The sequence below is a fragment of the Viridibacillus sp. FSL R5-0888 genome (assembly GCF_038009105.1).
Classification (GTDB): domain Bacteria; phylum Bacillota; class Bacilli; order Bacillales_A; family Planococcaceae; genus Viridibacillus; species Viridibacillus arenosi.
The window spans coordinates 4,267,691-4,325,361 of record NZ_JBBPAU010000001.1 but is presented as its reverse complement, the minus strand read 5'-3'; the positions used below and the strand labels follow the sequence as shown (position 1 = coordinate 4,325,361).

Here is a 57,671-nt window from a genome sequence, read left to right as displayed (position 1 = left end):
CCCCTTGGTGTGGTTTCTGCTATTACACCATTTAACTTTCCATTTAATTTGGTAGCACACAAATTAGGACCAGCTCTTGCTGTAGGAAATACGGTTGTCCTAAAGCCAGCAACGCAAACGCCGTTAAGCAGTATTGTGATGGCAGAAATTTTTAAAGAAGCGGGTTTACCAGATGGTGTGCTTCAAATTGTCACGGGTAGCGGCAGTGAGCTTAGTGAGGAGCTGGTTACAAATTCAGCGGTGAAAAAAGTAACATTTACTGGAAGTGGAGCTGTCGGGTTGAAAATCAAAGAACAGGTTGGCTTACGTAAAATCACACTTGAACTTGGTTCAAATGCAGGGTTAATTATAGAGCCAAGTGCACAGATTGAAAAAATTGTAGGACGCTGTGTGAATGGGGCATTCGGTTTTGCAGGTCAAGTTTGTATTTCATTACAACGCATTTTTGTTCATGAATCGATTTACGATGAATTTACAAAAGCGTTCGTGGCAGAAACAGAAAAGTTAAAAGTAGGTGATCCGTTTGATAAATCGACGGATGTCAGCGCAATGATTAATCCGAAAGAAGTAACAAGAATTACAGAGTGGATTGAAGAAGCAAAAGCTCAAGGGGCAATTGTTGCAACTGGCGGAACATTCACTGAACGTACGTTGACACCGACCGTCATGACGAATGTCGAAACAGATATGAAAGTAGTTTGTCAAGAAGTATTTGCACCTATTGTGTCGATTGTTCCATATGAAACATTCGACAAAGCTATTGAGTTATTAAACGCATCTGACCTTGGTTTGAATGCAGGTATTTTCACAAATAAGCTAGACGATGCTATGCGTGCAGTCGATGAAATAGAAGCAGGATCTGTAATTATTAATGATATTCCCACATTCCGTACAGATAATATGCCATATGGTGGCGTGAAAATGAGTGGTTATGGTCGTGAAGGAGTTAAATTTGCAGTTGAAGGTATGACAGAATTGAAATTTATTACAGTAAACAATGGTCTTTAAAATAACTTAATGATTCCTTGTAGAATACGAATGACTCAATCTGGAGAAGCTATAAAATGAAATCTATAATTGTTAGCAGCATTAGTTTACTAAGAAGGTTTTCCTTAGGGAATTTTAAGTTAGTAAACGGTCATTAATGATTTTAGATATTATTTTAATCTGAATTGTAGAAAAACAAACGCATTAACTTTAAAATAACATTAGCGTGAGAAAACAAAATGATCTAGGAGCGTGTTTAGAAAATGACAGAAGCAATTCCAATGAAAGAGTCCCGTACTATACAATCGAAATTAGTCCTGCCTCCGGATACAAATCATATGAATTCTATTTTTGGAGGAAAAGTTTTAGCTTATATTGACGAAATTGCTGCAATTACATCAATGAAACATGCAAAAAGTGCTGTTGTTACAGCTTCTATTGATTCAGTTGATTTCGTATCACCAGCCCATGTAGGTGATGTTTTAGAACTAGAAAGTATAGTGACTTCTACTGGTCGATCTTCTATGGAAGTTTATGTACGTGTAATTTCCCGAGATTTATTAACAGGAGAACAAAAATTAACTACGGAATCTTTTGTAACAATGGTTGCAGTTGATGAAAATGGCAAACCTACTCCTGTGCCAGGTGTGTTCCCTGAAACAGAAGCGGAAAAACGACTATTCGATTCGGGACCTGCACGCCGCGAGCATCGTAAAGCAAAACGATTAATGCCACACTGATAAAAAGCCGTCCTTCATGCATGAAATCATGTATAGAAGGACGGTTTTTTTATTCGAAATGTGAAGTGTCACCAATCATTTTAAAAGTGGCTTGTCCATCACTATCTATTTCTACAACGGTTAAGCTCGTACCGTGTATAAAAGGGGGATCCCAAAGAGAGTTTAATGAATTCCCTTTAAAATAGTTTATAAGTAATTTTTTTACAACGCTATGTGTAACGATTAAGACGTTTCCTTCTAGGTCTGCTTCAATTATACGATTTAAAACTGAAAGAACCCGCTTTTCAACATCGTGGAAACTTTCCCCGGATGTGGGTTTGAACTGATCGGGCTGCTCATAATATGCCACATACTGGGTGGGAAATGAGGATTCAATATTACTTAAAGTCATTCCTTGCCATTCTCCCGCATTAATCTCTCTTAAATCATCGTCTAAAATGGTTGTCACTTCGCGTTCCTTTAAAAGAATTTCTGCTGTTTGTACAGTGCGCCCGCTTGGACTAATATAGGCGGCTGAGAAAGGAGTATTCTTTAATTTTTGAGCTAATTTCTCCGCATCTTGATGTCCTTTTTCTGTTAAAGGGGAGTCAGACCAACCTTGCATCCTCTTTGCTACATTCCACTCTGTTTGTCCATGTCTTGTTATATATAAAGTAACCAAAAAGATCACCCTCTCACGATTATTCTATTAGTTTATCAAAATAACTGAAACCATTTCATTAACTTTTTCGTATGTTAATAAAAGGCAATTATGGGGAGTTGAATAAATGTTGCAACAAATAGACGGTCGACAAGCAGAATTAAAGCTTGAAATGGATAAAAGAGATAAAGTTTTGCGTCGTCAAATTGCGCTTCAAGAACAACTTGAAGAGATAGGAAGACGTTCAGAAAGATATTATAGAAAGTTACAGAAAGAAACAAAGGATGTCGATAAACTAGATCGATTTTCGTTTTTAAATATGTTTAGAACTTGGACAGGCAAGCAGGATGAAATTCGCTTAAAGGAATTGTCGGAAATGGCATCAGCCGAAGCGAAGTGGCGTGAGGCTGAGAAGATGAAAGAGACTTTACAAGCTGATTTAGCAGAGATACAAACAGAACTTTATAACCCTAGATGGAAAAATATTGAAGACAGATGGTCTGCAATTATTAAGGAAAAGGAAGATTTTATTTTCAAAAATAATTTACCAGAGTGTCGTCTATTGGGAGACTTGTATGAAGAAAGAACGTTACTAACGACTTTACGCCGAGAAATTAAAGAAGCAATGAAAGCTGGGGACGTAGCGAAGAGATCACTGCAGTTTGCTTTAAAACGATTAGATAATGCTGAAGGTTATTCTACATGGGATACGTTTTTAGGAGGTGGTTTTATTGCGACTGCTTTAAAACATGGTGAATTAGATGATACCGAAAATGCTATACATAAAGCGCAGGTCGCACTTCAAAATTTCCAAACAGAATTATTAGATGTGAAGGAAATCCAAGCTGGAAATTTACAAGTCGATAGAGGTTCATTTATAACATTTGCAGACTATGTGTTCGATGATATTTTCTCTGAATGGTCTTTGCATTCGCGTATTAAATCATCACAAAGGCACGTAGAACAAACATTGAATCAAGTGATTGCTACTTGTGATGAACTTTGGAAGCGTTTTGAAATGACAGAGGAGAAAGAAACGCAAATTCAGAAAAAAATAGATGCTATTTTAGGGTGAAGTAAACTTAGTAATAGCATGGGATGAAACGTTTAAATGAATAACATTTTGACCAGGTGTTTAGTAATTAAAATACAATATTACTTGCTTTTTCCCTTTTTTTAGGTGTACTATGTTACTAGTACACTGGAACATGTGAGGGATACTTATGGAAAAATGGAAAGGCCTTTTTCAAAGAGAATGGTTATTATATCGTTCTTGGATATGGGGAGTTATATTGGCCACTGTGGTAACAATTTTTCTGATACCGGTAGGACTTATGAAGATGTTCGACTGGGATGGGATGTATGTAGGAATCGCACTTGTGTTGACAGGTTTATGGGTGCTCTTACAGAGTTTTATCGTATTGATCCAATTCTGTATCAGTTTAAATCAAGATGCTAAAAGAATAGACGTCTGGTTACATACACCTGCTACGACGGGGCAAATTATAAGCTCTAAAATTGCTTTTAGTATCCTTTTTGAAATTGTTGTGTTTACCGTGTTGGGTGTATTGGGTATTACTTTGCTAGTAGCTAGCCATATAGCTGAATTAGGAGAGTTAATTTTACTTGGGATCCATCTTCTACTTCTACTCGTTTCAAACTCGTTGTTTATGTTTGTTGTCGTGTTATTGTTATGGATTTTCCATATGAAAATGAGACATTACACAGGGAAATTTACTGGGTTTATTACCGTGGTCGTTGGAATTGTAGCCACTTTACTTTGGTCAAAAATGTTAGAGCTAGCATGGATGGAAAAGTGGCTTTATACGTTTGAAATCAAATCGACTGTAGTTGAGAAAGTGGTACCAAAGATTACTGATATCCCAGGCACACTAGAAATTCAGAATCTTTATTTAGGTTCTATTCTATTTTATGCCATCGTAACAATTCTCTTCTACGTTATAGCGTTAAAGTGGTTCGACCGAGGAGTTGAACAACGATGAGTGTAGATTTTTTGAAGGATAAACCAATTTATCAACAGCTTGTAGATCGTATATGCGGTGATATTATTCGTGGAAGCTTAAAATCGGGAGATCGCCTTCCATCAGTTAGGGAGTATGCTGTTGAAGCCGGGGTTAATGCGAATACAATGCAGCGTGTATACAAGGAGTTGGAGCAAATGGATATTACGGAAACGAAGCGTGGTCAAGGTACATTCGTGACGGAAAACCGTGAGCGACTAGCTGAATTACGCGAAGAGATGAAGCTAGGATTAGTTGAAAGCTTTATTCATAACATGGAGTCATTAGGCTTTACTCAAAGAGAAATGATAGAGGTACTGCAATCAAAGGAACGAGGTGAGTAAGTATAATTACAGTTGATAAAGTCTCAAAAAAATATGGCAAAAAAACTGTATTATCCGATGTTTCTTTTACCATTCCAAAAGGAAAAATTATTGGGTTAGCTGGAGAAAATGGTAGTGGTAAATCTACACTGCTAAAAATCATTGCTGGTTTATTACATCCTACGAGTGGAAGAGTACAGCTAGATGGTAGAAGGTCAAATCGAGGAAGTGCTGAGCACATCGCTTACTTACCTGACTTGGATTTATTTTATCCATACTTTACGGGAGAAGAACTTTTTCGATATTACGACACGCAATTTGTAGACTTCCATTATGACAAAGCTTGTATTGTGGCGCAATTTTTGAATATTTCATTAGATGTAAAATTAAAGAATATGTCAAAGGGTAGTCGTGGGCGTGTGAAGATGGCAGCTACACTAGGGCGAGATGCATCTTATTATTTAATGGATGAACCATTCTCGGGTTTTGACCCACTTGTACGAGAGAATTTGATTAAAGGGCTAATTCAATTTACAGATTCAGAAACACAAACAATTTTTCTTTCGACTCATGAAATTAGGGAAGTTGAGCCTTTGTTGGATAGTATTATCGTTCTTCAAAAAGGAAGGATTGTAGGTCAGGAAGAAATTGAAAACATCCGTGAAATATACAACCAAGATACGATTACATGGTTGAAAAATTTATTGAAGGAAGGTGACAAAGTTGGACAATAAACCAATTGTTGAACTCAAGAATTTATCAAAAACAATTAAAGGTAAGAAGATTATCCATGATTTAAATTTAGCTTTGTATCCCGGTCAAATTACGGGCTTTTTAGGACCAAATGGTGCTGGGAAAACGACAACAATCCGTATGATGGTAGGGCTTATGAAGCCGACGAGCGGTGAGGTTTTCATCGATGGGCAGTCGGTCCAAAATCATTTTGAGGAAGCGATTAGCAAAGTAGGTGTAATCGTAGAAAACCCTGAGATGTATAAATACTTATCGGGCTATAAAAACTTGGAACATTTCGCTCGTATGAATAAAAACGTAACAAAAGAGAGAATTAACGAAGTTATTCGCCAAGTAGGTTTAGAAAATCGTATTCGTGAAAAGGTATCGACGTACTCGTTAGGGATGCGTCAACGTTTAGGTTTAGCACAGGCTTTGCTAAATAAACCGAAGTTTTTAATATTAGATGAACCTACGAATGGCTTGGATCCAGCAGGTATTCGAGAATTCCGTAACTACTTACGTAAAATTGCGGAGGAGGAAGGCGTCGCTGTTTTCGTATCAAGCCACTTACTCTCTGAAATAGAATTAATGTGTGACAGAATTGCAGTTATCCAAAATGGTAAGTTAATTGATATGCGTGAAATGAAAGATGATGAGCAGTCACACTATTATATTGAAACAGAACAAAATGCTAATATCACGACAGTCTTTGCTGATGCGGGTATTGCTTTTGAACAGCATGAAAAGGGATGGCTTGTACAGGCAGAGAAAACACAAATTCCAGCAATAGTGCAGTCGCTTGTTGCAAGTGACATTAATATTTATGCAATAAATCCTTATCATAAAACGTTAGAAGATCAATTCTTAGAAATGACAGGAGGTGGCCAAATTGCTGAAACTAATTCAAAATGAGTGGATGAAGTTATGGCGTAAAAAAGCCACTTGGATTATGTTAATCATGCTCATAGTAATAGTAATTGGTATGGCTGGGTTAAATAAGTGGATATCCTCTAAGTATGGTTCTACGGAGGATTCAACAGGTGGAACAGTGACAATAGAAAATGCTGAAGGAAAAGATGCACCAAAGTTGAGTTGGAAAGAACAGGAAAAGGCTATTGTTGCTGAAAATGACAAAATGCTAAAAGAAGATGGTCTATCTAAAGATGAAAAAGAAGATCTAATCGAGCAAAAAAGTATTTCAGAGTATCGCTTGAAAAATGATATTGCACCTGAAAGTGACATGAGTACGGAAAGTTTTGTGTTAAACTCTAGTGGTATGTTGTCGCTAGTTACAATGTTTGTTGTCGTTATTGCAGCCGGAATTGTGGCAATTGAATTTTCAGAAGGCACAATTAAAATGCTATTAACGAGACCAGTAAAACGTTGGAAAATACTCACTTCTAAGTTCGCGACAGTATTATTATTTGGAATAGTAATGGCAGCAGTCACGTGGATTACTTCCACCATAATTGGTTTTATGTTATTTGATACAAGTGGTGAAAGTTACTTGAAATGGAATGGCAGTGAAGTGGTAGAACAGTCAATTTGGCTACGCTCATTGTATTTATATTTAATTTCATCAGTTAATATATTCGTAACTGCAACATTTGCATTTATGATTGGATCTGTTTTCCGTTCAAATGCATTAGCAATTGGGATTTCAATGTTCCTATGGTTTATGGGAAGTACTATTGTTGTTTTCTTAAGCAAATATGAAATAGTAAAATATTTATTCTTCACATATACGGATTTAACACAATTTGTAAATGGTTATGTGATAGTTGAAGGTACAACAATGGCATTAGCGTTAGCCGTGTTATCTGTTTATGTAATTATTTTCATGGTGATTAGTTATATTGTTTTCACTAAACGAGATATTACAGCGTAATAGAGTGTAGTTAGGGCGGATAAATGATGTCAGAAATGATGTGCATTATAGCAATCATATTAGTTGGAGTTCTCTTTATATTTGGTGGTTTTTATGGAATAAAGAGATTTTATCAATAGTATAAAACAGGCTGTTCACTATGAAACTCATAGCGAACAGCCTGTTTTTATTAATTTAATTGGCTTGTAATTTCAATTAGATGGTCAGATGATGCAGATACTTGAGCAGCTCCTTGGCTCAAATCTTCAAGTAAATGAGAAATACTAGTAATGTCTTTAGTAGTATTTTCATTTTTTTCTTTTATACCTGCAACCGCCTCTGCAATTATGTTAAATGATTGAGAAAGGGTACTTTGCATTTCAACACCTTTAGAGATTTGAACATCGACATCCTTAACTGAACTGGACATATTCTCAATGTTATTTTCAGTGTCTTTAATAAGAAGTGATACATTTCGAACAGCACTCTTCGTTTCCTCAGCTAATTTACGTACTTCATCAGCTACGACAGCGAAGCCTTTACCATGTTCGCCCGCGCGAGCTGCTTCAATCGACGCATTTAATGCAAGCAAATTAGTTTGATCTGCAATGTCTGTTACTAGACGAACAATTTGTGTGATTTCATTAGAAGAAATACGTAGTCTATTCATAGTCTCATCTAATAAAGTGACGCTTGAAGACATTTTGTTCATCAATTTTGTTTGTGCGTCTAATAGCTCTCTGCCACTATCAGATTTTTCTTGAGTAGAAGTTACGAACATTAAGCCTTGTTGAGTTGATTGAGCAATGTCATCTGATTGGCTAGCTAAAGATTGTAGAGAAGCAGTTGTTTCTTGGCTAATAGCACTAAGCTCTTGTGCCGTACTTTGAACTGAGATGACAACTTTTTGTTGCTTTTCATCTGAATTATCCCTAATACGATCTTGTTCATTTTCATAAGCCTCAATAACTAGCTGTTGTTCGAGATTTATTAACTTTGAAAATGCACTAATTGCTAAAGTCGACTCCTTAGTACTGAGTTCTAGATCATTAACAAAATGAATGAAAGATGTAGTTAAAGATTGAAATGAATTGATATACCACTTTGATTGAAGTCCTATGCGAACATGTACTTGTGCAATAATTTTGCGTTGTTCAATGTAAGCATCGTTAATATTACATTCAAACATTTCAGATAGGTGACGTTTTAAAGTTACTTTTAATTTGTTGATTTCAGAATGCTTTTTAATAATTCCTATTAAAGTGTCTGACTGGCTAATAGCCTCATAAAATTTCTCGACCATTTCGTTGATAAGATTTTGAGTTAATGGTTGTAGTTGCTTTAAAATAGCTAAATCTTGCTTAGTTAGATCTAATAATTGAAATTGTTTTTGTATATCATGATGTCTAGTCACATTTAAAGTAACTTGATTCATATAGTGCTCTGTTTGAAAATAGGGTTCTTTTTCTTTTCTAGTTCTTTTCATTGTCCAAATTGACACGTCAATTTCTCCATTCTACTATAAGCGAAGTTTAGTTTATGATGATTCTATTCTACCATTTTTAACGTATCTATAGACATAATATAGATTTCTTTTTATTGAGAATTTAGTAATATTTAATTAATAAATAAGGAATTTTGAAGTTAATATTAGAGGTATAAAGTAATGCGCCGAGTATTTGATGGATCTACTTATAAAAAAGCACCTTTAAAACTGACACAGAGAAGTGAACAAACGATGTCACATATTATTTCACCGTGTTCTTGTAGGTTGTCCATGCTACAATAAAAGAAATGTCTTGAAGAAAAGGATGTATTGGTCAATGGATCGTAAGCGAGGGATGAAATTTGCTTTACCAATTATGGCAGTTGTAGTGGTATCGGCGTTGATGTTATTGAATAAGGATTATACAGACGTTCCTTTGAACTCACGTATAATGATTGCCTTAGGTGCAGCATTATTTTCGGGTGCCATTTCTTTTGTATTATTTGGTTTAAAAGATGCTAAAGACGATGAACTAAAGTAAAACGCAAACTCTCCTTAAATTGTGGAGAGCCTGCGTTTTTTTATGGTTTGAATAAGTCGAACCAACCTTTGTATTTGAACCAAACTAACATAGATATGGCAATAATAAGCATAATAGCTAGAACGATAAAGTAGCTGTAATGCCAATGTAATTCGGGCATATTTTCAAAGTTCATACCGTATACACCAGCTATAAAGGTTAGTGGAATGAAAATAGATGAGATAATGGTCAAGATCATCATAATGCCGTTCATGCGACTGGCATTCATAGACATATGACTATCTCGCATATCAGCAGTAAGCTCACGGTTTGATTCAACCATTTCTGTTAGCTTTATCAAATGGTCATGAATATCGACAAAGTAAGCACGTTCGGATTTGATCAATGTAAAGCGTTCGGAGTTTAAAATACGATATAAAAGGTCGCGCATAGGTAAAATGGTACGTCGAATATGAAGTAAATCACTACGTAAATCAAATACATAGCGCATAGATTTTGTGTTGCTTTGATAATTTAGCTCGTCCTCAATTGTATTTAAATGATCTTCAATGTTGTAGACCATTGGGAAATAGCTATCTACGATTTTATCTATTGCTTGATAAGCGACGAAAATAGCGCCACTTTCCCAATACTGTGGTTGATCATGTATACGTGAACGGACGATATCAAATTCAGGAACTGGCGATTTATGAAAAGTCACAATAAATTTTTCGGAAACGAACATATTGACCTCTTCGGCTTCAAAGGTCTCTTCGTTTAACTTATGCGCAACCAAAAATTGGTAGTCGTCATAATAATCGAGTTTTGGTCGTTGTAATCGCATTAAACAGTCTTCAATAGCTAGTGGGTGAAAGTGAAAGAATGTGTCTAGCAGTAGTTCTTCTTCCACAGTAGGTTCATCAAAATCAACCCAATACCATTCAAAAGGATTATTTCGTAATTCTTCTAGCGGAAAATTAATTTTTAGTTCTTGATTATTAGTAATGCCAAGGGTCCGAATCATAGATCGTCCTCATTTCAACTAGTGTATAACTATCCTCTCATAAACGGTATCGTATTGTCACGGGAAGATGCTGAATGAAACATAAGATAAATAGAAATAAAAAAGAGGGCGCTTATGCATAGCTGCCCTCTTATATATTTTATGGTATTTATTTATCACTTAGGAAAAGGCTTGATAAAAATTGATCTCGATGACTTTTATCGGTTGAGTCTTCGATAGTATTCTGATCTTGATACAGAACATCTGACTCACTTATTGAATTGATGATTTTTATTTTATGCTCAATGGTTTTAGAGCATGAGGAAGTTTTAGATTCGCAATCATTTGAAAATGAATTTTTCAATAAACAATAAGGCATTACAATGAAAATGATTAAGCATAATGCGATGCTACCGATGAATAATAATGCTTTTTTCAAAGGAAAAACTCCTCTCTTACTTTTGTTACTTCAGAGGACGAATCGAAATAAAGAATGTTCCTTTTTTTTATGAGGATATGAAACTAATGGATTTTTTAATCGTATAAATAGAATAAGAAACATATTAATTTATGAAAGTGAGTTGCTCTAAGTGGAATCTAAAGGGTTAAAAGTGATTCTTCACGCAAGTGCATTTTTTGCGCCGTGTTTAGTGCCAATCCTATTCTATATTTTTATTGAAGATAAACAGATTAAGCGTTTGTCCATTCAAGCGCTATTGTTCCAATTTGTTATGTGGGTATTAGTCATTGTATCAGGGATATTTAGTTTTTTATTAATTGGACTTCCGTTCTTAGTAGTCTTTTTGATTATGGGCGTTGTCATTCCAGTAATAGGTATTGTAAAGGCTCTTAATGATACAGAGTGGAATTACCCGATTGTTGGGAAATGGTATTGATTTGAAAAACCGCGATGGCAATTGCTGTCGCGGTTTTTGTTTTGACCGAATATTAGATAAGTGAAACGGGTATCTTGAGAAAGTAGGATGTTTTTCGAGCAACTGTTACGATGGGACGACTAAGATTTACGATCTTCCTTAAAATGAGTGTTTTTAGTACTTCTTCTGCTCACCAGCCTCGACATGGCTCCGAGGTAACTGCCACTTTCTTGAACGAAAACTGAAAAGACATTTTCGATTTGAAGGTATGGGTGCTTCTCGAGGCTAAACAGGTACCTTACACATTTCAATGAGCATTTCAATTGCGTGTTTTTTATTAGGCTGTGTATAATGTAATCAAATATAGTCAAAGATAGTCAAAGTCAGTGATGCAAGCGAGGTGGAATTTGAAATGCGTAATATCTCTGACATAATAGAAGGTTATTTGAAAGAGGTTATCGAATTAGGTGGAGAGGGACATATTGAGATTAAACGGAGTGAAATTGCTGATAAATTTCAATGCGTACCCTCCCAAATTAATTATGTGATAAATACTCGATTTACCGCCGAGCGTGGCTATTTAGTTGAAAGTAAACGTGGCGGTGGAGGATATATAAGAATTTTACGTGTTAAAGCTAGTTCAAAGGCGGATTTAATTGACCAAGTGATTGAGCAAGTGAACGAAGGTGCTTCACAAACTATGACGAATGATTTAATTTTCCGTTTAATTGACGAAGGTGTAATTACGAAAAGAGAAGCTAAAATGATGTTAGCAGCTCTTAATCGTTCTGTGTTACGAATAAATTTACCGGTACGTGATGAGCTTCGCGCGCGTATCCTACAAGCAATGCTACTGACTATAAAATATGACAAGCAATTGTAAAAGAGGTGCGAGGGTATGATTTGTGAAAACTGTAAACAAAGACCGGCCACTATCACGGTGACACAAATGAAGAATGGCAAAAAAACGACAAGGCATTTCTGTGAAGTGTGCAATAAACAACTTGATTCTTTCCATTTGAACCTCGATTTTAATGCCGATCCAATTTCAATGCATAAACTTTTTTCAAATTGGTTTGGTACACCGAGTTGGTCAGTTGCAGCACCAAATGTAAATGAGCAGAAAATGCAGGAACAGGAGAATTGTCCTGAATGCGGCATGACATACCATCAATTTTTGAACGAGGGAAAATTTAATTGCCCTGGTTGTTATGAAACTTTTAAAGAGCAGTTACCTCAGGTATTAAAACGTTTGCATAATGGAGCAGTGGAACACATTGGAAAAGTGCCAGGATCTATTAATGAGCTATATCAATTAAAAAGACAAATCGAGGCAATTCGGTTGGACATGAAAGTGGCCATAGAGGAAGAGCGGTTTGAAGATGCAGCGGCAATGCGGGATAATGTCCGTACTCTTGAAAAAAAGTTACAAGTAGGGGGTGAGTCTCAAGATGAACATTGAGCACTTTTTACACAATCCAACGACCAATTGGATGCAAGAAGAAGGACAATATGGTGATATCGTCATGAGTACTCGCATCAGGTTAGCTCGTAACTTAACAGATTTCCGTTTTCCAAGAGCTTTTTCTGATGAAGAGGCAATGCAAATTGATAAAGCTGTTTCGAATGTATTGATTGATGCAGATGATGAGGAAGAACAACATTTTCAGTTCTCTTATTTTTCATTGCATGACATGCCTGCATTACAGCGTAAAGTATTAGTAGAAAAACATTTAATCAGTCCTCAGCTTGCAGATAAAGAGAGAGTTGGATCGGTTTTGCTGTCAAAAGATGAATCGATTAGCGTAATGATTAATGAAGAGGATCATATTCGTATACAATGTTTACAGCCAGGTCTACAACTAGAAAAAGCTTATAAAAGCGCAGATCAAATTGATCGTCTATTAGAGCATCATTTACCTTATGCTTTTGATGATACATTTGGTTATTTAACAAGTTGCCCTACAAATACAGGAACGGGTTTGAGGGCGTCTATTATGATGCATCTACCTGCATTAACTATGACAAACCAAATTGGTTCTCTCATAAGTACGATGCCACGACTTGGTATGGTTGTGAGAGGAATGTATGGTGAGGGGACGGAATCGGTAGGCAATTATTATCAAATCTCCAATCAGATCACACTTGGTAAATCAGAAAAGGATATTTTATTAGACTTACAAAGTGTAACTGAACAAATTATTCAAAAAGAGACAGAAGCACGTACTGCATTAATAGAACATGCATCAATCGCTTTAGCGGATCGTCTCAATCGTTCATTGGGAACTTTACTATATGCCAGAATTTTAACGAGCGAAGAAGCAGCAAATTGTTTATCTAACGTTCGATTGGGTATATATTTGGGTATAATCCAGAATATACCTATTGCTGTTTTGAACGAATGTATGCTTTATATGCAGCCTGGCTTTTTACAACAACATGCAGGTACTACACTTCAACCAAACGAACGAGATGTGTACCGAGCAAGTTTGTTGCGAGAACGATTGCAATGCAATAGAGAATTAAAAAAAGGTCAATCTGACGAAGAGGGAGAGGATTCTTATGATGTTTAATCGATTTACTCAACGCGCACAAAAGGTGCTTCAATTGGCACAAGAAGAAGCCATTCGTATGAAACATGAATCAATCGGTACAGAGCACATTTTACTTGGCTTAATTCGTGAAGGTGGCGGTATAGCAGCTAAAGCGCTTGAAGCAATTGATATTAGCTCTGAAATGATAGAAGAAGGTATTGAGGAGCTAGTTGGTGTAGGTACAAAAGACGTTGGTCCAATCGTGCATTACACACCTCGTGCAAAGAAAGTAATCGAACTATCTGTCGATGAATCACGTAAACTAGGTCACTCTTATATTGGTACAGAGCACTTATTATTAGCCCTTATTCGTGAAGGAGAAGGCGTAGCAGCTCGTGTTTTAAACAACGCAGGAGTTAGTTTAAATAAAGCGCGCCAACAAGTGTTACAGTTGTTAGGTAGTCATGATCATGCACAAAATGCAAATAGTGCTACACAAGCTGCAAGTACACCAACTTTAGATAGCTTGGCACGTGATTTGACTCAAGTTGCAAGAGATGGCAGCTTAGATCCAGTGATTGGCCGTAGTAAGGAAATTACACGAGTTATTGAGGTGCTATCACGCCGTACTAAAAACAACCCAGTTTTAATCGGGGAACCAGGTGTCGGTAAAACGGCAATTGCAGAAGGCTTAGCTCAACAAATCGTAAACAATGAAGTACCTGAAATTTTACGAGATAAACGTGTTATGACACTTGATATGGGAACAGTCGTGGCGGGTACAAAATACCGTGGTGAATTTGAAGATCGCTTGAAAAAAGTGATGGATGAAATTCGCCAAGCAGGTAATGTTATTCTCTTTATTGATGAACTACACACATTAATTGGCGCAGGTGGAGCAGAAGGTGCTATTGATGCATCGAATATCTTGAAGCCATCTCTAGCGCGTGGGGAATTACAATGTATCGGTGCTACAACATTGGATGAATATCGTAAATACATTGAAAAGGATGCAGCATTGGAGCGCCGTTTCCAACCAATTCAAGTCGATGAACCAACTGTTGAAGAAGCCATACTAATTATTAAAGGTTTACGTGATCGCTACGAAGCGCATCATCGTGTGAAAATTACGGATGAAGCCATTGATGCGGCTGCGAAAATGTCCGATCGTTATATTTCGGATCGTTTCTTACCAGATAAGGCTATTGATTTAATTGATGAAGCGGGATCAAAAGTAAGGTTGCGTTCTTATACAACTCCTCCAAACTTAAAAGAACTTGAGCAAAGACTAGAAGCGATTCGATCAGAGAAAAACGCATCTGTTCAAAGTCAGGAATTTGAAAAAGCGGCTTCGCTTCGCGATACTGAACAAAAATTAAAAGAAGAATTAGAATCTACAAAGAAAACGTGGAAAGAAAAGCAAGGTAAAGAAGAATCCAAAGTAACTGTTAATGACGTGGCCGAAGTAGTTTCTGTGTGGACGGGGATACCGGTATCGAAGTTAGCACAAGAGGAATCTGCTAAATTGCTAAACCTTGAAGAAGAGTTGCACAAACGCCTTGTTGGTCAAACTGAGGCAGTTGAAGCCATCTCTAGAGCAATCCGCCGTGCACGTGCAGGGTTAAAAGATCCGAAGCGTCCAATCGGTTCATTTATTTTCCTTGGACCAACTGGTGTTGGTAAAACAGAACTTGCTCGTGCATTAGCAGAAGTAATGTTTGGTGATGAAGATTCTATGATCCGAGTTGATATGTCTGAGTACATGGAAAAACATTCGACTTCGAGACTTGTTGGCTCACCTCCAGGATATGTAGGATTTGAAGAGGGCGGTCAGTTGACAGAAAAAGTCCGTCGTAAACCATATTCAGTTATTTTACTAGATGAAATTGAAAAGGCACATCCAGATGTTTTCAATATTCTATTACAAGTATTAGAAGATGGTCGTTTAACAGATTCTAAGGGACGCGTAGTAGACTTTAGAAATACAGTTGTTATCATGACATCAAACGTAGGTGCTTCAGAACTTCAATATAGAAAATCACTCGGTTTTAGCTCAGCTAATGCAAAAGACATACACAAAGATAATAAGAGTGTTACAATGTCAGAATTGAAAAAAGCATTCCGCCCTGAGTTCTTAAATCGTATTGATGAGATGATTGTCTTCCATGCATTGCAAAAAGAAGAATTAACGAAAATCGTTGCACTAATGGCAAAACAATTGACAAAACGTTTGCAAGAACAAAATATCGAACTAGAGTTAACTGACGCAGCTTTAGATAAAATCGCTAAAGAAGGCTATGATCCACAGTATGGTGCTCGTCCTTTACGTCGAGCAATACAAAAACATGTGGAAGACCGTTTATCTGAAGAGATTTTAAAAGGAACAGTGCTAACAGGTCAGCGTGTCATTTTCGATGTTGAAAACGATGAGTTTGTTGTAAATATTAAAGAGTTTGTAACAAAATAATTCATTCTAACGATGAAATTGTGTAGTTAGCTACTTAGTTCATCAAAGGTCTGAAAAAGCAGGGCATTCCGAACAACATGTTTGGAGTGCCTTGTTTTATAATAGAGAGAACAATAGAAGTATTAGTGGGAGGAAATATGGTTAAAAAGAAAACGAAATTTTTATGTAATTCTTGTGGCTATGAATCACCAAAATGGATGGGAAGATGTCCTGGGTGCGGTGAATGGAATAAGATGGTGGAAGAAGTAGAAGTCATTTCTAAAGGACCTAGAGGAGCGTTCCAGCACTCATCAAGTACTTCTCAAAAGGCTATGCCAATTATTTCGATTGAGACAGAAGATGCACCTAGAGTTGAAACGGAACTAAATGAGTTAAATCGTGTACTTGGTGGAGGAGTAGTGCCAGGTTCTTTAGTGTTAATTGGTGGCGACCCTGGAATCGGTAAATCCACACTACTTTTGCAAGTTTCGGCGTTGCTTTCTAATAAAGGTCATAGGGTACTCTATATTTCAGGTGAGGAATCTATTCGCCAAACAAAATTACGTGCAGAGCGACTAGGTGTGAAGTCAGCTGAGTTATATATTTACTCTGAAACGAATTTGGAGTTTTTAAATCAAACAATAGAGGAAGTTCAACCAAAGTTTGTCATTGTTGACTCCATTCAAACCGTACATCATCCAGAAGTAACTTCTGCACCAGGTAGTGTATCACAAGTGCGTGAATGTACTGCTGAGTTAATGCGAATTGCTAAGACAAAAAATATTGCTATTTTTCTTGTTGGACATGTAACGAAAGAAGGGCAAATAGCAGGTCCACGTATTTTAGAACATATGGTAGATACGGTTCTTTATTTTGAAGGAGAGCGTCATCATACGTATAGAATATTACGTAGCCAAAAAAACCGTTTTGGATCAACGAATGAAATTGCCATCTTTGAAATGCTACAGGGTGGTTTAAAAGAAGTATTAAATCCTTCTGAATTGTTCTTGCAAGAACGTTCGCAAGGGGCTGCGGGTTCTAGTGTCGTTGCCTCTATGGAAGGGACACGCCCAATACTGGTTGAGATCCAAGCTTTAGTGACACCTTCAAGCTTCAACTATCCGAAACGTATGGCTACAGGCATTGATCAGAATCGTGTATCCTTGTTGATGGCAGTACTTGAAAAACGTATGGGTATGTTGTTACAAGCTCAAGATGCATATATTAAAGTAGCAGGTGGCGTAAAATTAGATGAACCGGCAATCGATTTAGCAGTCTTAACAAGTATTGTTTCAAGCTATCAGGACCGTGCTGTGAGTGCAGGAGATTGTATTATTGGTGAAGTAGGTTTAACAGGTGAAGTGCGTCGTGTATCACGTGTGGAGCAGCGTGTTCAAGAAGCTGCAAAGCTAGGCTTTAAACGAGCTATTGTTCCTGCTTCTAACATAGGGGGTTGGGATTATCCAGCGGGTATTGAAGTAGTTGGGGTAGAGACGGTAAACGAGGCGCTGAAACTTTGCTTCCGCGATTTATGATGTAGTGAAATGAAAGCGACAACCAAAAGGTTGTCGCTTTTTCTAAAATGTTTGGTTATTTGTTTGTAAGTGAGCGGTTTTTTCTTTTTCTACTGGTTTAGTAATAATTCCGAAAGGTTTACCTAAAGGTAAAAATTCGAAACCAAAATGTTTGTTCAAAACATTTGCACCAGCACCGTATAAAGATAGGATTGCAATGCCAAACTCAGAATAAGCTGCTAGAAGGTGCATGCCGTGTTCCATGATGCCAAGAGAACTTAGTGATAAGCCAACAAATAAAAAATTGATTAAGAAAAAAATGAAAAATAGTACTTTATTTGTTTCTAATGCACCAATGGTCATGAATATTGTAAAAACAAGGTACCCTATGTATACGAACCCTAATTGATGTACATCAGCACTTTCTTGTAACGTTAATCCAAAAGTTCCAGATTGAACAAACCAAGAAGTAGCCACCGCCATCCAAAAAAGTCCATAAGCTCCGAAAGCAGTAGTACCGAATGTATTATTATGTTTAGAATCTAGTATAGAGGCATAAAATTGTGCGATACCGCCTAAGAATATTGCCCAGGGAATGACTAGACCCACACCTTCAGTCCACCCTAATTTTTGAGATGAGGCTACAAGTGTAACGATGGCTAGTCCAAAAAGTCCGATGCCTGATGGGTCTGCAGTTGTTATTTTAATATTTTTTGTTTGATTCATAACAATCCTCCTGTTTTGCGTTGTGAATTTTCTCGAATATGAAGATTGTAACCGATTTCAAGAAATGTGACATAACGATGTCACATTTGACTAAAGGATGGTCATTAACAAGAGGGATTTCTGTTGTAAAGAGCATATTTTGTTTAATTTATAAATTAAGTTTTTTGTGTAAAAAGTTGTTTTTTCTAGATGATTGAAAATGAAAAGTAGAAAAAACAAGCAATTAAAATGATTTGAATTGTCCAAGGGGTTTGCCGAGCAAATAAAAGGGAAACTATGTATAATTAAAACTATAAAGGAGGTGTTCATTTTGTTGAAAATAGTTATTCAAGTTGCTTTCTTATTTATCGGAGGTACGTTGGGTTTATTATTTTTACCGCCATTATACGAATTCATTCATTTATCCTCAAACCCATGGCTAAATAATCCATATGTGTCAGTTACAATTGGCGCATTCATTTTATTTGGATTTTCATTTTTATTTTCCGATTCATGTGTCCGTTTTATTCGTTGGATGGAAGACAAGTTATTGAAAGCTCCAGTTGGTGATTTGTTATTTGGCACATTAGGTTTGATTGTAGGATTAATTGTGGCGTATTTTGTTGGGTTTTCGATTGATAGTATACAACTTCCGGTCATTACGACAGTTTTACCGATATTGTTATCTATTGTTCTTGGGTATTTAGGGTTTCAGGTAGGTTTTAAAAAACGTGATGAATTACTTCATGTGTTTTCCGCAGCAAGAGCAAATAATTTAGCTAAAAAGAAAAGTTCTGATGAAGTTGCTTCAGAAACACCAGCAACTGCTTATAAACTACTAGATACGAGTGTTATTATTGATGGGCGTATTGCTGATATTTCGAGAACTGGTTTTATAGAAGGTACATTAGTCGTTCCGCAGTTTGTGTTAACAGAATTACAACATATTGCAGATTCTTCAGATACACTTAAACGTACCCGCGGTCGTCGAGGTCTTGATATTTTAAGAACTTTACAGGATGAACGGGCAACGGATATTTTGATTACAGAAGTTGATTTTGATGATATTCAAGAAGTGGATTTAAAATTAGTTCGTTTAGCTAAAAAAATGAGTGGTCAGATTTTAACTAACGACTTTAATTTAAATAAAGTATGTGACCTCCATAATGTGGCTGTTCTGAATATTAATGACTTAGCCAATGCTGTAAAACCTGTAGTTATTCCAGGTGAAGAAATGCATGTAGTTGTTATCAAGGATGGTAAGGAACACAATCAGGGTGTGGCTTATTTAGATGATGGTACAATGATTGTCGTTGAGGAAGGGAAATCCTATATTGGGCAAGCAATTGTAGTCGTAGTGACAAGTGTTTTACAAACTTCTGCTGGTCGTATGATTTTTGCAAAACCAAAAAGTGGCGGTAAAGTAGCATAATAGAAAACAAAAAGAGACAGGGCAATTTGCCTTGTCCTTTTCCATGAGTAGGACGTGAAAATTTTGAAGCAATATGACGTTATTTTGCCTGCAGCCGGTAGCGGTAAGCGTATGGGTGCGGGACATAACAAATTGTTCTTAGAACTACGTGAAAAGCCAATATTAATCCACACACTGGAGGTCTTTGAACAAGACTCTGCATGTAAGGGAATTTGGTTAGCGGTAAAACCTGAAGAACGAGAATATATCCAATCGCTCCTTGTGAAATATAATATTAAAAAAGTTAAAGCATTACCGGATGGCGGAGCAGAACGCCAAGATAGCGTGTATTCTTGTGTTAAAAAAGTAGAAGATGGTGAAATTGTACTCGTTCATGATGCTGCTAGACCGTTTATCACAATTCCGGTTATTCACAAGCTAGTAGAGGCTGCAGAAGAGAAGGGTGCGGTAATTGCTGGTGTGCGTACAAAGGATACGATGAAAAAAGTTGAAAATGGTGTCATAGTTGAGACGGTAGATCGTTCTAACTTATGGATGATTCAAACACCTCAAGCATTTCAGTTTACAATTTTACAAGAAGCAGAAAATGCGGCTGAGAAGGATCAATTTTTAGGAACCGATGAGGCTATGTTAGTCGAACGTTTAGGTCAGGTTGTACATATCGTTGAAAGTAGCTACGATAACGTTAAAATAACAACAAAAGAAGATTTAATATTTGGAGAGGCGATTTTAAGCCAACGTATAGGAGGATAACTATGTTTCGAGTAGGACAAGGGTTTGATGTACACGCATTTGAAGAAGGTCGACCATTAATTATCGGAGGTATTACAATTCCTCATGAAAAAGGTTTAGTAGGTCATTCGGATGCTGATGTTTTATTACACACAATAACGGACGCTGCTTTGGGGGCAATCGGAGAAGGGGATATCGGTCGTCATTTCCCAGACACAGATCCTGCATTTAAAGATGCTGACTCAGCAAAGTTATTAGAATATATTTGGGAAATCGTTGAAAGTAAAGGATATGTACTTGGTAATGTAGATTGCACAATCATGGCACAACGACCTAAAATGGCACCATATATTGAACCTATGCGTAATCGAATTGCGGAACTCTTAAATGCAGAACCGGATCAAGTAAATGTCAAAGCAACAACTACTGAAAAACTAGGATTCACAGGTCGCGAAGAAGGAATTGCTTCAATGGCAACCATTTTACTAATAAAAAAATGACTTCCTTTAAATTTTAAACTTGCAGTGGTAAAATGAACGAAGTGAATTTTTGCAGGAAAACTAGGAGGATTATATCATGACTAAAAAAGTTCGTGTTCGTTATGCACCAAGCCCAACAGGACATTTACACATTGGTGGCGCACGTACAGCTTTATTTAACTACTTATACGCAAGACACCATAACGGAGATTTTATCGTTCGTATTGAAGATACAGATATCGAGCGTAATATCGAGGGTGGCGAAGCTTCTCAATTAGATAACTTAAAATGGTTAGGTTTGGAGTATGATGAATCAGTTGATATCGGTGGACCTTATGCGCCGTATCGCCAAATGGAGCGTTTAGACATCTATCGTGACCATGCTCATCAATTAATTGAAAAAGGTATGGCTTATAAATGCTTCTGTACATCAGAAGAATTAGAAGCTGATCGTGAAGTACAAAAGTCAAATGGTGTAGCTGCTCCAATGTACAATGGGAAATGCCGTCATTTATCTGCTGAAGAAGTTGCAGCAAAAGAAGCTGCTGGTGAAGCGTTCACAATCCGTATGCGCGTTCCTGAGGGAGTTACATACAAATTCGATGATTTAGTTCGAGGTGAGGTATCATTCGAATCTAAAGATGTTGGTGATTGGGTACTAGTCAAAGCAAATGGAATTCCAACATATAACTATGCAGTTGTATTAGATGATCACTTCATGGAAATGACTCATGTATTCCGCGGTGAAGAGCATTTATCAAATACACCGAAACAATTAATGATTTTTAATGCGTTTGGTTGGGAAGCTCCAAGTTACGGTCATATGACTTTAATTGTTAATGAAAATCACAAAAAATTATCAAAACGTGATGAATCTATTATCCAATTTGTTTCGCAATATCGCGATCTTGGTTATTTACCAGAAGCGATGTTTAATTTCTTCGGTTTATTAGGCTGGTCACCAGAAGGCGAAGAAGAAATCTTCTCTAAAGAAGACTTCATCCGCCTATTTGATGAAAAACGTCTTTCAAAATCTCCATCTATGTTTGATAAACAAAAATTAACGTGGATGAACAACCAATATATTAAAAAATTATCTCAAGAAAAAGTAGTAGAACTGGCATTACCTCATTTACAAAAAGCAGGTCTATTACCAGCTGAGTTAACTGAAGAACAACATGCTTGGGCATCTGATTTGATCGGCCTCTATCATGAACAAATGAGCTTCGGTGCTGAAATTGTTGAGTTATCTCAATTGTTCTTTACGGAGGAACTTGCATACAATGAAGAAGAAAGAGAAATATTAGCCGGTGAACAAGTTCCAGAAGTAATGGCTTCATTCAAAGTACAATTAGAGGCTTTAGAAGAATTCGAACCAACGGCTATTAAAGCAGCGATTAAAGCAGTGCAAAAGGAAACTGGTCACAAAGGTAAAAACCTATTCATGCCAATCCGTGTGGCTACAACAGGTGAAATGCATGGTCCAGAACTTCCAAACTCAATAGCATTACTAGGTAAAGAAACTGTCATTAAACGTGTCGAACAATTTATCAAGTAATTTAGTTTGCTTTTTTCCAGCTTCATTGTAAAATGGAGCTACTATCGATAAAAAAGCGTTGAAGAGGAGAAGTATGTAGAGCAAGCTCTTTAGAGAGGACCATCACCGGCTGAAAGTGGTCTGAGCCAATGTAATACAGAAATGCACCTCTGAGCACTAAGCTGAACTTTAAGTAGGCTTAGTCGGTAAGTCACCGTTATAGACTTTAAGCGGGAAGTATTTCTTTAGATGCTTCCAACCAGAGTGGAACCGCGCATATCCAGCGTCTCTGTCCTATAGGGCAGAGGCGTTTTTATTTTGAAAAAAGAGGGGAGCTTTGAATATATGTTCAAAACTATAAGGGAAGATGTTGCGACGATTTTTGAAAATGATCCTGCTGCACGAAGCACCTTGGAAGTTGTGCTAACTTATTCTGGTTTGCATGCGGTTTGGGGACACCGCATCGCACATGCTTTTTACAAGAGGAAATTTTACTTTATGGCACGTTTTATCTCTCAGGTAAGTAGATTTTTCACTGGGATTGAAATTCATCCAGGTGCCAAAATCGGTCGCCGTTTCTTTATTGACCATGGAATGGGTGTTGTTATTGGAGAGACATGTGAGATTGGCAATGACGTTACCTTATATCAAGGGGTTACACTTGGTGGTACAGGAAAAGAGAAAGGGAAACGTCACCCAACACTAGAAGATAATGTACTTGTTGCAACGGGTGCAAAGGTGCTTGGTTCAATAACGATTGGTGCAAATAGCAAAATTGGTGCAGGTTCTGTTGTGTTAAAAGCTGTACCACCCAATGCTACAGTAGTTGGCATTCCAGGGAAAATTGTCATTCAAGACGGTATCAAAGTAGAGAAGAAACAAAAACTAGATCATCAAAATATTCCAGATCCAGTAGAAGATCGTTGTTCTACGTTAGAACGGAAAATAGAAGAACTCCAACAACAGATTGGACTAAGCAAAAAGGAGATGTAAATTACAATGGGTGTTCAAATTTTTAACTCATTAACTCGACAAAAAGAGGATTTCGTACCACTTGAAGAAGGAAAAGTGAAAATGTATGTATGTGGTCCTACTGTTTATAACTACATTCATATCGGGAATTCTCGTCCTGTAATTGTATATGATACAGTGCGCCGTTACTTAACTTATAAAGGTTTTGAAGTTACGTATGTATCAAATTTCACTGATGTAGACGATAAAATTATTAAAGCGGCAAATGAACTTGGTGAAGATGTATCAGATTTAACAAATCGCTTTATTCAAGCTTATTTTGAGGATATTACAGCATTAGGTTGCCAAAAAGCAGATTCACATCCACGTGTTACGGAGCATATGGATCAAATTATTGAATTTATCGCTGTTTTAATTGAAAAAGGTTATGCTTACGAATCTCAAGGGGATGTTTATTATCGTCCGCGTAAATTTGAAGGCTATGGAAAACTTTCTCATCAGTCTGTAGATGATTTGAAAGTTGGTGCCCGCATCGAAACTGGTGACAAAAAAGAAGATGCTTTGGACTTTGCACTTTGGAAAGCCGCTAAACCAAGTGAAATCTTCTGGGAAAGTCCATGGGGCCAAGGTAGACCTGGCTGGCATATTGAATGTTCTGTAATGGTACATGAGCATTTTGGTGATACTATTGACATCCACGCAGGTGGGCAAGATTTAACATTCCCACACCATGAAAACGAAATAGCTCAATCTGAGGCATATACAGGTAAGCAATTTGCGCGTTACTGGATGCATAATGGCTATATTAATATTGACAACGAAAAAATGTCTAAGTCCCTTGGCAACTTCATTCTTGTAAATGATATTCGCAAGCAAATTGACCCTCAAGTTTTAAGGTTCTTTATACTATCAGTACACTATCGCAACCCAATTAACTTTGCGCAAGATTTAGTAGAAGCTGCAGCTGCAGGATTAGAGCGTATCCGTACTTCTTACAACAACTTGCAACATCGACTAACTGCAACAGCTAATTTAGGAGAAGAAAAAGACGAGTGGTTAGCAAATATTGCTGAAGTAAAAGAACAGTTTGAAATTGCTATGGATGATGACTTTAACACTGCGAATGCAATTGCGGCGCTATTTGAGTTATCAGCAACTGCCAATAAATATTTACTTGAACAAAATACGAATGAAGAAGTATTGACGAAATTTGCTGATACTTTACGTACGTTAGCTGATGTGCTCGGAATTGAATTAGACGTAGCAGAAGAACTACTTGATGAAGAGATCGATGCGCTTATTGAAGAACGTATACAAGCGCGTAAGGATCGTAACTTTAAACGTGCTGACGAAATTCGTGATCAACTAAAAGAGATGAATATTATTTTAGAGGATACACGCCAAGGCATTAGATGGAAACGAGGTTAATGGCAGTGGGTGAGCTTCGTAACCAAGATGTCAAACAGTTAAATGCATTGGCGCTGGCGTATATGGGAGATGCTGTACTGGAAATCGCGGTACGTGAGCATCTATTACGCTCTGGACGCGTCAAACCGAATATTCTTCATAAAGAGGCAACGCATTATGTATCTGCAAAGGCTCAGTCAAGTGTTATTCATCGAATGATGGATGAAGAGTTTTTTTCAGAAGAAGAAATGGCAGTCCTAAAACGCGGTCGAAATGCAAAATCTGGTTCGGTACCAAAGAATACCGATGTCCAAACATATCGTTATAGTTCTGCGTATGAAGCTGTAATTGGCAGCTTATATTTAACAGGTCAAATGGATCGGGTAAATGAAATAATTCAATATACAATTGATATCATTGAAGAATCAAAAGGAGTATCAAAGAATGACGGAAGAACAGTCAAATGAGATGATTGCCGGGAAGAACCCGGTATTAGAGGCACTTCGTGCAGCAAGAGAGATGAATAAAATTTGGATTGCAGAAGGTGTTCAGCACGGTAGCTTGACAGAACTTCTTGCATTAGCTAAAGAACAAGGAATTATCGTGCAATTCGTACCGAAGAAAAAATTAGATCAGTTAACAGATGCAAATCACCAAGGGATAGTGGCATCTGTTGCTGCTTATAAATATGCTGAATTAGATGACTTATTTAAATTGGCAGAAAGCCGTGGTGAAGATCCATTTTTCCTTATTCTTGACGAATTAGAAGACCCACATAATTTAGGTTCTATTATGAGAACTGCGGATGCTGTGGGAGCACATGGCATTATCATTCCAAGACGTCGAGCAGTAGGTTTGACTGCTGTTGTAGCGAAAGCATCTACAGGTGCGATAGAACATATTCCAACTGTACGTGTCAATAACCTTTCGCAAACAGTAGATGAGTTGAAAAAACGCGGTGTCTGGATCGCGGGAACAGACGCAAAAGGCTCAGCCGACTATCGTAAAATGGATGCGACTTTGCCACTAGCTGTCATTATCGGCAGTGAAGGAAAAGGTATGAGTCGTTTACTAACAGAAAAATGTGATTTCCTGTATAATTTACCAATGGTTGGTCATGTAACATCGCTAAATGCATCTGTAGCGGCTGCTTTATTGATGTACGAAGTATTGCGTAAACGCCAAGAAGTTTAAGGTGAATGCCATGAATATACTGTTGGTTGATGGTTATAACATTATTGGTGCTTGGGAAGAACTCAGAAAATTAAAAGAGCAAAGGCTAATAGATGCGAGAGACCGACTGGTAGAAATGATGGCAGAGTATAAGGCGTATTCTGGCTGGCGCGTCATTGTTATCTTTGACGCGTATCTCGTGCCGGGAATTGAAACAAAAAACGTGCAGCATGACGTAGAAGTTATTTATACAAGGGCTAAAGAAACTGCGGATGAAAGAATTGAAAAGCTCACTGCTTCTTTAATTAGTAAAAGGGTTCGTATTTATGTAGCGACATCTGATATGACAGAACAAAATGTCATTTTCGGGCATGGGGCATTAAGAAAATCTGCTAGAGAATTAGAAATTGAAATGCAATCTACGCAATCTAAAATCACACAAACCGTAAGAGATATTCAAGTGCAAAAGCCCAGCTCTAAGATACAATTAAGAGATGATATTGCTGCAAAGTTTGAGTTATGGCGAAGAGGAAATAAAATGAATGATTGACTCATATTTTCCAATTCCGTTATACTGTTTTTAACAATGCTAGCGCAATTGGAGTGATACTATTGATTATTAGCGATCATTTACACTTGAAGCAGCAACAACAATATGAGCAATATACCGACGAAGAGCTAGTGGGAATGGTCCATAGTGGTGATAGTGAAGCGTTAGACTTCCTCATTACGAAGTATAAATCATTCGTTCGTATGAAAGTGAAGTCGTATTTTCTCATTGGTGCTGATAAAGAGGATATTGTGCAAGAAGGTATGATTGGACTTTATAAGGCTATTCGCGATTTTAGAGGAGATAAGTTATCTTCTTTCAAAGCATTTGCGGAACTTTGTATTACACGTCAAATCATCACTGCAATAAAAACTGCAACTAGACAAAAGCATATTCCACTTAATTCATACATCTCATTGGACAAACCAATTTTTGATGAAGAATCCCAGCGCACATTAATGGACGTGTTAACGGGTTCAGTTGTCGACGATCCAGAGGAGCTTATCATTCATCGTGAAGAATTTAGCTACATGGAAGAAAAAATTGGCGAAATATTAAGTGATCTCGAACGTCAGGTGTTGGCACTCTATTTAGATGGACAATCTTATCACGAAATTTCTGCTGAATTGAACAGGCATGTGAAGTCGATTGACAATGCCCTACAACGCGTAAAACGGAAATTAGAACGGCATTTAGATATTGAATGATTGCAAGAATGCTAGCTGTAGGCAAGTTGACAGTATTTGTGATAGGTGTTAGTCTTTATAAGGACAAATGCCGAAAAGGTGATAAAATGGCAAAAAAAGTCGTGCTTAGCTGTGAAAAGTGTGGTTCAAGAAACTATTCACTTCCTGCATCTAAAGACAGTGCAACTGCAAGGATGGAACTGAAAAAATATTGTTCTCACTGTAATGAACATACATTACATAAACAAACTAGATAATACGATTCGCTTTGTATATATGATTTTATTCGGGGGTTAGTTAGATGGGTAAGATTAGTAACTTTTTCCGCGGTGTTATGTCGGAAATGCAAAAAACAAGCTGGCCTAAGCGTAAAGAACTTACGAAATACACAATTGTTGTTATTTCAACTTTACTTTTCATGGCTGCATTTTTCATGTTAGTAGACTTAGGTATTTCTAAATTATTCCGCATGTATTTGGATTTATGATTGAATTAATGTTAATATTTTTGAAATGGCCCGTGAATGATCTGTAACGGGTTTTTTCATTTGCCTTTAGCGAAGGAGGGAAGGACGAGTAGTCCTATCTATTATGGAAAAAAATTGGTATGTAGTTCATACTTACTCTGGTTATGAAAATAAAGTTAAAGCAAACCTAGAAAAACGTGTTGAAACAATGGGTATGCAAGATAAAATTTTCCGCGTTATCATTCCTGAACAACAAGAGACGGAAGTTAAAGATGGCCGCAAAAAAGAATATATGCGTAAAACATTCCCTGGTTATGTACTAGTGGAATTAATCATGACAGACGATGCATGGTACGTAGTGCGTAATACACCAGGTGTTACTGGGTTTATTGGTTCATCAGGCGGTGGAGTAAAACCTACACCATTATTACCTGAAGAAGTTGAATTCATCCTTAAACAAATGGGTATGCAAGAAAAATCACTTGAAATCGATTTCTCTATTGGCGATTTAGTTGAAGTGTTAGAAGGACCGTTTGCTCATTTCCAAGGTAAGGTCGAAGAGATTGTTGCTGATAAAGGAAAAGTCAAAGTAACTATTGATATGTTCGGTCGTGAAACTAAAATGGAATTAGACTACGATCAAGTGTTAAAAGTATAATTGACAATTATACTTGCCTTAGAATGTTAAAAGTGATATTATTTCTAAGGTCAGACTGTCAATTTATTATGGACTGGCATTTTTATTTTTAATGTTATCGGAATAAGCCGACAGACAGATATTGAGTGGGAGGGGCAACCCAATTACCACATCACGGACTTAAGGAGGTGTGTCTCGTGGCTAAAAAAGTTATTAAAGTTGTAAAACTTCAAATCCCAGCTGGTAAAGCAAACCCAGCGCCACCGGTAGGTCCTGCATTAGGTCAAGCAGGTGTTAACATCATGGGGTTCTGTAAAGAATTCAACGCTCGTACTGCGGACCAAGCAGGTTTAATCATTCCAGTAGAGATTTCTGTATTTGAAGATCGTTCATTCACTTTCATTACAAAAACTCCGCCGGCAGCAGTTTTACTTAAAGTAGCAGCTGGTATCCAATCAGGATCAGGTGAACCTAACCGTAAAAAAGTAGCTACAGTGAAACGCGATAAAGTTCGCGAAATTGCTGAAACTAAAATGCCAGACCTTAACGCTGCAACAGTTGAAGCAGCTATGTTAATGGTTGAAGGTACTGCACGTAGCATGGGTATTGTTATCGAAGACTAATCCCATTACTTGATAGAAGTATTGTTTTTGAGGGTTGCGAATGTTTCTAATAGTGATATTTGAAACTCGCAGCCTTTATTCGTGGGAGGTTTATTCCGCTACAACCACAATCAAGGAGGAAATTTATAATGGCTAAAAAAGGTAAAAAACTGCAAGATGCAGTTAAATTAGTAGACCGTACTCAAGTGTATTCTGTACAAGAAGCAGTTGAATTGGCTAAAAAAACAAGCACTGTTAACTTTGACGCAACTGTTGAAGTAGCATTTAACTTAAATATCGATACACGTAAAAATGACCAACAAATCCGTGGAGCAGTAGTACTTCCAAACGGAACTGGTAAAACTCAACGCGTATTAGTTTTCGCTAAAGGCGAAAAACTTAAAGAAGCTGAAGCAGCTGGTGCAGACTTTGCTGGTGATGCTGAATATATCGCTAAAATCCAACAAGGATGGTTTGACTTCGATGTAATCGTTGCAACTCCTGATATGATGGGTGAAGTTGGTAAATTAGGTCGCGTATTAGGACCAAAAGGCTTAATGCCAAACCCTAAAACTGGAACAGTTACTTTCGACGTTGCTAAAGCAATCGCTGAAATCAAAGCTGGTAAAGTTGAATACCGTGCTGACAAAGCTGGTATCGTTCACGCTCCAATCGGTAAAGCTTCATTCGAAGCTGATAAATTAGCTGAAAACTTATCAACTCTTGTTGATGTAATTATTAAAGCTAAACCTGCTGCAGCTAAAGGTACTTACATGAAATCAGTACACGTAACAACTACAATGGGACCATCAATCAAAGTTGATGCTTCTACTTCAGTTGCTGCGAAATAATTTTTGATTGACAAATGACATCGTATTTTGGTATGATGTACAACGTTGTGAATCATCCATTTGTACCGTAGACCGTAGGGGCAAGTAATTGCTTAATTATCCTACCGAGGACAAAGGAACTCAGACTCTTATTTAAGATGATGACTTTCCGCCTCTTTGTCTACATAGACAGGAGGCTTTTCTTTTGTTGGTATAAATGACCCATTCTTATAGGAGGTGTCAAGATGAACAAAGCAGTTGAAGCTAAACAAGCTGTCGTTCAAGAAATTGCTGACAAGTTCAAAAGCGCTGCATCCGTAGTGGTTGTTGACTATCGTGGCCTTTCTGTTGCTCAAGTAACAGAACTACGTAAACAATTACGCGAAGCTGGTGTTGAATTTAAAGTATACAAAAATACTTTAGTACGCCGTGCTACTGTAGAAGTTGAACAAGAAGAACTTAATGAATTCCTTACAGGTCCAAACGCAATCGCATTCTCAACTGAAGATGTAATTGCTCCTGCTAAAATCATTAACGACTTTGCAAAAGCTAACGAACAACTTGAAATCAAAGCTGGTCTTATCGAAGGTACATTTGCATCTGCTGAAGATGTTAAAGCATTGGCAGAACTTCCATCACGCGAAGGTCTACTTTCTATGCTATTATCTGTGCTTCAAGCACCAGTACGCAATTTCGCTCTTGCAACAAAAGCTGTTGCAGAACAAAAAGAAGAGCAAGGCGCTTAATTTTAAGCGTAGCTTAATCTTCTCGGCATAATATGCCAAACAAAACTAATATTCCGTATAGGAGGAAATTATAATGAACAATGAACAAATCTTAGAAGCTATCAAAGCTATGACAGTTCTTGAATTAAACGATTTAGTAAAAGCAATCGAAGACGAATTCGGTGTTACTGCTGCTGCTCCTGTAGCTGCTGCTGGTGCTGCTGCTGGTGCAGTAGAAGAAAAAACTGAATTTGATGTAGTTCTTGCTTCTGCAGGCGAATCAAAAATTAAAGTAATCAAAGTGGTACGTGAAATCACTGGTCTTGGCTTAAAAGAAGCTAAAGAAGTAGTAGATAACGCTCCTAAAGCTATTAAAGAAGGCGTTTCTGCAGCTGACGCTGAAGAAATCAAAGCTAAACTTGAAGAAGTTGGCGCTAGCGTAGAAGTTAAATAATTTCTACTTTCTATTTGAAAAAAGCTCGTCAATTATGACGAGCTTTTTCTTCATTTTACGTGATGGAGGGCATTTTCTTGTCAGAACATTATTATTCGAAAAAACCTCAAGTCGGAAGTAATCCGAGTAAATGGAAATTCACTCTTAGGGGATTTTCTTTTATATTTGAAACAGATGCAGGGGTTTTTAGTAAAAGCGAAGTAGATTTTGGCTCCCGTGTGTTAATTGATAGTTTTGAAATGCCTAATGTTGAAGGGTGTATTTTGGATGTGGGCTGTGGCTACGGTCCGATCGGCTTGTCTATTGCAAAAAGTTATCCTGAACGGGTCATTCATATGATGGATGTTAACGAACGTGCGGTTTCATTAGCGGAGAAAAACGCTGAGGTAAACGGGGTACAAAATGTGCAGGTTTTTGAGAGCGATGGACTTTCCGCTGTTCAAGAAGAACAAGTCGCTGTCGTAATGACAAATCCTCCGATTCGCGCGGGAAAAGATACAATTTTCCGTTTTTATGATCAAGCTTTTGAAAAACTTGTGGATAACGGTGAGTTGTGGATAGTTATTCAGAAGAAGCAAGGTGCACCATCGACAATAGCGCACTTGGAAGAGAAATTTACTGAAGTAACAGTGGTAGAGAGGAAAAAAGGCTATTGGATTATCAAGGCGAAAAAATAATCTGTTAAAGTTTATAGATTGACTTGACAAATTAGCTGTGATATTATAATAAAATGCAAAAATATTAATTTGAATACGTCTGTCCTTTTGTATAAAAACTATATCAATATGGTTAGACTTTTCAAAGTTATGTTTGGTTAATCGAAAATGAGCTCTTTAACGAACTCGTTTTCTTTTTGTCTTTCGATATCATACACCATTTGTATGATTTCGCAAAGACCTATTATCGCTTTATTGAGGGGTGAATGAGTTGACAGGTCAACTAGTTCAGTACGGACAACACCGCCAGCGTAGAAGCTTTGCGCGTATTAATGAGGTGCTGGAACTTCCGAATCTAATTGAGATTCAAACCGCATCTAACGAGTGGTTTCTTGAAGAAGGTTTACGTGAAATGTTCCGCGATATTTCACCGATTGAAGACTTTACAGGGAATCTTTCACTTGAATTCGTCGACTACAGTCTCGGAGAACCGAAATATGATGTCGATGAATGTAAAGAACGCGATGTTACTTACGCTGCACCATTACGTGTAAAAGTACGTTTGCACAACAAAGAAACAGACGAAGTGAAAGAACAGGAAGTATTTATGGGTGATTTCCCACTAATGACTGAAACTGGCACTTTCGTTATCAACGGCGCAGAACGCGTTATCGTTTCACAATTAGTTAGATCACCAAGTGTATACTATCACGATAAAACAGATAAAAACGGTAAAAAAGGCTTCGGCGCAACAGTTATTCCTAACCGTGGAGCATGGTTAGAGTACGAAACAGACGCAAAAGATGTTGTCTATGTTCGTATCGACCGTACACGTAAATTACCTGTAACAGTACTTTTACGTGCATTAGGTTTTGCTTCAGACCAAGAAATCATCGAGCTTATCGGTGATAATGAATATTTACGTAATACATTAGAAAAAGATAACACTGAAAGTACTGAGAAAGCGTTGTTAGAAATTTATGAACGTCTACGCCCAGGTGAACCACCTACAGTAGAAAGCGCTAAAAATCTCTTGTACTCACGTTTCTTTGACCCAAAACGCTATGATTTAGCTAATGTTGGTCGTTATAAAATGAACAAAAAGCTTGATATTAAAAATCGCTTATTCAATCAAACAGTGGCAGAAACACTAGTTGATCCTGAAACAGGGGAAATTTTAGTTGAAGCTGGAACTTTAATCGATCGTCGTGTACTAGATCGCTTAATTCCACATTTAGAAAAGGGCATTGGTTTCCAAACGATGTCTAAAGTTGCAGGCGTTTTAGAGGGCGACGTTTTAATTCAAGAAATTAAAATCTATGCACCTAATGACGAAGCGCAAAAAGAAATTAAAGTAATCAGTAATGCGTACGTAGAAGAAGAAGTGAAACATATCACTCCTGCTGACGTAATTGCATCTGTATCTTACTTCTTCAACTTACTATATGGTGTTGGTAACACAGATGATATAGATCATTTAGGTAATCGTCGCTTACGTTCTGTAGGTGAATTATTACAAAATCAATTCCGTATCGGTTTATCTCGTATGGAACGTGTTGTACGTGAACGTATGTCGATTAACGATACACAATCTATTGTTCCACAACAATTAATCAATATTCGTCCAGTAATTGCTTCTATCAAGGAATTCTTTGGTAGTTCCCAATTATCTCAATTCATGGACCAAACAAACCCGTTAGCTGAATTAACGCACAAACGTCGTCTATCAGCTTTAGGACCTGGTGGTTTAACTCGTGAACGTGCTGGTTTCGAAGTACGTGACGTTCACTACTCGCACTATGGTCGTATGTGTCCAATTGAGACTCCTGAGGGTCCGAACATTGGTTTAATAAACTCACTTTCAAGTTTCGCGAAAGTGAATAAATTTGGCTTCATCGAAACACCTTACCGTCGCGTTGATCCTGAAACAAGCCGAGTTACTGGCCATATCGATTATTTAACTGCAGACGAAGAAGACAACTACGTAGTAGCACAAGCGAATTCAATCTTAAATCCAGATGGTTCATTTGCTAAAGAAGAAGTTGTAGGTCGTTTCCGTGGGGATAACACTATATTCAAACGTGAAAACGTTGACTACATGGACGTATCACCAAAACAAGTTGTTTCTGCTGCGACAGCATGTATTCCTTTCTTAGAAAACGATGACTCTAACCGTGCTCTAATGGGAGCGAACATGCAACGTCAAGCTGTTCCATTATTAAATCCAGAAGCGCCATTCGTTGGTACTGGTATGGAACACGTAGATGCACGTGATTCTGGTGCTGCAGTAGTTGCAAAATACCCAGGTATTGTTGAACATGTTGAAGCTCGCTCTATTCACATCCGTCGTATTGAAGAAATCGACGGTAAAGAAGTAAAAGGCGACTTAACTAAATATAAATTACAGAAATTCATTCGTTCTAACCAAGGTACAAGTTATAACCAACGTCCAATTGTTAAAGTTGGCGACCGCGTAAATCCACGTGATATTCTTGCTGATGGTCCTTCAATGGAATGTGGCGAGCTAGCACTTGGCCGTAACGTAGTAGTTGGCTTCATGACTTGGAACGGTTATAACTATGAAGATGCTGTAATCATGAGTGAACGTCTTGTTAAAGATGACGTATATACATCTGTTCATATTGAAGAATATGAATCAGAAGCTCGTGATACTAAATTAGGACCTGAAGAAATCACTCGTGATATTCCGAATGTTGGTGAAGAAGCATTACGCAATCTTGACGAACGTGGAATTATCCGTATTGGTGCTGAAGTTCATGACGGAGATATCCTTGTAGGTAAAGTAACTCCTAAAGGTGTAACTGAATTGACAGCTGAAGAACGCTTATTACATGCAATCTTCGGTGAAAAAGCACGTGAAGTACGTGATACATCACTACGTGTTCCTCATGGTGCAGGCGGTATTGTTCTTGATGTTAAAGTCTTCAATCGTGAAGATGGCGACGAATTACCTCCAGGCGTTAACCAACTTGTACGCGCATATATCGTTCAAAAACGTAAAATTCGCGTAGGGGATAAAATGGCCGGACGTCACGGTAACAAGGGTGTAATTTCTCGTATTCTTCCAGAAGAAGATATGCCATTCCTTCCAGACGGCACACCAATTGATATCATGTTAAACCCACTTGGTGTACCATCACGTATGAACATCGGTCAAGTATTAGAGCTACATTTAGGTATGGCAGCTCGCTATTTAGGCGTTCACATGGCAACACCAGTATTTGATGGTGCCAACGAAGAAGATGTTTGGGAAACAATGGAAGAAGCGGGTATGAACCGCGATGGTAAAACAATTCTTTATGATGGACGTTCAGGTGAACCTTTTGATAACCGAGTTTCTGTTGGTGTCATGTACATGATCAAACTTGCTCACATGGTTGATGATAAACTTCACGCACGTTCAACAGGACCATACTCATTAGTAACGCAACAACCATTGGGTGGTAAAGCTCAATTCGGTGGACAACGTTTCGGTGAGATGGAAGTTTGGGCTCTTGAGGCTTATGGCGCTGCTTATACTCTTCAAGAAATCTTGACAGTTAAATCCGATGACGTTGTAGGTCGTGTGAAAACATACGAAGCAATTGTTAAAGGTGAAAGTGTTCCAGAACCAGGCGTACCTGAATCATTTAAAGTATTAATTAAAGAACTTCAAAGTTTAGGTTTAGATGTGAAAATGCTAACAATTGACGACGAAGAAATTGAGCTTCGTGACATGGATGAAGATGAAGACCTTCAACCAGCAGACGCGCTTAATATCTTACCGAGCGCTGATGAAGAAGCACCAGTAGGATCTGTTGAATAATTGTAAATAACAAATAATTGAATGGCGGGCAGGTCCATTAGGGCTTGTCCAGCTTTCCAATTATCATTAAATCAATCGTCGAGCTAAGAATAAAGTCGAAAAGACTTCATACTAAAGGGAGGTAGGCTCCTTGATAGACGTTAATAATTTTGAGTATATGAAAATTGGTTTAGCTTCACCTGATAAAATCCGCTCATGGTCTTATGGAGAAGTAAAAAAACCAGAAACTATTAACTATCGTACACTCAAACCAGAAAAAGATGGTTTGTTCTGTGAACGAATTTTCGGACCTACAAAGGACTGGGAATGTCACTGCGGTAAGTACAAACGTGTACGCTATAAAGGTGTAGTTTGTGATCGTTGTGGAGTTGAAGTAACACGTGCAAAAGTACGTCGTGAGCGCATGGGTCATATTGAATTAGCTGCTCCAGTCTCACACATTTGGTATTTCAAAGGAATTCCAAGCCGTATGGGGCTTATTTTAGATATGTCTCCACGTGCATTAGAAGAAGTAATCTACTTCGCTTCTTATGTTGTAGTAGAGCCTGGCGATACTGCACTTGAGAAAAAACAATTGCTTTCAGAAAAAGAATATCGCGCGTATCGTGAAAAATACGGCAATACATTCCAAGCTGCAATGGGCGCTGAAGCAATTAAACGTCTTTTACAAGAAATCGATCTTGATAAAGAAACAGAATCTTTAAAAGAAGAACTTAAAACTGCACAAGGTCAACGCCGTACTCGTGCAATTAAACGTTTAGAAGTTGTTGAGTCATTCCGTCATTCTGGTAACCGTCCAGATTGGATGATTTTAGACGTACTACCTGTTATTCCACCAGAGCTTCGTCCAATGGTGCAATTAGATGGTGGCCGTTTTGCAACAAGTGACTTGAATGACTTATATCGTCGAGTTATTAACCGTAACAACCGTTTAAAACGTCTTCTTGATCTTGGAGCACCTGGTATTATCGTTCAAAACGAAAAACGTATGCTTCAAGAAGCGGTAGATGCTTTAATCGATAATGGTCGTCGTGGCCGTCCAGTAACTGGTCCAGGTAACCGTCCATTAAAATCTCTTTCTCATATGTTAAAAGGTAAACAAGGTCGTTTCCGTCAAAACTTACTTGGTAAACGTGTTGACTATTCAGGTCGTTCTGTAATCGTTGTAGGACCTAGCTTGAAAATGTATCAATGCGGTTTACCGAAAGAAATGGCAATCGAATTGTTTAAACCTTTCGTTATGAAAGAACTTGTTGAGCGCGGTCTTGCGCACAATATTAAATCGGCAAAACGTAAAATTGAACGTATGCACTACGAAGTATGGGATGTTTTAGAAGACATCATCCGTGAACACCCAGTATTACTTAACCGTGCACCGACTCTTCACAGACTTGGTATTCAAGCTTTCGAACCGACTTTAGTTGAAGGGAAAGCAATCCGTCTGCACCCATTAGTATGTACAGCATATAACGCTGACTTTGATGGTGACCAAATGGCGGTCCATGTTCCTCTATCAGCAGAAGCACAAGCGGAAGCACGTTTATTAATGCTTGCAGCTCAAAATATCTTGAACCCTAAAGATGGTAAGCCAGTTGTTACACCATCTCAAGATATGGTACTAGGTAACTACTATCTAACTCTTGAACGTAAAGGGGCTCGAGGCGAAGGCGCTGTATTCTATGGTCCTGAAGAATTAATGGTTGCTTATGAAAACCATGAAGTCCACTTGCATACACGTATCGCTATTAAAGCTTCATCATTGAATAATCAAACATTTACGGAAGAACAAAATAGCAAGTTGTTATTAACTTCAGTTGGTAAGGTAATATTTAATGAAATTTTACCGGAATCATTCCCGTACATTAATGAACCAACGATTACTAACTTGCAAGTTGAAACACCAGCTAAATATTTTGTTCCTACAAATACTGATGTTAAAAAATATTTATCAGAAGTTGATCCAGTTAAACCATTTACGAAGAGCTATTTAGGTAAAGTTATTGCTGAAGTATTTGCTAACTTCCACATTACTGAAACTTCTAAAATGCTTGACCGTCTTAAAGATCTTGGATTCAAATATGCAACTAGAGCTGGTATTACAATCGGGATCTCAGATATCCTAGTATTACCAGACAAACAAGAGATTCTTGAAGAAGCTCAAGAAAAAGTTGATAAAGTATTGAAACAGTTCCGTCGTGGTTTAATTACAGAAGAAGAACGTTACGATCGTGTAATCTCTTATTGGAGTGCAGCGAAAGACGTAATCCAAGAGAAACTTATGAAGTCATTAGATAGCTTTAACCCTATCTTCATGATGAGTGACTCTGGTGCCCGTGGTAATGCATCTAACTTTACTCAACTTGCTGGTATGCGTGGTCTGATGGCCAATCCAGCTGGTCGTATTATCGAACTTCCAATCAAGTCTTCATTCCGTGAAGGTTTAACAGTATTGGAATACTTCATCTCTACACATGGTGCTCGTAAAGGTCTTACCGATACAGCACTTAAAACGGCCGATTCAGGTTACCTTACTCGTCGTCTAGTTGACGTAGCACAAGATGTTATTGTACGCGAAGATGACTGTGGTACTGACCGTGGTTTAACAATAGGTTCATTAAAAGAGGGTACAGAAGTAATCGAAGCTCTTGAAGAACGTATTCTTGGCCGTTATGTTAAGAAAACAATTCGTCATCCAGAAACAAATGAAGTTATGGTTGAAAGAAATGCATTAGTAACACCAGAACTAGCTCGTAAAGTAATTGAAGCAGGAATTGAAGAAGTAACAATCCGCTCAGCATTTACATGTAACACTAAACATGGTGTATGTAAAAAATGTTACGGCATGAACTTAGCGACTGGTGATAAAGTTGAAGTCGGCGAAGCAGTTGGTATTATCGCAGCTCAATCTATCGGTGAGCCAGGTACACAGTTAACAATGCGTACTTTCCATACAGGTGGGGTAGCAAGTAGCGATATTACACAAGGTCTTCCACGTATCCAAGAGATTTTCGAAGCGCGTAACCCTAAAGGTCAAGCGGTTATTACGGAAATCGCAGGTACTGTAGTTGACATTGACGAAATTCGTGAAGGTCAAAAAGAAATTACAATTCAAGGTACAGTAGAAACTCGTAAATATTTGGCTCCGTACAATGGTCGTATTATAGTACAAGTTAACGATCAAGTTCACCACGGACAAACGCTTACTGAAGGTTCTATCGATCCAAAAGAATTGATTAAAGTAACTGATGTAGCAACAGTTCAAGAATACTTATTGAAAGAAGTTCAAAAAGTATATCGTATGCAAGGTGTAGAAATTGGAGACAAACATATCGAAGTAATGGTTCGCCAAATGCTTCGTAAAGTGCGTGTAATTGAAGCTGGTGAAACAGATGTTCTTCCAGGCTCGTTACTTGATATTCACCAATTCTCTGAAGCCAATGCAGAGGCGTTGTTAAATGGGAAACTTCCAGCAACATGTCGTCCTCTTATCCTTGGTATCACTAAAGCTTCTCTTGAAACTGAATCATTCTTATCTGCAGCATCATTCCAAGAAACAACTCGTGTGTTAACGGATGCAGCTATTAAAGGTAAGCGTGATGAACTTCTAGGACTGAAAGAAAATGTAATCCTAGGTAAACTTGTTCCTGCTGGTACAGGTATGCAACGTTATCGCCAAATCAAAATTGAGGACAGCGAAATTGAAGATGCTGAACCAGCGTTTGCTGATTAATAAAATGATCCGGGAAGAAGCGTTTTTCGCTTCTTCTCGGAATTTTTATGATTTTAATTGACAATAAATACTTTGAATGATAATATATTTTAGGTTGATAGTTGATTGTCTATCATTTCGGAGGATATGCAAATGTCTTATGAAAAAGTCAAAAAGGCTAAAAAAACAATCATCGGTACTAAGCAAGCAGTAAAAGCAATATATACTGGTCATGTTACTGAAATTTTCGTTGCTCTAAATGCAGATGATCGAATTACCACGCATGCGGTGCAATTAGCACAAAAAAATGGTATTCCCATTGTATTTGTAGACTCGAAAAAAGAACTTGGTAGAGCCTGCGGAATTCAAGTAGGTGCTGCAGTTGTTGCAATTACTGAATGATGGTTTTTGTGTATGATACACAAAGACTTTGTTTTTTACCTAAAAATGAACCACCTGGATGTGTGGATTTAAACTGAAGATATGAAGGGAGGAAAAACCGATGCCTACAATTAACCAATTAGTACGTAAGCCTCGCCAATCCAAAAGTAAGAAATCAAACTCACCTGCGTTAAACAAAAGTTATAACAGCTTCCAAAAAGCTCTAACTGATGTTAACTCACCACAAAAACGCGGTGTTTGTACACGTGTTGGTACAATGACACCTAAAAAACCTAACTCAGCGTTACGTAAATACGCTCGTGTACGTTTAACAAACCAAATTGAGGTTAACGCTTATATTCCTGGTGAAGGCCACAACTTACAAGAACACAGTGTTGTACTTATTCGTGGAGGTCGTGTAAAAGATTTACCAGGTGTACGTTATCACATCGTTCGTGGTGCGCTTGATACTGCTGCAGTATCTGGCCGTATGCAATCTCGTTCTCTATATGGTGCTAAAAGACCAAAAGAAAAAAAATAAATAAAATTCAAGCTCTAATCGAAAGGAGGAAAACACATGCCTCGTAAAGGTCCTGTTTCCAAACGTGACGTGTTACCAGATCCAATTTATAATTCAAAACTAGTAACTCGTTTAATTAATAAAATGATGGTAGATGGTAAAAGAGGTACTTCTCAAAAGATTTTATACGGTGCGTTCGAATTAGTTAAAGAACGTTCTGGTAACAATCCAATTGAAGTATTTGAAGCTGCATTAAACAACGTAATGCCAGTTCTTGAAGTTCGTGCTCGCCGTGTAGGTGGTACTAACTATCAAGTACCAGTAGAAGTACGTCCAGAACGTCGTACAACTCTTGGTCTTCGTTACCTAGTAAACTACTCTCGTCTTCGTGGCGAAAAAACTATGGAAGAACGTCTAGCTAACGAAATTTTAGATGCTTCTAACAACACTGGTGCGTCAGTTAAAAAACGTGAAGATATGCACAAAATGGCAGAAGCAAATAAAGCATTTGCTCACTACCGTTGGTAATATAAAATCGGCTTAACCCCAATATGGAAGGAGAAATTTCCTATGAAACGCGAATTCTCACTTGAGAATACTCGTAATATTGGGATCATGGCTCACATTGATGCTGGTAAAACAACAACAACTGAGCGTATCCTTTATTACACTGGTAAGATTCACAAAATCGGTGAAACTCATGAAGGTGCTTCTCAAATGGACTGGATGGAGCAAGAGCAAGAACGTGGTATTACAATCACTTCTGCAGCAACAACAGCCCAATGGGAAGGCCACCGTGTAAATATCATCGATACTCCTGGACACGTAGACTTCACTGTAGAAGTAGAACGTTCATTACGCGTACTTGACGGTGCTGTAACAGTACTTGATGCTCAATCTGGTGTTGAGCCTCAAACTGAAACTGTTTGGCGTCAAGCTACAACATATGGTGTTCCACGTATTGTATTCATTAACAAAATGGATAAAACAGGAGCGGATTTCTTATATTCTGTAGGAACTCTTCATGAGCGTTTACAAGCAAACGCTCACCCTGTTCAATTACCAATCGGCGCTGAAGATCAGTTCTCTGCTATCATCGACTTAGTTGAAATGAAAGCTACTTTCTACGGCGACGAAAAAGGTACAGCAGTAACTGAAGGAGAAATTCCTGAAGAACACCGCGAACTAGCTGAAGAATACCGTGAGAAATTAATCGATGCTGTTGCAAGTGTTGATGAAGAAATCATGGAAAAATATTTAGAAGGCGAAGAAATTACTGTTGCTGAACTTAAAGCGGCTATCCGTCGTGCTACGATCGCAGTAGAATTTTACCCAGTAATCTGTGGTACAGCATTCAAACACAAAGGCGTACGCCCTATGTTAAATGCAGTTATCGATTACTTACCATCTCCATTAGATGTACCAGCAATCAAAGGTACAGATATTGATGGTGACGTGGAATTAGAACGTCATCCTTCTGATGAAGAGCCATTCTCAGCTCTTGCATTCAAAGTTATGACTGACCCATTCGTAGGTAAATTAACTTTCTTCCGTGTGTACTCTGGAACATTAGATTCAGGTTCATACGTACAAAACTCTTCTAAAGGTAAACGTGAACGCGTAGGTCGTATCCTACAAATGCACGCTAACTCTCGTGAAGAAATCTCTAAAGTGTATGCTGGGGACATCGCAGCAGCAGTAGGTCTTAAAGATACTACTACTGGTGATACTCTATGTGACGAGAAAAACCTAGTTATTCTTGAATCAATGGAATTCCCTGAGCCAGTAATCTCACTTTCTGTAGAACCAAAATCTAAAGCAGACCAAGATAAAATGGGTCAAGCTTTACAAAAACTACAAGAAGAAGATCCAACTTTCCGTGCTCACACTGACACTGAAACTGGTCAAACAATCATCTCTGGTATGGGTGAGCTTCACCTTGATATCTTAGTTGACCGTATGCGCCGTGAATTCAAAGTAGAAGCTAACGTAGGTGCTCCAATGGTATCTTACCGTGAAACATTCCGTGGCTCTGCAAAAGTTCAAGGTAAATTCACTCGCCAATCTGGTGGTCGTGGACAATACGGAGATGTTACGATTGAGTTCTCTCCAAATGAAGAAGGTAAAGGCTTTGAATTCGAAAACGCTATCGTTGGTGGTGTAGTACCTCGTGAATACATTCCTGCAGTAGAACAGGGTCTTCGTGACTCTCTTGACCGCGGTGTAGTTGCTGGATACCCACTAATCGACATTAAAGCGAAATTAGTATTCGGTTCTTACCATGACGTTGACTCGAATGAGATGGCGTTCAAAATTGCTGCATCTATGGCTCTTAAAGAAGCTGCGAAACAATGTAACGCTGTTATCTTAGAACCAATGATGAAAGTTGAAGTTGTAATTCCAGAAGAATATCTTGGTGATATCATGGGTAACATTACTGCTCGTCGCGGACGCGTTGAGGGTATGGATGCTCGCGGTAACTCTCAAGTAGTTCGTGCAATGGTTCCACTATCTGAAATGTTCGGATATGCTACAACTTTACGTTCTGGTACACAAGGTCGCGGTGTATTCTCTATGACATTTGATCATTATGAAGAAGTGCCAAAATCAATTGCTGCCGAAATCATCAAAAAAAATAAAGGTGAATAATTTCTAAGTTGAATTTTCACTCTAATTAAAGTATAAATAACTTGTATGCTATATATGGAAGAGGATAGGGCCCTATTCTCTGAAATATATGACTATAAAACTAAAATTATAAACATTATTGAGGAGGCATTTTCTAATGGCTAAAGAAAAATTTGACCGTTCTAAAACGCATGCTAACATTGGTACAATCGGACACGTTGACCATGGTAAAACAACTTTAACTGCTGCAATCGCTACAGTTCTTTCTAAAAAAATGGGTGGAGAAGCTAAGTCATACGCTGATATCGACAACGCTCCAGAAGAAAAAGAACGTGGTATCACAATCAATACTTCTCACGTAGAATACGAAACTGATACTCGTCACTACGCTCACGTAGACTGCCCAGGACACGCCGATTATGTTAAAAACATGATCACTGGTGCTGCTCAAATGGATGGCGGTATCTTAGTAGTATCTGCTGCTGATGGTCCAATGCCACAAACTCGTGAACACATCCTTTTATCTCGTCAAGTAGGTGTTCCATACCTAGTAGTATTCATGAACAAATGTGATATGGTTGACGACGAAGAACTACTTGAATTAGTAGAAATGGAAGTTCGTGACCTATTATCTGAATATGATTTCCCAGGCGATGATCTTCCTGTAATTAAAGGTTCTGCTCTTAAAGCTCTTGAAGGCGAAGCAGAATGGGAAGAAAAAATCGTTGAATTAATGGACGCTGTTGATTCTTATATCCCAACTCCAGAACGTCAAACTGACAAACCATTCATGATGCCAGTAGAGGATGTATTCTCTATCACTGGTCGTGGTACAGTTGCAACTGGCCGTGTTGAACGTGGTCAAGTTAAAGTCGGCGACGTAGTAGACATCGTTGGTATTGCTGAAGAAGCTAAACAAACAACTGTAACAGGTGTTGAAATGTTCCGTAAATTATTAGACTACGCTGAAGCTGGAGACAACATTGGTGCTCTTCTTCGTGGTGTAGCTCGTGAAGATATCCAACGTGGACAAGTACTTGCTAAACCAGGTTCAATCACTCCACACACAGACTTCAAAGCTGAAGTTTATGTTCTTTCTAAAGAAGAGGGTGGACGTCATACTCCATTCTTCTCAAACTACCGTCCTCAGTTCTACTTCCGTACAACTGACGTAACTGGTGTTTGTAATCTTCCTGAAGGCGTAGAAATGGTTATGCCTGGAGATAACATCGAAATGACTGTTTCTTTAATCTCTCCTATCGCTCTTGAAGAAGGTACTAAGTTCTCTATCCGTGAGGGTGGACGTACTGTAGGCGCTGGCGTTGTAGCTTCAATCACTAAGTAATTTCTATTACTTTTTTTAAAACCATCTCGTGACGACGAGATGGTTTTTTTGTTTATAAATTTATTAAAGTTTTCCCTTTTATTGGAGAAAACTTTTTTTATTTGAGCTATTTCTTGTACAATATAGTAGGAGAGGGTGAATGTATGATAAAAGTTTTTATTATTGAAGATGATCAGGCTATTTTTGATATAATTCGAGAAAGATTCAGTCAGTGGTCTATGGAAGTTACAAAACCGAGGGATTTCCAAAAAGTGATGGAAAGCTTTCATGATACAACTCCGCAACTAGTTGTTATTGATATTCAGTTGCCTGCATTTGATGGTTTCCACTGGTGTCGTGAAATTCGCCATATTTCAAAAGTGCCGATTATCTTTTTATCTTCACGAGACCATCCTATGGACCAAGTTATGGCTATGCAAATGGGCGCAGATGATTTTATACAAAAACCATTTAATATGGATGTACTGTTAGCTAAAGTACAAGCCCTTGTAAGGAGGACGTACGATTATAAACAAGAAAGACTACATACGATAATATGGAATGGAGCTACCATTGATTATTCAAGAGGTACCATTTTTCAACAAGAACGTTTAGTTGAATTAACTAAAAATGAATTGTTTATTTTAAGAATTTTAATTGAACATTTAAATCAAATTGTATCTCGTGATGAATTAATGAGAAAGCTATGGGATGATGAACGGTTTGTTAATGACAATACGTTATCAGTTAATGTGAATCGTTTGCGCTTAAAGCTTGAAGAAATTGGATTGGAAGATGTTATTCTTACAAAAAAAGGACTGGGCTATATGGCTATTACCAAGGAGGTCTGATTTGTAGTGTTTTTAATATTTCTTAAGGAAAGAAGGTCGTGGATTCTTTTTTTTATAGTCATTCAGCTGTGGTTAAATTTAGTGCTTTTTTTAGATGTGGGATTATCTAGTGTATCAGCAGTTTATCTTAATTTAACTAATACAGTCTTATTTATAGTGTTTTTAATGTGGCGATATTTAAAAGAGACCAAATCAATTCGTAGACTGAAACATTTCCTGGGAAATGATTTAGATATAGAAAGTGTTCTTCCTGCTCGTTCAGAAAAATTATCGAGTTTTGAAACAGTATTTTTCGATGTGATTGAAAATGTAGAAGTAATAAGACAAGAACAAATAAACAATGTACATGTTGAGTTTTCAGAAGATAAGGATAGAGCATTAGGCTGGATTCATGAAGTGAAGACACCTTTAACTGCGATGAAGCTTTTGATTGACTCATTAGAAGAAAATAATTTAAAGAAACGTCTTGAAATTGAATGGTTAAGAATTCATTTGCTACTCGATCAAGAATTACATCATATTAGACTTTCTTCAATTGAGAATGACAACAGGATAGAGATAATATCGATTAGGCAAACAATACTGAGAGAGATTAAGAATTTGCAAACTTGGTGTATTGAGAAAGGTATTGGCTTTGATATTCAAAATCTTGATGCTGAAGTACTGACTGATCAAAAATGGACATCCTTTATTATACGTCAATTACTTTCTAATGCAGTGAAATATAGTAATGATAATTCAGATATACAGATATACGCATCAAAGGATTTAGACGGTCATGTATATCTATATATTAAAGACTCAGGTATAGGGATTAGCCAAGCTGACTTGCCACGCATTTTTAATAAGTCTTTCACCGGTGAAATTGGTCGACATCAGACTGCATCAACTGGAATGGGGTTATATTTGGCCAAAAATGCAGCATCAAAATTAGGTATCCAAATATTTGTACAATCTGAAGAGAACGTCGGGACAGTCTTTTCCTTACGTTTTCCTTTGAAAAATGAGTTCGTTAAAATCATGAGTAGATGACGAAAATGTCACCTACTCTTTTTGTTTGTCATGTTAATCAAACGATTCTTTTTTTAAAATTCTATAGAATGGTCATATAAGCGAGAGGGAGGAAATGTAATGGCTATTTTAAAAGCACGTAAAGTTAAAAAAGTATATGGACGTAAATTAACTGCTCAAGAAGTCTTGAAGGGTATTGATATAGAGGTTAATGAAGGAGAATTTGTTGGTATCATGGGTCCATCAGGTTCTGGAAAGACGACTTTGTTAAATGTTCTATGTTCGATCGATAATGCGACGGAAGGTGTCATAGAAATTGACGGTAATGATTTAAGGAAGATGAAAGAGAAAGAACTATCGAAGTTTCGCAGGGAACAATTAGGTTTTATCTTTCAAGACTATAACTTATTAGATACATTAACTGTGAAAGAGAATATATTACTACCTCTATCTATTAGTAAAGTATCGAAATCTGAAGCTGAGAGTCGCTTCAATACATTAACAGATTTATTAGATATACGTGAATTGGCTAATAAATATCCGAATGAAATATCGGGTGGGCAAAAACAAAGGACATCTGCGGCACGTGCCCTCATTTCTAATCCGTCCATCGTTTTTGGGGATGAGCCAACAGGTGCACTAGATTCAAAATCAGCTACAGCTCTTCTAGAAAACTTAGCTACTATTAATGAAAAGCAAAGGGTGACAATTATGATGGTTACCCATGATCCAGTGGCAGCAAGTTTTTGTAGTCGAGTATTGTTCTTGAAAGACGGCCAACTCTATACAGAGCTATATAAAGGTGAAAAAAATCGTAAAATGTTCTTCCAAGAAATTATGAATACGCAAGGTGTCTTAGGCGGTGACGGTTATGACGATTAGTCAACTTGTACTCAGAAGTATGAAAAAGAATATTACACACTATTATTTATACTTTTTTGCGCTGATCTTTAGTGTGACATTGTACTTTTCATTTGTGACTTTGCAATTTAACCCAAGTATTTTAGAAATGACAAAGGAAAGTCCAACAGGTACAGCAGGGTTTAAAGCTGCCTCGGTTATGTTAGTTTTCATTGTGACGTTTTTTGTAATTTACGCAAATCATTTATTTATGAAACGTAGAAGTAAGGAAATTGGTTTATATCAATTGATTGGTATGTCTAAGGGAGTAGTTGTCCGTCTATTATCAATTGAAAATATGCTGTTATGGTCTGGTGCAACGGCTATAGGCGTAAGTATTGGTTTTTTAACATCACGGGTATTTGCAATGATTCTATTAAAGCTAATTACTAAAGAGGCACTTGTGGAAATTGCATTTTCTTCACAGGCACTTTTTCAAACACTTGTTGTTTTCTTAATTTTATTAATAGTAATAACCATTCAAACTATTTTCGTGATTCGTCGTTCAACTTTACTTGATTTGTTTTCTGCAAGTAAAAAGGGTGATACGCGTGTGAAACGTTTTGGATTGTTTCAAATGTTATTAGGTCTAGTAGGCTTAGTATTAATTACCTTTGGATATTATAAATCAGCACATTTATTTGATTTTGATTCCGCCACTATTAATCAGTTAGTAATAAAGATGATTATAATATTGGCTTCCACTATTACAGGGACTTTCTTCGTTTTCCGTTTTTCAGTATCTTTAATTATGAATATTATTCGTAAAGGAAAGAAAGGGCACTTATCATTAACTGACGTATTGGCATTAACGCCTATTATGCATCGTATGAAAGGGAATGCGAAGTCTTTAACGCTTATTACAGTAATGACTGCTGTTGCTTTAGCTATTATGTCCTTGTCTTATATTGCGTATTACTCAGCAGGTGCAAGTGCTAAGCAATATGTTCCATTTGATGTCATAACTTTAAATGAACAAAATAAAATGTTTGAAGAACACCTAAGCAATGAAAATATAATCTATAAAAAATATGAGTTTTCCTTGTTGAATGTAGATATTGATATTTCAAGCTTGATGAAGAAACCTATATCTAGTGATATTAAAGAAAATATACGACTTGATTCCATAGTGACAAAGTTAAGCGATATGAAGAAAGTCTACCCTAAAGCTAGTTTAAAAGAGGGTGAAGCTTATCTAGTAGGATATAGCGGTATGCTTGCAGAATTAATGCCTCTAGAAGTTGGTAAGTCTATGACTGTGCATACAACAGAAGGCAAATCAAAACTAAAAATGATCGGACTTGAAAAGGCGGGTATTATTACAAGTCAACTTTCATATGGTAGTGCAGCTATTGTTGTAACAGACCAATATTTCGATAAGTTATCAACAGATTCCGAAATTCAGAAGAACTCCATTTGGTATGAGCAAGAAGGTTACTCATTTGAAGAAAAAGATTTGGAGAAGGTTCAAGGAATATATATAAAGACAACCAATGGTGGGAAATTCACTACAAAGGATACAAAGGGGAAAGAAAAACAATTTTTTGCATGGACTCAGGAAGGTAATAAAACTGATGCATTAGAATTATGGGGTAATGTCATTTTCATTACAGCATTCCTCGGTCTCGCATTCTTACTGGCAACGGGCAGTGTTTTATACTTCAAGCAAATGTCCGATGCAGAAGATGAAAGAGAGTCTTATACAGTTCTTCGTAAAATCGGCTTTACGAAGTCAGAGATTATGAAGGGAATTTATATGAAGCAAGCTTTTAACTTCGGTGTACCACTTCTAATTGGGTTACTACACAGTTATTTTGCGGTTAAATCAGGCTGGATGCTATTTGGTACAGAGTTAACAACACCATTAATTCTGACAATGAGTATTTACGCGTTACTTTATTCGGTATTTGCATTGTTGTCTGTTACGTATTACCGCAAAGTTGTAAATGAAAGTTTATAATTACAGAAAAAATCCCATGTAGAGTATTACTTTATGTGGGATTTTTTTATTGACATTAATAATTAATCTACTTATAATTACTTTATCGAACTAGAGAACTAGAGTATGAAAGTGAAGTGTGAATTATGAATGCAGTAATTATAGCGATAGCTGTCATGTTGATATTAAGCTTATTACGTATAAATGTTGTTCTTTCACTTGTATTAGGTGCGTTTGCAGGTGGCCTAACAAGTGGTATGGGAATTTCTAAAACTGTAGAAACATTTACAGAAGGGTTAGGTGCAGGGGCAACAATAGCTTTGAGTTACGGATTATTAGGTGGTTTTGCAATCGCCATTTCAAAAACAGGAATTCCAGAGTTAATGATTGCTTCGATTCTGAAACTTTTAAATAAAAACGGTGCAAGCAATAAACAAGGATTAGTGAAGGCTTTAATCTTCTTTTTAATTTTTGCAATGGCCGTATTCTCTCAAAACTTAATTCCGATTCATATAGCATTTATTCCGTTATTAATTCCGCCAATTTTGAAAATCCTAAATATGCTTGAAGTAGATCGCCGAATTATCTCAACAATTATTGCAGTTGGTTTAGTGGGCACATATAGTTTTGTACCTTCAGGATTCGGTTCTATTTTCCAAGAGATTATAGCGACTCAAGTAACGAAGGCTGGCATGGAAGTATCCGTAAGTGATGTTCCTATTGCAATGGCTATTCCGGTGTTAGGTATGCTTATTGGTTTAGTTGTTGCATTATTCTTCTATCGTAAACCTCGACGCTACGAAGAAGCGGGTGTTGAAACATCTCCTTTAGAACTAAAGGTTAGCAAAAGAGTGATTATTTCAACTATCATTGCATTAATTGCAGCTCTCTATACACAGATTACAACTGATTCTATGATTGTTGGTGCATTTGCAGGTATTACCATTATGTACGTTACTGGAGCTTTAAAATGGAGAGAAGCGGATGAAGTTTTAACAGATGGAATGCGCATGATGTCATTTATCGGATTTGTTATGATTGCAGCAAACGGCTTTGCATCTGTTATAAATGCAACAGGAGATATAGATAGCCTTATTAACAGTTCATTAAGTATTTTAGAAGGTAATACTAGCTTAGCGGTATTGGTAATGCTAATTATTGGTTTAATCGTGACGATGGGGATAGGTTCATCTTTTGCAACAATTCCAATTATAGCGACGTTATTTGTACCGTTATCTGTTGAACTAGGATTAAGTCCATTAGCGATTATGTGTTTGATTGGAACAGCAGGTGCTTTAGGAGATGCTGGATCGCCTGCATCAGATACGACACTCGGACCAACTGCGGGTCTAAATGTTGACGGTCAGCACAATCATATTTGGGATACATGTGTACCAACATTTATCTTCGTAAATATTCCACTCATCATCTTTGGCTGGATTGCTTGTGTATTTTTCTTATAATAGTAAGGATGCAATTCGAATTGAATTGCATCCTTTTTTATTACATATAATTTGCAATATAGCTGTATTTTTTATATACTTGGAATCTGCTGAAGAGCAAAAGATGAGGATAACATAGAATAAACGTGACATTGAAAAGAGTTTAGCAAAAAGACTTGCTTATTCTTTTTTTTATGTGTATAATATCAAATGTTGGTCTTCGACTGCGATGAAGCGGGAGGTTGCCGACACACCCGGCCGCATTGCCATGGCGCGTGTGACGGAGAAATTTCCGTGGAGAATGTCTAGGAAATAGGCGAAAAGGAGGGAAAATAATGGCAAAACAAAAGATCCGTATCCGTTTGAAAGCATATGATCATAGAATTCTTGATCAATCTGCTGAGAAAATTGTGGAAACTGCTAAACGTTCAGGTGCAAGTGTATCAGGTCCGATTCCACTTCCAACTGAAAAATCGGTGTACACAATTCTGCGTGCCGTGCATAAGTACAAAGATTCTCGTGAGCAATTCGAGATGCGTACTCATAAACGTCTGATCGATATCGTTAACCCAACACCACAAACTGTTGACGCGTTAATGAAACTTGATTTACCATCTGGCGTTGATATTGAAATCAAACTTTAATGGTAAAAATGAAAATAGAAAAACAATAATCACAGGAGGTGTGACAAATGACCAAAGGAATCTTAGGTAGAAAAATCGGTATGACGCAAGTTTTTGCTGAGAACGGTGATTTAATTCCTGTAACTGTAGTTGAAGCTACTCCAAACGTAGTTCTTCAAAAGAAATCAGTTGATACAGATGGTTACGAAGCGATCCAAATCGGTTTCGAAGATAAGCGTGAAAAGCTTTCTAACAAACCTGAAAAAGGACACGTAGCTAAAGCAAGCACTGCTCCTAAGCGCTTCATCCGCGAAATCCGCGATGTAAACTTAGCTGAGTACGAGGTTGGTCAAGAAGTCAAAGTTGAAATTTTCGCAGAAGGCGATGTAGTAGATGTAACAGGTGTTACTAAGGGTAAAGGTTTCCAAGGTGTTATTAAACGCCACGGACAATCTCGTGGTCCTATGTCCCACGGTTCTCGTTACCACCGTCGTCCTGGTTCAATGGGTCCAGTTGCTCCGAACCGCGTATTCAAACAAAAGAAATTACCTGGTCAAATGGGTGGCGGAGTTGTTACAATCCAAAACTTAGAAATCGTAAAAGTTGACGTTGAACGCAACTTACTACTTATTAAAGGTAATGTTCCTGGTTCTCGTAAAGCATTAGTAACAGTAAAAGCTGCTATTAAAGCTAACTAACTTACCGAAGAAAGGAGGAAACAGGAATGACAAAAGTATCTTTGCTTAGTCAAACGGGTTCTTCTGTTGGTGAAATCGAATTAAACGATGCAATCTTCGGAATTGAACCAAACCAAAACGTGTTATTCGACGCAGTAATCGCTCAACGCGCTTCATTACGTCAAGGTAACCATAAAGTAAAAAACCGTTCTGAAGTTGCTGGTGGTGGTCGTAAACCATGGAAGCAAAAAGGAACAGGCCGTGCTCGTCAAGGTTCTATTCGCTCTCCACAATGGCGTGGTGGTGGTGTAGTATTCGGTCCAGTACCTCGTAGCTATAGCTACAAACTACCGAAAAAAGTACGTCGTTTAGCTCTTAAATCAGCTCTATCTGCTAAAGTATTAGAAACTAATTTCTTAGTATTAGATGCTCTTAAACTAGACGCACCAAAAACTAAAGATTTCGTAAAAGTTCTTAAAGATCTTTCAATCGAATCTAAAGCATTATTCGTAACTGCTAATTTAGATGAAAACGTAGCATTATCTGCTCGTAACATCCAAGGCGTTACTGTTGTACCAGCTGCTGGTATTAACGTTCTTGATCTTTTAGGTCACGAAAAAGTAGTTTTCACTAAAGCTGCTGTAGAAAAAGTTGAGGAGGTGCTTGGTTAATGGAAGCACGTGATATTTTAAAACGTCCTGTCATTACTGAGCGTTCTTCAGAACTAATGGCAGAAAACAAATATACATTTGAAGTTGACACTCGTGCCAACAAAACTGAAGTTAAAGACGCTGTTGAATCTATCTTTGGTGTTAAAGTTGAGAAAGTAAACATCATGAACTACAAAGGTAAATACAAACGCGTAGGTAAATTCGGTGGTTATACAAACAAACGCCGTAAAGCAATCGTTAAATTAGTTGCTGGCAACGAAATCGAATTATTCGAAATGTAATTTTCGTTCATAATTGAACAATAAAGAAGGAGGGAACTCAAATGGCGATTAAAAAGTATAAGCCTACCTCAAATGGTCGTCGTAACATGACGTCATCTGACTTTGCTGAAATCACAACTAACAAGCCTGAGAAATCATTGTTAGAGCCGACTAAACGCAAAGCTGGTCGTAATAACCAAGGTAAAATCACTGTTCGTCATAATGGTGGTGGCCATAAACGCCAATATCGTGTCATCGATTTCAAACGTTTGAAAGATGGCATTCCAGGACGCGTTGCTACTATCGAATATGATCCAAACCGTTCTGCAAACATCGCATTAATTAATTATGCAGATGGTGAAAAACGCTACATCCTAGCACCTAAAGGTCTAGTTGTAGGAATGACAATTATTTCAGGTGCAGATGTTGATATTAAAGTAGGTAACGCGTTACCACTTGAAAATATTCCAATGGGTACTACAATCCATAACATCGAAATGAAACCTGGTAAAGGTGGACAATTAGTACGTTCTGCTGGTACATCAGCTCAAATCCTTGGTAAAGAGGGTAAATACGTAATAGTTCGTCTTCAATCTGGCGAAGTTCGCATGATTCTTGCTACTTGCCGTGCTACAATCGGTCAAGTTGGTAACGAACAACACGAATTAATCAACATCGGTAAAGCAGGTCGTACTCGTTGGTTAGGCAAACGCCCAACTGTACGTGGATCTGTAATGAACCCGAACGATCACCCACACGGTGGTGGTGAAGGACGTTCTCCAATCGGACGTAAATCACCAATGACACCATGGGGTAAACCAGCTCTTGGTTATAAAACTCGTAACAAGAAAAACAAATCCGACAAACTTATCATTCGTCGTCGTAAAAAATAAAGTGATTAGACTGCGGTTCGTTGAAAGAACCGTAGTGGGATCACGGAGGGAGGCTCCAATATGGGTCGCAGCTTGAAAAAAGGACCTTTTGTAGATGACCACTTAATGAAAAAAGTGGAAGCACAAGAGGCTTCTGAGAAAAAACAAGTTATCAAGACTTGGTCTCGCCGTTCTACTATCTTCCCGAACTTTATCGGACTAACTATCGCTGTATATGATGGACGTAAACATGTTCCTGTATACGTGACTGAAGATATGGTAGGTCATAAACTAGGTGAGTTCGCACCAACACGCACATATAAAGGTCATGGTGCAGATGATAAGAAAACATCAGTACGCTAATATGAGGGGAGGTAAATCCTGATGCAAGAAGCTAAAGCTATTGCTCGCACAGTTCGCATTGCTCCTCGTAAAGTCCGCTTAGTGGTTGATTTAATCCGAGGCAAGCAAATTGGCGAAGCGGTTGCAATTTTACGTCACACTCCAAGAGCAGCGTCTCCTGTAGTTGAAAAAGTACTAAAATCTGCAGTTGCAAATGCTGAACATAACTATGATTTAGATGTAAATAACCTAGTTATTTCAGAAGTATTCGTTGATGAAGGTCCAACGTTAAAACGTTTCCGTCCACGCGCACAAGGACGTGCAAGCGCAATTAACAAACGTACAAGCCACATTACTCTAGTGGTATCTGAGAAGAAGGAGGGATAATACGTGGGTCAAAAAGTACATCCAATAGGATTACGTGTTGGTGTCATTCGTGATTGGGAATCTAGATGGTACGCTGAAAAAGAGTACGCTACTTTACTTCATGAAGACATTAAAGTACGTAAATACATTGAAACAAGCTTAAAAGAAGCTTCAGTTTCTAAAGTAGAAATCGAACGCGCTGCAAACCGTGTTAATATTACAATTCACACTGCGAAACCAGGTATGGTTATTGGTAAGGGCGGTACTGAAGTGGAATCACTTCGTAAAAACCTTGGCAAAATCACTGGTAAACGCGTTCACATCAATATTGTTGAAATCAAACGTGCGGATCTTGACGCTAAATTGGTTGCAGAAAACATTGCTCGCCAATTAGAAAACCGTGTATCATTCCGTCGTGCACAAAAACAAACTATTCAACGCACAATGCGTGCAGGCGCTAAAGGGATTAAAACTCAAGTATCTGGTCGTCTAGGCGGCGCTGATATTGCGCGTGCTGAACATTATAGTGAAGGAACTGTTCCGCTTCATACTCTTCGTGCTGACATTGATTATGCTCATGCAGAAGCTGACACTACTTATGGTAAATTAGGTGTTAAAGTATGGATCTACCGCGGTGAAGTCCTTCCAGTGAAGAAGAACTCTGAGGAAGGAGGCAAATAATATGTTATTGCCAAAACGCGTAAAATACCGTCGTGTACACCGCGGAAAAATGCGTGGAGAAGCGAAAGGCGGTAAAGAAATTGCATTCGGCGAATTCGGTTTACAAGCAACTGAAGCTAGCTGGATCACTAACCGTCAAATCGAAGCTGCACGTATCGCGATGACTCGTTACATGAAACGTGGCGGTAAAGTTTGGATTAAAATCTTCCCACATAAACCATATACGAAAAAGCCTCTAGAAGTGCGTATGGGTTCAGGTAAAGGTGCTCCTGAAGGATGGGTAGCAGTAGTTAAACCAGGAAAAATTATGTTCGAAATCGGAGGCGTTTCTGAGGAAATCTCTCGTGAAGCACTTCGTTTAGCATCTCATAAGCTTCCTGTGAAATGTAAGATCGTTAAACGTGAAGAAATTGGTGGTGAATCTAATGAAAGCTAATGAAATCCGTGAACTTACAACAGCAGAAATCGAAACTAAAGTAAAATCACTGAAAGAAGAGCTTTTTAACCTTCGCTTCCAATTGGCGACTGGTCAATTAGAAAACACAGCTCGCATCCGCGAAGTACGCAAAGCAATTGCGCGTATGAAAACTGTGATTCGTGAAAGAGAAATCAGTGCAAATAACTGATAAAGGAGGTTTGCAGCATGACTGAGCGTAACCAACGCAAAGTTTACACTGGCCGCGTAGTTTCAGATAAAATGGATAAAACTATCTCAGTTTTAATTGAAACTCACAAAAAGCATAAGCTTTATGGCAAACGTGTAAAATACTCTAAGAAATTCAAGGCGCATGATGAAAACAACGAAGCAAAAGTTGGAGATATCGTCCGCATTATGGAAACTCGTCCGCTATCAGCTACTAAACGTTTCCGTTTGGTTGAAGTAGTAGAAAAAGCGGTTATTATCTAATTAAATTTCGGAACTAACAACGTCCGAAGGGAGGTAACCTAAGTGATCCAACAAGAAACCCGTTTAAAAGTTGCTGACAACTCAGGTGCGAAAGAAGTATTAACTATCAAAGTACTTGGTGGTTCTGGACGTAAAACTGCGAACATCGGTGATGTAATCGTATGTACTGTCAAGAAAGCAACACCAGGTGGCGTTGTCAAGAAGGGTGAAGTAGTTAAAGCTGTAATCGTTCGTACGAAAAGCGGCGTTCGTCGTAAAGACGGTACTTACATCAAATTCGATGAGAACGCATGTGTAATCATCAAAGATGACAAATCACCACGCGGAACTCGTATTTTCGGACCTGTAGCACGTGAATTACGTGACAACAGCTTCATGAAAATCGTATCTTTAGCTCCGGAAGTTCTTTAATTTTCATGAAAGTGCCAATCAAGGAGGTGCGACAGAATGCATGTTAAAAAAGGCGACAAGGTAAAGGTTATTTCAGGTAAAGAAAAAGGCAAAACAGGTGTAATTCTTGCTGCTTTCCCTAAAAATGATCGTGTACTAGTTGAAGGTGTAAACATCGTCAAAAAACACGTGAAACCTAACCAAGTTAACCCACAAGGTGGAATTGTCAGCCAAGAGGCAGCAATTCACGTTTCGAACGTAATGCTAATCGATCCAAAATCTGGCGAGCCGACTCGCGTAGGTTATAAAATCGAAGATGGCAAAAAAGTTCGTGTAGCAAAAAAATCAGGTGCAGTAATCGATAAATAAGTTATAGAGAAGGGAGGTACAAACACATGAGCCGCCTAAAAGAAAAATTTGTAAACGAGGTTTCACCTGCTCTTATGAGCAAGTTTGAATATACATCAGTTATGCAAGTTCCTAAAGTTGACAAAATCGTTATTAACATGGGTGTTGGTGACGCAGTTCAAAACTCTAAAGTTCTTGACTCAGCTGTTGAAGAATTAGCATTAATTACAGGTCAAAAACCTGTTATTACTAAAGCTAAAAAATCTATCGCAGGTTTCCGTCTTCGTGAAGGAATGCCAATCGGTGCGAAAGTTACATTACGCGGTGAGCGTATGTATGACTTCTTGGATAAACTAATCGCTGTTTCTCTTCCACGTGTACGTGACTTCCGTGGTGTTTCTAAAAAAGCATTTGACGGTCGCGGTAACTATACTCTTGGTATTAAAGAGCAATTAATCTTCCCAGAAATCGACTACGATAAAGTTTCTAAAGTACGCGGTATGGATATCGTTATCGTAACTACTGCGAACTCTGATGAAGAAGCTCGCGAGTTACTAACTCAATTCGGTATGCCGTTCCAAAAGTAATAAAACAAGGAGGGCGAAAACGTGGCTAAAAAATCAATGATCGTTAAACAACAACGCACGCAAAAGTTTAAAGTGCAAGAATACACTCGTTGTGAACGCTGTGGGCGTCCACACTCTGTATACCGCAAATTTAAACTTTGCCGTATTTGTTTCCGAGAACTTGCATATAAGGGACAAATTCCTGGCGTGAAAAAAGCCAGCTGGTAATCCCCTAATTTGGGAAGGAGGTAAATGTAATGACAATGACAGATCCGATTGCAGATATGCTTACACGCATTCGTAATGCTAACATGGTCCGTCACGAGAAATTAGAGGTTCCGGCTTCTAATATCAAAAAAGAGATCGCTGAAATTCTTAAGCGTGAAGGTTTTGTACGTGACGTTGAGTATGTAGAAGATGACAAACAAGGTATCATCCGTATCTTCTTAAAATATGGCCAAGAAAACGAACGTGTTATTACAGGATTAAAACGTATTTCTAAACCAGGTTTACGCGTTTATGCGAAAACTAACGAAGTACCTAAAGTGTTGAACGGACTAGGAATCGCTTTAGTTTCAACTTCAAACGGTTTATTAACTGATAAAGAAGCTCGCGCTAAACAAGTTGGCGGAGAAATCTTAGCTTACGTTTGGTAATTAGCAACAAAAGAATGGAGGTGCAACATAAATGTCTCGCGTAGGTA

67 protein-coding genes and 2 other annotated features (2 of these 69 running past the window's edge) are annotated in these 57,671 nt (G+C 37.8%); of the genes, 62 read left to right on the top strand and 5 right to left on the bottom strand.

What is annotated here, in order from left to right; genetic code table 11:
• Positions 1–1,008 carry the 3' portion of an aldehyde dehydrogenase family protein gene (locus MKY02_RS21390; RefSeq protein ID WP_340711662.1) on the top strand. It extends 420 nt beyond the left edge of the window, so 1,008 of the gene's 1,428 nt are visible here — the last part of the coding sequence; its start codon lies off the left edge, out of view; the stop codon is at positions 1,006–1,008.
• Between the two features lie 242 nt (positions 1,009–1,250).
• Positions 1,251–1,727 (top strand): acyl-CoA thioesterase, encoded by a 477-nt coding sequence (locus tag MKY02_RS21385; protein ID WP_038178972.1) that lies wholly within the window; start codon positions 1,251–1,253, stop codon positions 1,725–1,727.
• Between the two features lie 49 nt (positions 1,728–1,776).
• On the opposite strand, the gene MKY02_RS21380 is transcribed toward MKY02_RS21385, so the two are convergent.
• Positions 1,777–2,388 carry a histidine phosphatase family protein gene (locus MKY02_RS21380; protein ID WP_038178973.1) on the bottom strand — a complete coding sequence of 204 codons (612 nt, stop codon included), beginning with the start codon at positions 2,386–2,388 and terminating at the stop codon, positions 1,777–1,779.
• A 106-nt stretch (positions 2,389–2,494) separates the two neighbouring features.
• On the opposite strand from MKY02_RS21380, the gene MKY02_RS21375 reads away from it, so the two are divergent.
• From MKY02_RS21375 to MKY02_RS21350, 6 genes are all read left to right on the top strand, one after another.
• Entirely contained in the window at positions 2,495–3,442 is a 948-nt protein-coding gene (locus tag MKY02_RS21375; RefSeq protein ID WP_340711661.1) for a hypothetical protein, read from the top strand.
• Between the two features lie 148 nt (positions 3,443–3,590).
• Positions 3,591–4,370, top strand: coding sequence for a hypothetical protein (locus MKY02_RS21370; RefSeq protein WP_038178977.1), 780 nt, complete (start codon positions 3,591–3,593; stop codon positions 4,368–4,370).
• The gene (locus MKY02_RS21365; RefSeq protein ID WP_038178979.1) at positions 4,367–4,732 is read left to right on the top strand and encodes a GntR family transcriptional regulator; all 366 of its coding nucleotides are present in this window, start codon (positions 4,367–4,369) and stop codon (positions 4,730–4,732) included. The genes MKY02_RS21370 and MKY02_RS21365 overlap by 4 nt, the downstream gene beginning before the upstream one ends.
• Before the next feature lie 2 nt (positions 4,733–4,734).
• Positions 4,735–5,445, top strand: coding sequence for an ABC transporter ATP-binding protein (locus MKY02_RS21360; protein ID WP_038178982.1), 711 nt, complete (start codon positions 4,735–4,737; stop codon positions 5,443–5,445).
• A complete protein-coding gene (locus MKY02_RS21355; protein ID WP_038178983.1) occupies positions 5,435–6,358 on the top strand; it encodes an ABC transporter ATP-binding protein in 924 nt (307 codons plus the stop codon). The genes MKY02_RS21360 and MKY02_RS21355 overlap by 11 nt, the downstream gene beginning before the upstream one ends.
• Entirely contained in the window at positions 6,336–7,334 is a 999-nt protein-coding gene (locus tag MKY02_RS21350; protein ID WP_038178985.1) for an ABC transporter permease subunit, read from the top strand. The genes MKY02_RS21355 and MKY02_RS21350 overlap by 23 nt, the downstream gene beginning before the upstream one ends.
• Before the next feature lie 169 nt (positions 7,335–7,503).
• On the opposite strand, the gene MKY02_RS21345 is transcribed toward MKY02_RS21350, so the two are convergent.
• On the bottom strand, positions 7,504–8,814 hold the full coding sequence (locus MKY02_RS21345; RefSeq protein ID WP_246832144.1) for a globin-coupled sensor protein: 1,311 nt from the start codon (positions 8,812–8,814) through the stop codon (positions 7,504–7,506).
• A 322-nt stretch (positions 8,815–9,136) separates the two neighbouring features.
• Here MKY02_RS21345 and MKY02_RS21340 point away from each other — a divergent pair, with 322 nt between their 5' ends.
• A complete protein-coding gene (locus MKY02_RS21340; RefSeq protein WP_038178987.1) occupies positions 9,137–9,340 on the top strand; it encodes a hypothetical protein in 204 nt (67 codons plus the stop codon).
• A 40-nt stretch (positions 9,341–9,380) separates the two neighbouring features.
• Here MKY02_RS21340 and corA read toward each other — a convergent pair whose 3' ends face one another.
• Positions 9,381–10,343 (bottom strand): magnesium/cobalt transporter CorA, encoded by a 963-nt coding sequence (gene corA, locus MKY02_RS21335; protein ID WP_038178989.1) that lies wholly within the window; start codon positions 10,341–10,343, stop codon positions 9,381–9,383.
• Positions 10,344–10,491: 148 nt separating this feature from the next.
• Positions 10,492–10,761: a hypothetical protein gene (locus MKY02_RS21330; protein WP_038178991.1), complete on the bottom strand. Its 270-nt coding sequence runs from the start codon at positions 10,759–10,761 to the stop codon at positions 10,492–10,494.
• Positions 10,762–10,912: 151 nt separating this feature from the next.
• Here MKY02_RS21330 and MKY02_RS21325 point away from each other — a divergent pair, with 151 nt between their 5' ends.
• From MKY02_RS21325 to radA, 6 genes are all read left to right on the top strand, one after another.
• A complete protein-coding gene (locus tag MKY02_RS21325; RefSeq protein ID WP_038178993.1) occupies positions 10,913–11,218 on the top strand; it encodes a DUF4870 domain-containing protein in 306 nt (101 codons plus the stop codon).
• 391 nt (positions 11,219–11,609) lie between these two features.
• On the top strand, positions 11,610–12,080 hold the full coding sequence (locus MKY02_RS21320; protein WP_340711660.1) for a CtsR family transcriptional regulator: 471 nt from the start codon (positions 11,610–11,612) through the stop codon (positions 12,078–12,080).
• Between the two features lie 66 nt (positions 12,081–12,146).
• The gene (locus MKY02_RS21315) at positions 12,147–12,659 is read left to right on the top strand and encodes a nucleotide excision repair protein (RefSeq protein ID WP_340711659.1); all 513 of its coding nucleotides are present in this window, start codon (positions 12,147–12,149) and stop codon (positions 12,657–12,659) included.
• A complete protein-coding gene (locus MKY02_RS21310; protein WP_038178999.1) occupies positions 12,649–13,770 on the top strand; it encodes a protein arginine kinase in 1,122 nt (373 codons plus the stop codon). The genes MKY02_RS21315 and MKY02_RS21310 overlap by 11 nt, the downstream gene beginning before the upstream one ends.
• Positions 13,760–16,198 carry an ATP-dependent Clp protease ATP-binding subunit gene (locus MKY02_RS21305; protein ID WP_038179001.1) on the top strand — a complete coding sequence of 813 codons (2,439 nt, stop codon included), beginning with the start codon at positions 13,760–13,762 and terminating at the stop codon, positions 16,196–16,198. The genes MKY02_RS21310 and MKY02_RS21305 overlap by 11 nt, the downstream gene beginning before the upstream one ends.
• A gap of 137 nt (positions 16,199–16,335) precedes the next feature.
• Positions 16,336–17,712, top strand: coding sequence for a DNA repair protein RadA (gene radA / locus MKY02_RS21300; protein WP_038179003.1), 1,377 nt, complete (start codon positions 16,336–16,338; stop codon positions 17,710–17,712).
• 42 nt (positions 17,713–17,754) lie between these two features.
• Here radA and MKY02_RS21295 read toward each other — a convergent pair whose 3' ends face one another.
• The gene (locus MKY02_RS21295) at positions 17,755–18,417 is read right to left on the bottom strand and encodes an acetate uptake transporter (RefSeq protein ID WP_038179005.1); all 663 of its coding nucleotides are present in this window, start codon (positions 18,415–18,417) and stop codon (positions 17,755–17,757) included.
• Between the two features lie 310 nt (positions 18,418–18,727).
• On the opposite strand from MKY02_RS21295, the gene MKY02_RS21290 reads away from it, so the two are divergent.
• From MKY02_RS21290 to rplF, 47 genes are all read left to right on the top strand, one after another.
• The gene (locus MKY02_RS21290; RefSeq protein ID WP_038179007.1) at positions 18,728–19,828 is read left to right on the top strand and encodes a PIN/TRAM domain-containing protein; all 1,101 of its coding nucleotides are present in this window, start codon (positions 18,728–18,730) and stop codon (positions 19,826–19,828) included.
• Between the two features lie 63 nt (positions 19,829–19,891).
• Positions 19,892–20,581: a 2-C-methyl-D-erythritol 4-phosphate cytidylyltransferase gene (gene ispD / locus MKY02_RS21285; RefSeq protein WP_038179009.1), complete on the top strand. Its 690-nt coding sequence runs from the start codon at positions 19,892–19,894 to the stop codon at positions 20,579–20,581.
• A gap of 2 nt (positions 20,582–20,583) precedes the next feature.
• Positions 20,584–21,060, top strand: coding sequence for a 2-C-methyl-D-erythritol 2,4-cyclodiphosphate synthase (ispF, locus tag MKY02_RS21280; protein WP_076034959.1), 477 nt, complete (start codon positions 20,584–20,586; stop codon positions 21,058–21,060).
• A gap of 76 nt (positions 21,061–21,136) precedes the next feature.
• Entirely contained in the window at positions 21,137–22,597 is a 1,461-nt protein-coding gene (gene gltX, locus MKY02_RS21275; protein ID WP_038179013.1) for a glutamate--tRNA ligase, read from the top strand.
• Positions 22,598–22,646: 49 nt separating this feature from the next.
• Positions 22,647–22,870 (top strand) — a binding site (T-box leader).
• Positions 22,871–22,921: 51 nt separating this feature from the next.
• The gene (gene cysE, locus MKY02_RS21270; protein ID WP_038179016.1) at positions 22,922–23,569 is read left to right on the top strand and encodes a serine O-acetyltransferase; all 648 of its coding nucleotides are present in this window, start codon (positions 22,922–22,924) and stop codon (positions 23,567–23,569) included.
• Between the two features lie 6 nt (positions 23,570–23,575).
• A complete protein-coding gene (cysS, locus tag MKY02_RS21265; RefSeq protein ID WP_340711658.1) occupies positions 23,576–24,976 on the top strand; it encodes a cysteine--tRNA ligase in 1,401 nt (466 codons plus the stop codon).
• Complete coding sequence (locus MKY02_RS21260; protein ID WP_038179019.1) at positions 24,976–25,422, top strand: Mini-ribonuclease 3; 447 nt, start codon at positions 24,976–24,978, stop codon at positions 25,420–25,422. The genes cysS and MKY02_RS21260 overlap by 1 nt, the downstream gene beginning before the upstream one ends.
• A complete protein-coding gene (gene rlmB, locus MKY02_RS21255; RefSeq protein ID WP_038179021.1) occupies positions 25,400–26,149 on the top strand; it encodes a 23S rRNA (guanosine(2251)-2'-O)-methyltransferase RlmB in 750 nt (249 codons plus the stop codon). Before MKY02_RS21260 ends, rlmB begins: the two co-directional genes overlap by 23 nt.
• A 10-nt stretch (positions 26,150–26,159) precedes the next feature.
• Complete coding sequence (locus MKY02_RS21250; protein ID WP_038179024.1) at positions 26,160–26,678, top strand: NYN domain-containing protein; 519 nt, start codon at positions 26,160–26,162, stop codon at positions 26,676–26,678.
• A gap of 62 nt (positions 26,679–26,740) precedes the next feature.
• A complete protein-coding gene (sigH, locus tag MKY02_RS21245) occupies positions 26,741–27,385 on the top strand; it encodes an RNA polymerase sporulation sigma factor SigH (protein WP_179078272.1) in 645 nt (214 codons plus the stop codon).
• Positions 27,382–27,621: a 50S ribosomal protein L33 gene (gene rpmG / locus MKY02_RS22120; protein WP_370588287.1), complete on the top strand. Its 240-nt coding sequence runs from the start codon at positions 27,382–27,384 to the stop codon at positions 27,619–27,621. Before sigH ends, rpmG begins: the two co-directional genes overlap by 4 nt.
• Before the next feature lie 44 nt (positions 27,622–27,665).
• Positions 27,666–27,851 (top strand): preprotein translocase subunit SecE, encoded by a 186-nt coding sequence (gene secE, locus MKY02_RS21235; protein WP_038179025.1) that lies wholly within the window; start codon positions 27,666–27,668, stop codon positions 27,849–27,851.
• A 103-nt stretch (positions 27,852–27,954) separates the two neighbouring features.
• Positions 27,955–28,488 carry a transcription termination/antitermination protein NusG gene (gene nusG, locus MKY02_RS21230; RefSeq protein ID WP_038179027.1) on the top strand — a complete coding sequence of 178 codons (534 nt, stop codon included), beginning with the start codon at positions 27,955–27,957 and terminating at the stop codon, positions 28,486–28,488.
• 176 nt (positions 28,489–28,664) lie between these two features.
• Entirely contained in the window at positions 28,665–29,090 is a 426-nt protein-coding gene (gene rplK, locus MKY02_RS21225) for a 50S ribosomal protein L11 (protein ID WP_038179029.1), read from the top strand.
• Between the two features lie 128 nt (positions 29,091–29,218).
• Positions 29,219–29,920, top strand: a complete 702-nt coding sequence (gene rplA / locus MKY02_RS21220; RefSeq protein ID WP_038179031.1) for a 50S ribosomal protein L1 — start codon at positions 29,219–29,221, stop codon at positions 29,918–29,920.
• Positions 29,921–29,967: 47 nt separating this feature from the next.
• Positions 29,968–30,112, top strand: a sequence feature (ribosomal protein L10 leader region).
• 32 nt (positions 30,113–30,144) lie between these two features.
• On the top strand, positions 30,145–30,645 hold the full coding sequence (gene rplJ / locus MKY02_RS21215) for a 50S ribosomal protein L10 (protein ID WP_038179033.1): 501 nt from the start codon (positions 30,145–30,147) through the stop codon (positions 30,643–30,645).
• Positions 30,646–30,718: 73 nt separating this feature from the next.
• Entirely contained in the window at positions 30,719–31,078 is a 360-nt protein-coding gene (gene rplL, locus MKY02_RS21210; protein WP_038179034.1) for a 50S ribosomal protein L7/L12, read from the top strand.
• A gap of 77 nt (positions 31,079–31,155) precedes the next feature.
• Positions 31,156–31,755, top strand: a complete 600-nt coding sequence (locus tag MKY02_RS21205) for a class I SAM-dependent methyltransferase (protein WP_340711657.1) — start codon at positions 31,156–31,158, stop codon at positions 31,753–31,755.
• Between the two features lie 241 nt (positions 31,756–31,996).
• Positions 31,997–35,560, top strand: coding sequence for a DNA-directed RNA polymerase subunit beta (rpoB, locus tag MKY02_RS21200; RefSeq protein WP_179078273.1), 3,564 nt, complete (start codon positions 31,997–31,999; stop codon positions 35,558–35,560).
• Between the two features lie 130 nt (positions 35,561–35,690).
• Positions 35,691–39,290: a DNA-directed RNA polymerase subunit beta' gene (gene rpoC, locus MKY02_RS21195; RefSeq protein WP_038179047.1), complete on the top strand. Its 3,600-nt coding sequence runs from the start codon at positions 35,691–35,693 to the stop codon at positions 39,288–39,290.
• 132 nt (positions 39,291–39,422) lie between these two features.
• Complete coding sequence (locus tag MKY02_RS21190) at positions 39,423–39,671, top strand: ribosomal L7Ae/L30e/S12e/Gadd45 family protein (protein ID WP_038179049.1); 249 nt, start codon at positions 39,423–39,425, stop codon at positions 39,669–39,671.
• A gap of 100 nt (positions 39,672–39,771) precedes the next feature.
• The gene (rpsL, locus tag MKY02_RS21185; RefSeq protein WP_038179051.1) at positions 39,772–40,191 is read left to right on the top strand and encodes a 30S ribosomal protein S12; all 420 of its coding nucleotides are present in this window, start codon (positions 39,772–39,774) and stop codon (positions 40,189–40,191) included.
• A gap of 36 nt (positions 40,192–40,227) precedes the next feature.
• Positions 40,228–40,698, top strand: a complete 471-nt coding sequence (gene rpsG, locus MKY02_RS21180) for a 30S ribosomal protein S7 (RefSeq protein WP_038179053.1) — start codon at positions 40,228–40,230, stop codon at positions 40,696–40,698.
• A 42-nt stretch (positions 40,699–40,740) separates the two neighbouring features.
• Positions 40,741–42,819 (top strand): elongation factor G, encoded by a 2,079-nt coding sequence (fusA, locus tag MKY02_RS21175; RefSeq protein ID WP_038179055.1) that lies wholly within the window; start codon positions 40,741–40,743, stop codon positions 42,817–42,819.
• A gap of 136 nt (positions 42,820–42,955) precedes the next feature.
• Positions 42,956–44,143 (top strand): elongation factor Tu, encoded by a 1,188-nt coding sequence (gene tuf, locus MKY02_RS21170; protein ID WP_038179057.1) that lies wholly within the window; start codon positions 42,956–42,958, stop codon positions 44,141–44,143.
• A 146-nt stretch (positions 44,144–44,289) separates the two neighbouring features.
• A complete protein-coding gene (locus MKY02_RS21165; RefSeq protein WP_340711704.1) occupies positions 44,290–44,973 on the top strand; it encodes a response regulator transcription factor in 684 nt (227 codons plus the stop codon).
• Between the two features lie 6 nt (positions 44,974–44,979).
• The gene (locus MKY02_RS21160; protein WP_038179058.1) at positions 44,980–46,005 is read left to right on the top strand and encodes a sensor histidine kinase; all 1,026 of its coding nucleotides are present in this window, start codon (positions 44,980–44,982) and stop codon (positions 46,003–46,005) included.
• A 99-nt stretch (positions 46,006–46,104) separates the two neighbouring features.
• Positions 46,105–46,866, top strand: coding sequence for an ABC transporter ATP-binding protein (locus MKY02_RS21155; protein WP_038179060.1), 762 nt, complete (start codon positions 46,105–46,107; stop codon positions 46,864–46,866).
• Positions 46,856–48,844, top strand: a complete 1,989-nt coding sequence (locus MKY02_RS21150; RefSeq protein ID WP_038179062.1) for an FtsX-like permease family protein — start codon at positions 46,856–46,858, stop codon at positions 48,842–48,844. Before MKY02_RS21155 ends, MKY02_RS21150 begins: the two co-directional genes overlap by 11 nt.
• 125 nt (positions 48,845–48,969) lie before the next feature.
• Entirely contained in the window at positions 48,970–50,286 is a 1,317-nt protein-coding gene (locus tag MKY02_RS21145) for a Na+/H+ antiporter family protein (RefSeq protein ID WP_038179064.1), read from the top strand.
• 314 nt (positions 50,287–50,600) lie between these two features.
• The gene (gene rpsJ, locus MKY02_RS21140) at positions 50,601–50,909 is read left to right on the top strand and encodes a 30S ribosomal protein S10 (RefSeq protein ID WP_004233624.1); all 309 of its coding nucleotides are present in this window, start codon (positions 50,601–50,603) and stop codon (positions 50,907–50,909) included.
• 47 nt (positions 50,910–50,956) lie between these two features.
• The gene (rplC, locus tag MKY02_RS21135; RefSeq protein ID WP_038179068.1) at positions 50,957–51,586 is read left to right on the top strand and encodes a 50S ribosomal protein L3; all 630 of its coding nucleotides are present in this window, start codon (positions 50,957–50,959) and stop codon (positions 51,584–51,586) included.
• A gap of 26 nt (positions 51,587–51,612) precedes the next feature.
• Positions 51,613–52,236, top strand: coding sequence for a 50S ribosomal protein L4 (rplD, locus tag MKY02_RS21130; RefSeq protein ID WP_038179069.1), 624 nt, complete (start codon positions 51,613–51,615; stop codon positions 52,234–52,236).
• The gene (rplW, locus tag MKY02_RS21125; protein WP_038179071.1) at positions 52,236–52,517 is read left to right on the top strand and encodes a 50S ribosomal protein L23; all 282 of its coding nucleotides are present in this window, start codon (positions 52,236–52,238) and stop codon (positions 52,515–52,517) included. Before rplD ends, rplW begins: the two co-directional genes overlap by 1 nt.
• Before the next feature lie 41 nt (positions 52,518–52,558).
• Positions 52,559–53,389 carry a 50S ribosomal protein L2 gene (gene rplB / locus MKY02_RS21120; RefSeq protein WP_038179073.1) on the top strand — a complete coding sequence of 277 codons (831 nt, stop codon included), beginning with the start codon at positions 52,559–52,561 and terminating at the stop codon, positions 53,387–53,389.
• Positions 53,390–53,449: 60 nt separating this feature from the next.
• Entirely contained in the window at positions 53,450–53,731 is a 282-nt protein-coding gene (rpsS, locus tag MKY02_RS21115; protein ID WP_038179075.1) for a 30S ribosomal protein S19, read from the top strand.
• 21 nt (positions 53,732–53,752) lie between these two features.
• Positions 53,753–54,097 carry a 50S ribosomal protein L22 gene (gene rplV / locus MKY02_RS21110; RefSeq protein ID WP_038179077.1) on the top strand — a complete coding sequence of 115 codons (345 nt, stop codon included), beginning with the start codon at positions 53,753–53,755 and terminating at the stop codon, positions 54,095–54,097.
• Between the two features lie 3 nt (positions 54,098–54,100).
• Positions 54,101–54,757, top strand: coding sequence for a 30S ribosomal protein S3 (gene rpsC, locus MKY02_RS21105; RefSeq protein ID WP_038179079.1), 657 nt, complete (start codon positions 54,101–54,103; stop codon positions 54,755–54,757).
• Between the two features lies 1 nt (position 54,758).
• Positions 54,759–55,193 carry a 50S ribosomal protein L16 gene (gene rplP, locus MKY02_RS21100; protein ID WP_038179080.1) on the top strand — a complete coding sequence of 145 codons (435 nt, stop codon included), beginning with the start codon at positions 54,759–54,761 and terminating at the stop codon, positions 55,191–55,193.
• Complete coding sequence (gene rpmC / locus MKY02_RS21095) at positions 55,183–55,383, top strand: 50S ribosomal protein L29 (protein WP_038179082.1); 201 nt, start codon at positions 55,183–55,185, stop codon at positions 55,381–55,383. The genes rplP and rpmC overlap by 11 nt, the downstream gene beginning before the upstream one ends.
• 17 nt (positions 55,384–55,400) lie before the next feature.
• Positions 55,401–55,664, top strand: a complete 264-nt coding sequence (gene rpsQ / locus MKY02_RS21090) for a 30S ribosomal protein S17 (RefSeq protein WP_038179084.1) — start codon at positions 55,401–55,403, stop codon at positions 55,662–55,664.
• 42 nt (positions 55,665–55,706) lie between these two features.
• Positions 55,707–56,075: a 50S ribosomal protein L14 gene (rplN, locus tag MKY02_RS21085; RefSeq protein WP_038179086.1), complete on the top strand. Its 369-nt coding sequence runs from the start codon at positions 55,707–55,709 to the stop codon at positions 56,073–56,075.
• A gap of 36 nt (positions 56,076–56,111) precedes the next feature.
• Positions 56,112–56,423 (top strand): 50S ribosomal protein L24, encoded by a 312-nt coding sequence (rplX, locus tag MKY02_RS21080; RefSeq protein ID WP_038179088.1) that lies wholly within the window; start codon positions 56,112–56,114, stop codon positions 56,421–56,423.
• A 26-nt stretch (positions 56,424–56,449) separates the two neighbouring features.
• On the top strand, positions 56,450–56,989 hold the full coding sequence (rplE, locus tag MKY02_RS21075) for a 50S ribosomal protein L5 (RefSeq protein ID WP_038179089.1): 540 nt from the start codon (positions 56,450–56,452) through the stop codon (positions 56,987–56,989).
• Positions 56,990–57,010: 21 nt separating this feature from the next.
• A complete protein-coding gene (gene rpsN / locus MKY02_RS21070) occupies positions 57,011–57,196 on the top strand; it encodes a 30S ribosomal protein S14 (protein WP_008406949.1) in 186 nt (61 codons plus the stop codon).
• A gap of 29 nt (positions 57,197–57,225) precedes the next feature.
• The gene (gene rpsH / locus MKY02_RS21065; protein WP_038179093.1) at positions 57,226–57,624 is read left to right on the top strand and encodes a 30S ribosomal protein S8; all 399 of its coding nucleotides are present in this window, start codon (positions 57,226–57,228) and stop codon (positions 57,622–57,624) included.
• A gap of 31 nt (positions 57,625–57,655) precedes the next feature.
• A protein-coding gene (rplF, locus tag MKY02_RS21060; protein WP_038179095.1) for a 50S ribosomal protein L6 crosses the window boundary here: on the top strand, positions 57,656–57,671 show its start. 524 nt of this gene lie beyond the right edge of the window; the window shows 16 of its 540 coding nt (coding positions 1–16); its start codon is at positions 57,656–57,658; its stop codon lies beyond the right edge, outside the window.

Excerpts from the sequence above, each read along its gene's own strand:
- cysS (WP_340711658.1), top strand. The coding sequence starts at position 23,576 with ATGGGTGTTCAAATTTTTAACTCATTAACTCGACAAAAAGAGGATTTC.
- rplL (WP_038179034.1), top strand. The coding sequence starts at position 30,719 with ATGAACAATGAACAAATCTTAGAAGCTATCAAAGCTATGACAGTTCTT.
- rpsH (WP_038179093.1), top strand. The coding sequence starts at position 57,226 with ATGACAATGACAGATCCGATTGCAGATATGCTTACACGCATTCGTAAT.
- MKY02_RS21155 (WP_038179060.1), top strand. The coding sequence starts at position 46,105 with ATGGCTATTTTAAAAGCACGTAAAGTTAAAAAAGTATATGGACGTAAA.
- MKY02_RS21305 (WP_038179001.1), top strand. The coding sequence starts at position 13,760 with ATGATGTTTAATCGATTTACTCAACGCGCACAAAAGGTGCTTCAATTG.
- MKY02_RS21145 (WP_038179064.1), top strand. The coding sequence starts at position 48,970 with ATGAATGCAGTAATTATAGCGATAGCTGTCATGTTGATATTAAGCTTA.
- rplP (WP_038179080.1), top strand. The coding sequence starts at position 54,759 with ATGTTATTGCCAAAACGCGTAAAATACCGTCGTGTACACCGCGGAAAA.
- MKY02_RS21320 (WP_340711660.1), top strand. The coding sequence starts at position 11,610 with ATGCGTAATATCTCTGACATAATAGAAGGTTATTTGAAAGAGGTTATC.
- ispF (WP_076034959.1), top strand. The coding sequence starts at position 20,584 with ATGTTTCGAGTAGGACAAGGGTTTGATGTACACGCATTTGAAGAAGGT.
- rpsG (WP_038179053.1), top strand. The coding sequence starts at position 40,228 with ATGCCTCGTAAAGGTCCTGTTTCCAAACGTGACGTGTTACCAGATCCA.
- corA (WP_038178989.1), bottom strand. The coding sequence starts at position 10,343 with ATGATTCGGACCCTTGGCATTACTAATAATCAAGAACTAAAAATTAAT.
- MKY02_RS21385 (WP_038178972.1), top strand. The coding sequence starts at position 1,251 with ATGACAGAAGCAATTCCAATGAAAGAGTCCCGTACTATACAATCGAAA.
- MKY02_RS21250 (WP_038179024.1), top strand. The coding sequence starts at position 26,160 with ATGAATATACTGTTGGTTGATGGTTATAACATTATTGGTGCTTGGGAA.
- MKY02_RS21315 (WP_340711659.1), top strand. The coding sequence starts at position 12,147 with ATGAAGAATGGCAAAAAAACGACAAGGCATTTCTGTGAAGTGTGCAAT.
- secE (WP_038179025.1), top strand. The coding sequence starts at position 27,666 with ATGGGTAAGATTAGTAACTTTTTCCGCGGTGTTATGTCGGAAATGCAA.
- MKY02_RS21365 (WP_038178979.1), top strand. The coding sequence starts at position 4,367 with ATGAGTGTAGATTTTTTGAAGGATAAACCAATTTATCAACAGCTTGTA.
- rpsJ (WP_004233624.1), top strand. The coding sequence starts at position 50,601 with ATGGCAAAACAAAAGATCCGTATCCGTTTGAAAGCATATGATCATAGA.
- rplX (WP_038179088.1), top strand. The coding sequence starts at position 56,112 with ATGCATGTTAAAAAAGGCGACAAGGTAAAGGTTATTTCAGGTAAAGAA.
- MKY02_RS21370 (WP_038178977.1), top strand. The coding sequence starts at position 3,591 with ATGGAAAAATGGAAAGGCCTTTTTCAAAGAGAATGGTTATTATATCGT.
- tuf (WP_038179057.1), top strand. The coding sequence starts at position 42,956 with ATGGCTAAAGAAAAATTTGACCGTTCTAAAACGCATGCTAACATTGGT.
- rplE (WP_038179089.1), top strand. The coding sequence starts at position 56,450 with ATGAGCCGCCTAAAAGAAAAATTTGTAAACGAGGTTTCACCTGCTCTT.
- radA (WP_038179003.1), top strand. The coding sequence starts at position 16,336 with ATGGTTAAAAAGAAAACGAAATTTTTATGTAATTCTTGTGGCTATGAA.
- MKY02_RS21310 (WP_038178999.1), top strand. The coding sequence starts at position 12,649 with ATGAACATTGAGCACTTTTTACACAATCCAACGACCAATTGGATGCAA.
- rpsS (WP_038179075.1), top strand. The coding sequence starts at position 53,450 with ATGGGTCGCAGCTTGAAAAAAGGACCTTTTGTAGATGACCACTTAATG.
- rplD (WP_038179069.1), top strand. The coding sequence starts at position 51,613 with ATGACAAAAGTATCTTTGCTTAGTCAAACGGGTTCTTCTGTTGGTGAA.
- nusG (WP_038179027.1), top strand. The coding sequence starts at position 27,955 with ATGGAAAAAAATTGGTATGTAGTTCATACTTACTCTGGTTATGAAAAT.
- rplB (WP_038179073.1), top strand. The coding sequence starts at position 52,559 with ATGGCGATTAAAAAGTATAAGCCTACCTCAAATGGTCGTCGTAACATG.
- fusA (WP_038179055.1), top strand. The coding sequence starts at position 40,741 with ATGAAACGCGAATTCTCACTTGAGAATACTCGTAATATTGGGATCATG.
- MKY02_RS21340 (WP_038178987.1), top strand. The coding sequence starts at position 9,137 with ATGGATCGTAAGCGAGGGATGAAATTTGCTTTACCAATTATGGCAGTT.
- rlmB (WP_038179021.1), top strand. The coding sequence starts at position 25,400 with ATGACGGAAGAACAGTCAAATGAGATGATTGCCGGGAAGAACCCGGTA.
- rplA (WP_038179031.1), top strand. The coding sequence starts at position 29,219 with ATGGCTAAAAAAGGTAAAAAACTGCAAGATGCAGTTAAATTAGTAGAC.
- rpsL (WP_038179051.1), top strand. The coding sequence starts at position 39,772 with ATGCCTACAATTAACCAATTAGTACGTAAGCCTCGCCAATCCAAAAGT.
- MKY02_RS21190 (WP_038179049.1), top strand. The coding sequence starts at position 39,423 with ATGTCTTATGAAAAAGTCAAAAAGGCTAAAAAAACAATCATCGGTACT.
- cysE (WP_038179016.1), top strand. The coding sequence starts at position 22,922 with ATGTTCAAAACTATAAGGGAAGATGTTGCGACGATTTTTGAAAATGAT.
- gltX (WP_038179013.1), top strand. The coding sequence starts at position 21,137 with ATGACTAAAAAAGTTCGTGTTCGTTATGCACCAAGCCCAACAGGACAT.
- rpmG (WP_370588287.1), top strand. The coding sequence starts at position 27,382 with ATGATTGCAAGAATGCTAGCTGTAGGCAAGTTGACAGTATTTGTGATA.
- MKY02_RS21260 (WP_038179019.1), top strand. The coding sequence starts at position 24,976 with ATGGCAGTGGGTGAGCTTCGTAACCAAGATGTCAAACAGTTAAATGCA.
- MKY02_RS21295 (WP_038179005.1), bottom strand. The coding sequence starts at position 18,417 with ATGAATCAAACAAAAAATATTAAAATAACAACTGCAGACCCATCAGGC.
- rpsQ (WP_038179084.1), top strand. The coding sequence starts at position 55,401 with ATGACTGAGCGTAACCAACGCAAAGTTTACACTGGCCGCGTAGTTTCA.
- rplV (WP_038179077.1), top strand. The coding sequence starts at position 53,753 with ATGCAAGAAGCTAAAGCTATTGCTCGCACAGTTCGCATTGCTCCTCGT.
- rpmC (WP_038179082.1), top strand. The coding sequence starts at position 55,183 with ATGAAAGCTAATGAAATCCGTGAACTTACAACAGCAGAAATCGAAACT.
- rplC (WP_038179068.1), top strand. The coding sequence starts at position 50,957 with ATGACCAAAGGAATCTTAGGTAGAAAAATCGGTATGACGCAAGTTTTT.
- rplJ (WP_038179033.1), top strand. The coding sequence starts at position 30,145 with ATGAACAAAGCAGTTGAAGCTAAACAAGCTGTCGTTCAAGAAATTGCT.
- MKY02_RS21150 (WP_038179062.1), top strand. The coding sequence starts at position 46,856 with ATGACGATTAGTCAACTTGTACTCAGAAGTATGAAAAAGAATATTACA.
- MKY02_RS21375 (WP_340711661.1), top strand. The coding sequence starts at position 2,495 with ATGTTGCAACAAATAGACGGTCGACAAGCAGAATTAAAGCTTGAAATG.
- rplW (WP_038179071.1), top strand. The coding sequence starts at position 52,236 with ATGGAAGCACGTGATATTTTAAAACGTCCTGTCATTACTGAGCGTTCT.